General features: G+C 65.6%; 62 protein-coding genes (2 of these 62 only partly in view). 33 read left to right on the top strand and 29 right to left on the bottom strand.

Annotation, left to right across the window (positions count from 1 at the left end):
- From ASD73_RS05420 to phhA, 14 genes are all read left to right on the top strand, one after another.
- Window positions 1–243: the 3' portion of a peptidylprolyl isomerase gene (locus ASD73_RS05420; RefSeq protein WP_056370252.1), read on the top strand. The gene continues 456 nt to the left of window position 1, outside the view; 243 of the gene's 699 nt are visible here — the last part of the coding sequence; the start codon falls outside the window, past its left edge; it ends in the stop codon at window positions 241–243.
- 61 nt (window positions 244–304) lie between these two features.
- On the top strand, window positions 305–1,099 hold the full coding sequence (locus ASD73_RS05415) for an outer membrane protein assembly factor BamD (RefSeq protein WP_056368495.1): 795 nt from the start codon (window positions 305–307) through the stop codon (window positions 1,097–1,099).
- A gap of 47 nt (window positions 1,100–1,146) precedes the next feature.
- Window positions 1,147–2,817 (top strand): DNA repair protein RecN, encoded by a 1,671-nt coding sequence (gene recN, locus ASD73_RS05410; RefSeq protein WP_056368497.1) that lies wholly within the window; start codon window positions 1,147–1,149, stop codon window positions 2,815–2,817.
- On the top strand, window positions 2,814–3,503 hold the full coding sequence (locus ASD73_RS05405; RefSeq protein WP_235534162.1) for a GNAT family N-acetyltransferase: 690 nt from the start codon (window positions 2,814–2,816) through the stop codon (window positions 3,501–3,503). Before recN ends, ASD73_RS05405 begins: the two co-directional genes overlap by 4 nt.
- Complete coding sequence (locus ASD73_RS05400; RefSeq protein WP_235534161.1) at window positions 3,500–3,895, top strand: putative quinol monooxygenase; 396 nt, start codon at window positions 3,500–3,502, stop codon at window positions 3,893–3,895. Before ASD73_RS05405 ends, ASD73_RS05400 begins: the two co-directional genes overlap by 4 nt.
- A complete protein-coding gene (gene ligA / locus ASD73_RS05395; protein ID WP_056368499.1) occupies window positions 3,892–6,066 on the top strand; it encodes an NAD-dependent DNA ligase LigA in 2,175 nt (724 codons plus the stop codon). Before ASD73_RS05400 ends, ligA begins: the two co-directional genes overlap by 4 nt.
- Window positions 6,067–6,156: 90 nt before the next feature.
- The gene (locus ASD73_RS05390; protein ID WP_235534160.1) at window positions 6,157–7,296 is read left to right on the top strand and encodes a sterol desaturase family protein; all 1,140 of its coding nucleotides are present in this window, start codon (window positions 6,157–6,159) and stop codon (window positions 7,294–7,296) included.
- Between the two features lie 65 nt (window positions 7,297–7,361).
- Window positions 7,362–7,754 (top strand): hypothetical protein, encoded by a 393-nt coding sequence (locus tag ASD73_RS05385; RefSeq protein WP_156377292.1) that lies wholly within the window; start codon window positions 7,362–7,364, stop codon window positions 7,752–7,754.
- 69 nt (window positions 7,755–7,823) lie between these two features.
- Complete coding sequence (locus ASD73_RS05380; RefSeq protein ID WP_056368505.1) at window positions 7,824–9,833, top strand: TonB-dependent receptor family protein; 2,010 nt, start codon at window positions 7,824–7,826, stop codon at window positions 9,831–9,833.
- Window positions 9,834–9,848: 15 nt separating this feature from the next.
- Complete coding sequence (locus ASD73_RS05375; RefSeq protein ID WP_056368507.1) at window positions 9,849–11,201, top strand: PepSY-associated TM helix domain-containing protein; 1,353 nt, start codon at window positions 9,849–9,851, stop codon at window positions 11,199–11,201.
- Window positions 11,202–11,209: 8 nt separating this feature from the next.
- Complete coding sequence (gene modA / locus ASD73_RS05370; RefSeq protein WP_056368509.1) at window positions 11,210–11,974, top strand: molybdate ABC transporter substrate-binding protein; 765 nt, start codon at window positions 11,210–11,212, stop codon at window positions 11,972–11,974.
- Window positions 11,974–12,669 carry a molybdate ABC transporter permease subunit gene (modB, locus tag ASD73_RS05365; RefSeq protein WP_056368510.1) on the top strand — a complete coding sequence of 232 codons (696 nt, stop codon included), beginning with the start codon at window positions 11,974–11,976 and terminating at the stop codon, window positions 12,667–12,669. Before modA ends, modB begins: the two co-directional genes overlap by 1 nt.
- Complete coding sequence (locus ASD73_RS05360; RefSeq protein WP_056370258.1) at window positions 12,659–13,279, top strand: molybdenum ABC transporter ATP-binding protein; 621 nt, start codon at window positions 12,659–12,661, stop codon at window positions 13,277–13,279. The genes modB and ASD73_RS05360 overlap by 11 nt, the downstream gene beginning before the upstream one ends.
- 39 nt (window positions 13,280–13,318) lie before the next feature.
- On the top strand, window positions 13,319–14,188 hold the full coding sequence (gene phhA / locus ASD73_RS05355; RefSeq protein WP_056368512.1) for a phenylalanine 4-monooxygenase: 870 nt from the start codon (window positions 13,319–13,321) through the stop codon (window positions 14,186–14,188).
- Window positions 14,189–14,222: 34 nt separating this feature from the next.
- Here the strand turns inward: phhA and ASD73_RS05350 are convergent, their stop codons facing one another.
- The 4 genes from ASD73_RS05350 to ASD73_RS05335 form a co-directional block, all read right to left on the bottom strand.
- The gene (locus tag ASD73_RS05350) at window positions 14,223–15,194 is read right to left on the bottom strand and encodes a 50S ribosomal protein L11 methyltransferase (protein ID WP_056368514.1); all 972 of its coding nucleotides are present in this window, start codon (window positions 15,192–15,194) and stop codon (window positions 14,223–14,225) included.
- A gap of 4 nt (window positions 15,195–15,198) precedes the next feature.
- On the bottom strand, window positions 15,199–15,891 hold the full coding sequence (locus ASD73_RS05345; protein WP_056368515.1) for an SDR family NAD(P)-dependent oxidoreductase: 693 nt from the start codon (window positions 15,889–15,891) through the stop codon (window positions 15,199–15,201).
- Between the two features lie 55 nt (window positions 15,892–15,946).
- Window positions 15,947–17,299 (bottom strand): methyl-accepting chemotaxis protein, encoded by a 1,353-nt coding sequence (locus tag ASD73_RS05340; RefSeq protein ID WP_056370260.1) that lies wholly within the window; start codon window positions 17,297–17,299, stop codon window positions 15,947–15,949.
- 104 nt (window positions 17,300–17,403) lie between these two features.
- Window positions 17,404–17,871: an Lrp/AsnC family transcriptional regulator gene (locus ASD73_RS05335; RefSeq protein WP_200934878.1), complete on the bottom strand. Its 468-nt coding sequence runs from the start codon at window positions 17,869–17,871 to the stop codon at window positions 17,404–17,406.
- A gap of 158 nt (window positions 17,872–18,029) precedes the next feature.
- Between ASD73_RS05335 and ald the strand changes: the two genes are divergently transcribed.
- From ald to ASD73_RS05300, 7 genes are all read left to right on the top strand, one after another.
- Window positions 18,030–19,145, top strand: coding sequence for an alanine dehydrogenase (gene ald / locus ASD73_RS05330; protein WP_056368517.1), 1,116 nt, complete (start codon window positions 18,030–18,032; stop codon window positions 19,143–19,145).
- Between the two features lie 27 nt (window positions 19,146–19,172).
- The gene (locus tag ASD73_RS05325; RefSeq protein WP_056368519.1) at window positions 19,173–19,415 is read left to right on the top strand and encodes a hypothetical protein; all 243 of its coding nucleotides are present in this window, start codon (window positions 19,173–19,175) and stop codon (window positions 19,413–19,415) included.
- A gap of 46 nt (window positions 19,416–19,461) precedes the next feature.
- On the top strand, window positions 19,462–20,520 hold the full coding sequence (locus ASD73_RS05320) for an alpha/beta hydrolase family protein (RefSeq protein ID WP_162256162.1): 1,059 nt from the start codon (window positions 19,462–19,464) through the stop codon (window positions 20,518–20,520).
- Between the two features lie 180 nt (window positions 20,521–20,700).
- Window positions 20,701–21,075 carry a succinate dehydrogenase, cytochrome b556 subunit gene (sdhC, locus tag ASD73_RS05315; protein ID WP_443027953.1) on the top strand — a complete coding sequence of 125 codons (375 nt, stop codon included), beginning with the start codon at window positions 20,701–20,703 and terminating at the stop codon, window positions 21,073–21,075.
- The gene (gene sdhD, locus ASD73_RS05310) at window positions 21,075–21,482 is read left to right on the top strand and encodes a succinate dehydrogenase, hydrophobic membrane anchor protein (protein ID WP_056368525.1); all 408 of its coding nucleotides are present in this window, start codon (window positions 21,075–21,077) and stop codon (window positions 21,480–21,482) included. The genes sdhC and sdhD overlap by 1 nt, the downstream gene beginning before the upstream one ends.
- Window position 21,483: 1 nt before the next feature.
- Window positions 21,484–23,298 (top strand): succinate dehydrogenase flavoprotein subunit, encoded by a 1,815-nt coding sequence (sdhA, locus tag ASD73_RS05305; protein WP_056368526.1) that lies wholly within the window; start codon window positions 21,484–21,486, stop codon window positions 23,296–23,298.
- A complete protein-coding gene (locus tag ASD73_RS05300; RefSeq protein WP_056375950.1) occupies window positions 23,295–23,723 on the top strand; it encodes a hypothetical protein in 429 nt (142 codons plus the stop codon). Before sdhA ends, ASD73_RS05300 begins: the two co-directional genes overlap by 4 nt.
- 41 nt (window positions 23,724–23,764) lie before the next feature.
- Here the strand turns inward: ASD73_RS05300 and ASD73_RS05295 are convergent, their stop codons facing one another.
- From ASD73_RS05295 to leuC, 5 genes are all read right to left on the bottom strand, one after another.
- Window positions 23,765–24,058: a hypothetical protein gene (locus ASD73_RS05295; RefSeq protein WP_056368530.1), complete on the bottom strand. Its 294-nt coding sequence runs from the start codon at window positions 24,056–24,058 to the stop codon at window positions 23,765–23,767.
- A gap of 74 nt (window positions 24,059–24,132) precedes the next feature.
- On the bottom strand, window positions 24,133–24,342 hold the full coding sequence (locus tag ASD73_RS05290) for a DUF167 domain-containing protein (protein ID WP_235534159.1): 210 nt from the start codon (window positions 24,340–24,342) through the stop codon (window positions 24,133–24,135).
- A gap of 65 nt (window positions 24,343–24,407) precedes the next feature.
- Window positions 24,408–25,403, bottom strand: coding sequence for an NADPH:quinone oxidoreductase family protein (locus tag ASD73_RS05285; RefSeq protein ID WP_056370264.1), 996 nt, complete (start codon window positions 25,401–25,403; stop codon window positions 24,408–24,410).
- A gap of 31 nt (window positions 25,404–25,434) precedes the next feature.
- The gene (gene leuD / locus ASD73_RS05280; RefSeq protein ID WP_056368534.1) at window positions 25,435–26,025 is read right to left on the bottom strand and encodes a 3-isopropylmalate dehydratase small subunit; all 591 of its coding nucleotides are present in this window, start codon (window positions 26,023–26,025) and stop codon (window positions 25,435–25,437) included.
- A complete protein-coding gene (leuC, locus tag ASD73_RS05275) occupies window positions 26,022–27,452 on the bottom strand; it encodes a 3-isopropylmalate dehydratase large subunit (protein WP_056368536.1) in 1,431 nt (476 codons plus the stop codon). Before leuC ends, leuD begins: the two co-directional genes overlap by 4 nt.
- 207 nt (window positions 27,453–27,659) lie before the next feature.
- On the opposite strand from leuC, the gene ASD73_RS05270 reads away from it, so the two are divergent.
- Entirely contained in the window at window positions 27,660–28,178 is a 519-nt protein-coding gene (locus tag ASD73_RS05270) for a sterol desaturase family protein (RefSeq protein ID WP_056368537.1), read from the top strand.
- On the opposite strand, the gene ASD73_RS05265 is transcribed toward ASD73_RS05270, so the two are convergent.
- The 8 genes from ASD73_RS05265 to ASD73_RS05230 all read right to left on the bottom strand — a co-directional run bounded on the left by ASD73_RS05265 (window position 28,175) and on the right by ASD73_RS05230 (window position 34,532).
- On the bottom strand, window positions 28,175–28,855 hold the full coding sequence (locus tag ASD73_RS05265; protein ID WP_056368540.1) for a glutathione S-transferase family protein: 681 nt from the start codon (window positions 28,853–28,855) through the stop codon (window positions 28,175–28,177). The genes ASD73_RS05270 and ASD73_RS05265 overlap by 4 nt on opposite strands.
- Window positions 28,843–29,820 carry an NAD-dependent epimerase/dehydratase family protein gene (locus ASD73_RS05260; protein ID WP_056368542.1) on the bottom strand — a complete coding sequence of 326 codons (978 nt, stop codon included), beginning with the start codon at window positions 29,818–29,820 and terminating at the stop codon, window positions 28,843–28,845. The genes ASD73_RS05265 and ASD73_RS05260 overlap by 13 nt, the downstream gene beginning before the upstream one ends.
- 66 nt (window positions 29,821–29,886) lie before the next feature.
- Window positions 29,887–31,194 carry a serine hydrolase domain-containing protein gene (locus ASD73_RS05255; protein WP_056368545.1) on the bottom strand — a complete coding sequence of 436 codons (1,308 nt, stop codon included), beginning with the start codon at window positions 31,192–31,194 and terminating at the stop codon, window positions 29,887–29,889.
- A 43-nt stretch (window positions 31,195–31,237) separates the two neighbouring features.
- Window positions 31,238–31,687, bottom strand: coding sequence for a hypothetical protein (locus tag ASD73_RS05250; protein WP_056368548.1), 450 nt, complete (start codon window positions 31,685–31,687; stop codon window positions 31,238–31,240).
- A complete protein-coding gene (locus ASD73_RS05245; RefSeq protein WP_056368549.1) occupies window positions 31,680–32,315 on the bottom strand; it encodes a CoA transferase subunit B in 636 nt (211 codons plus the stop codon). Before ASD73_RS05245 ends, ASD73_RS05250 begins: the two co-directional genes overlap by 8 nt.
- A complete protein-coding gene (locus tag ASD73_RS05240; RefSeq protein WP_056368551.1) occupies window positions 32,312–33,205 on the bottom strand; it encodes an HAD family acid phosphatase in 894 nt (297 codons plus the stop codon). The genes ASD73_RS05245 and ASD73_RS05240 overlap by 4 nt, the downstream gene beginning before the upstream one ends.
- Window positions 33,202–33,825: a hypothetical protein gene (locus ASD73_RS05235; protein WP_056368553.1), complete on the bottom strand. Its 624-nt coding sequence runs from the start codon at window positions 33,823–33,825 to the stop codon at window positions 33,202–33,204. Before ASD73_RS05235 ends, ASD73_RS05240 begins: the two co-directional genes overlap by 4 nt.
- Complete coding sequence (locus tag ASD73_RS05230) at window positions 33,822–34,532, bottom strand: CoA transferase subunit A (protein WP_056368554.1); 711 nt, start codon at window positions 34,530–34,532, stop codon at window positions 33,822–33,824. The genes ASD73_RS05235 and ASD73_RS05230 overlap by 4 nt, the downstream gene beginning before the upstream one ends.
- A 90-nt stretch (window positions 34,533–34,622) precedes the next feature.
- Here ASD73_RS05230 and ASD73_RS05225 point away from each other — a divergent pair, with 90 nt between their 5' ends.
- Both ASD73_RS05225 and ASD73_RS05220 read left to right on the top strand, forming a co-directional pair.
- Window positions 34,623–35,516, top strand: coding sequence for a LysR family transcriptional regulator (locus tag ASD73_RS05225; RefSeq protein WP_056368556.1), 894 nt, complete (start codon window positions 34,623–34,625; stop codon window positions 35,514–35,516).
- A gap of 94 nt (window positions 35,517–35,610) precedes the next feature.
- The gene (locus tag ASD73_RS05220) at window positions 35,611–36,219 is read left to right on the top strand and encodes a hypothetical protein (RefSeq protein WP_156407300.1); all 609 of its coding nucleotides are present in this window, start codon (window positions 35,611–35,613) and stop codon (window positions 36,217–36,219) included.
- A gap of 54 nt (window positions 36,220–36,273) precedes the next feature.
- Here the strand turns inward: ASD73_RS05220 and ASD73_RS05215 are convergent, their stop codons facing one another.
- Genes ASD73_RS05215 through ASD73_RS05205 form a run of 3 tightly spaced genes read right to left on the bottom strand, consistent with a single transcriptional unit; the run spans window position 36,274 to window position 38,508 of the window.
- Window positions 36,274–36,933 carry an HAD-IA family hydrolase gene (locus ASD73_RS05215; RefSeq protein ID WP_056368559.1) on the bottom strand — a complete coding sequence of 220 codons (660 nt, stop codon included), beginning with the start codon at window positions 36,931–36,933 and terminating at the stop codon, window positions 36,274–36,276.
- A gap of 19 nt (window positions 36,934–36,952) precedes the next feature.
- Complete coding sequence (locus ASD73_RS05210; protein ID WP_056368561.1) at window positions 36,953–37,357, bottom strand: hypothetical protein; 405 nt, start codon at window positions 37,355–37,357, stop codon at window positions 36,953–36,955.
- Between the two features lie 47 nt (window positions 37,358–37,404).
- On the bottom strand, window positions 37,405–38,508 hold the full coding sequence (locus ASD73_RS05205; protein WP_056368563.1) for a DUF2855 family protein: 1,104 nt from the start codon (window positions 38,506–38,508) through the stop codon (window positions 37,405–37,407).
- Window positions 38,509–38,564: 56 nt separating this feature from the next.
- Between ASD73_RS05205 and ASD73_RS05200 the strand changes: the two genes are divergently transcribed.
- Window positions 38,565–38,948 (top strand): DUF488 domain-containing protein, encoded by a 384-nt coding sequence (locus tag ASD73_RS05200; RefSeq protein ID WP_056368565.1) that lies wholly within the window; start codon window positions 38,565–38,567, stop codon window positions 38,946–38,948.
- Here the strand turns inward: ASD73_RS05200 and ASD73_RS05195 are convergent.
- The 3 genes from ASD73_RS05195 to ASD73_RS05185 are packed head-to-tail and all read right to left on the bottom strand — an operon-like array spanning window position 38,945 to window position 41,081.
- Window positions 38,945–39,634 carry a VIT1/CCC1 transporter family protein gene (locus tag ASD73_RS05195; RefSeq protein ID WP_056368568.1) on the bottom strand — a complete coding sequence of 230 codons (690 nt, stop codon included), beginning with the start codon at window positions 39,632–39,634 and terminating at the stop codon, window positions 38,945–38,947. The two genes, ASD73_RS05200 and ASD73_RS05195, sit on opposite strands and share 4 nt — an antisense overlap.
- Window positions 39,635–39,670: 36 nt before the next feature.
- Entirely contained in the window at window positions 39,671–40,135 is a 465-nt protein-coding gene (locus tag ASD73_RS05190; RefSeq protein WP_082521363.1) for a GlcG/HbpS family heme-binding protein, read from the bottom strand.
- Window positions 40,136–40,160: 25 nt separating this feature from the next.
- On the bottom strand, window positions 40,161–41,081 hold the full coding sequence (locus ASD73_RS05185) for an SMP-30/gluconolactonase/LRE family protein (protein WP_056368572.1): 921 nt from the start codon (window positions 41,079–41,081) through the stop codon (window positions 40,161–40,163).
- A gap of 46 nt (window positions 41,082–41,127) precedes the next feature.
- Between ASD73_RS05185 and ASD73_RS05180 the strand changes: the two genes are divergently transcribed.
- Both ASD73_RS05180 and ASD73_RS05175 read left to right on the top strand, forming a co-directional pair.
- Window positions 41,128–41,727 (top strand): TIGR02466 family protein, encoded by a 600-nt coding sequence (locus tag ASD73_RS05180; protein ID WP_056370266.1) that lies wholly within the window; start codon window positions 41,128–41,130, stop codon window positions 41,725–41,727.
- Between the two features lie 49 nt (window positions 41,728–41,776).
- On the top strand, window positions 41,777–43,210 hold the full coding sequence (locus ASD73_RS05175) for an NAD-dependent succinate-semialdehyde dehydrogenase (RefSeq protein WP_056368573.1): 1,434 nt from the start codon (window positions 41,777–41,779) through the stop codon (window positions 43,208–43,210).
- 93 nt (window positions 43,211–43,303) lie between these two features.
- Here the strand turns inward: ASD73_RS05175 and ASD73_RS05170 are convergent, their stop codons facing one another.
- Window positions 43,304–44,065 carry an SDR family oxidoreductase gene (locus ASD73_RS05170; protein WP_056368575.1) on the bottom strand — a complete coding sequence of 254 codons (762 nt, stop codon included), beginning with the start codon at window positions 44,063–44,065 and terminating at the stop codon, window positions 43,304–43,306.
- Window positions 44,062–44,433, bottom strand: coding sequence for a dihydroneopterin aldolase (locus tag ASD73_RS05165; protein ID WP_082521362.1), 372 nt, complete (start codon window positions 44,431–44,433; stop codon window positions 44,062–44,064). The genes ASD73_RS05170 and ASD73_RS05165 overlap by 4 nt, the downstream gene beginning before the upstream one ends.
- 89 nt (window positions 44,434–44,522) lie before the next feature.
- Between ASD73_RS05165 and ASD73_RS05160 the strand changes: the two genes are divergently transcribed.
- Genes ASD73_RS05160 through ASD73_RS05145 form a run of 4 tightly spaced genes read left to right on the top strand, consistent with a single transcriptional unit; the run spans window position 44,523 to window position 47,446 of the window.
- On the top strand, window positions 44,523–45,026 hold the full coding sequence (locus ASD73_RS05160; protein WP_056368577.1) for a GNAT family N-acetyltransferase: 504 nt from the start codon (window positions 44,523–44,525) through the stop codon (window positions 45,024–45,026).
- A 46-nt stretch (window positions 45,027–45,072) separates the two neighbouring features.
- Entirely contained in the window at window positions 45,073–45,657 is a 585-nt protein-coding gene (locus ASD73_RS05155; protein WP_056368579.1) for a DUF1285 domain-containing protein, read from the top strand.
- Window positions 45,657–46,241, top strand: coding sequence for a CoA pyrophosphatase (locus ASD73_RS05150; protein WP_156377290.1), 585 nt, complete (start codon window positions 45,657–45,659; stop codon window positions 46,239–46,241). The genes ASD73_RS05155 and ASD73_RS05150 overlap by 1 nt, the downstream gene beginning before the upstream one ends.
- Entirely contained in the window at window positions 46,238–47,446 is a 1,209-nt protein-coding gene (locus ASD73_RS05145; protein WP_056370270.1) for a CCA tRNA nucleotidyltransferase, read from the top strand. The genes ASD73_RS05150 and ASD73_RS05145 overlap by 4 nt, the downstream gene beginning before the upstream one ends.
- On the opposite strand, the gene ASD73_RS05140 is transcribed toward ASD73_RS05145, so the two are convergent.
- The 3 genes from ASD73_RS05140 to ASD73_RS05130 form a co-directional block, all read right to left on the bottom strand.
- Window positions 47,419–49,101, bottom strand: a complete 1,683-nt coding sequence (locus ASD73_RS05140) for a putative bifunctional diguanylate cyclase/phosphodiesterase (protein ID WP_235534157.1) — start codon at window positions 49,099–49,101, stop codon at window positions 47,419–47,421. The genes ASD73_RS05145 and ASD73_RS05140 overlap by 28 nt on opposite strands.
- A gap of 89 nt (window positions 49,102–49,190) precedes the next feature.
- Window positions 49,191–51,494: a DNA topoisomerase IV subunit A gene (gene parC / locus ASD73_RS05135; protein WP_056368586.1), complete on the bottom strand. Its 2,304-nt coding sequence runs from the start codon at window positions 51,492–51,494 to the stop codon at window positions 49,191–49,193.
- Window positions 51,495–51,545: 51 nt separating this feature from the next.
- Window positions 51,546–52,544, bottom strand: coding sequence for a pyridoxamine 5'-phosphate oxidase family protein (locus ASD73_RS05130; protein WP_200934877.1), 999 nt, complete (start codon window positions 52,542–52,544; stop codon window positions 51,546–51,548).
- A 145-nt stretch (window positions 52,545–52,689) separates the two neighbouring features.
- Between ASD73_RS05130 and ASD73_RS05125 the strand changes: the two genes are divergently transcribed.
- On the top strand, window positions 52,690–54,033 hold the full coding sequence (locus ASD73_RS05125) for an acyltransferase family protein (RefSeq protein ID WP_056368587.1): 1,344 nt from the start codon (window positions 52,690–52,692) through the stop codon (window positions 54,031–54,033).
- Window positions 54,034–54,118: 85 nt separating this feature from the next.
- Window positions 54,119–54,403, top strand: a complete 285-nt coding sequence (locus tag ASD73_RS05120; RefSeq protein WP_056375963.1) for a hypothetical protein — start codon at window positions 54,119–54,121, stop codon at window positions 54,401–54,403.
- Between the two features lie 123 nt (window positions 54,404–54,526).
- On the opposite strand, the gene ctrA is transcribed toward ASD73_RS05120, so the two are convergent.
- On the bottom strand, window positions 54,527–54,738 hold the final stretch of the coding sequence (gene ctrA, locus ASD73_RS05115; RefSeq protein ID WP_037513859.1) for a response regulator transcription factor CtrA. Its footprint extends 496 nt past the window's final position; only the last 212 of its 708 coding nucleotides appear in the window; its start codon lies beyond the right edge, outside the window; it ends in the stop codon at window positions 54,527–54,529.

The raw sequence follows: 54,738 nt of genomic DNA, 5'->3' as shown, positions 1-54,738 counted from the left end.
TCCGACATCAAAGGCTTCAACGCCGATGCGCCGGGCGGCGACGGCGCGGGTTTCGCGGTGTTCGGCGAGATCGTCGGCGGCGCCGATGTCGCCGAGGCGATCTTCAACGCCCCGATCTCGCCGACCGCGGGTGAGGGCGTGATGGTCGGCCAGATGCTCGAACCCCAGGTGACGATCAAGACCGCGCGGCGCGTCCCGACGCCCGTCGGCGCTCCGCAAGGGTGTGTCGTCAAAGCGCCGTAAAGCTGCGCCGGACCCCTATCATTTATTTTGCGTTCATCCGCGCTGTGGCTATACCGCGCGCATGACTCAACATGCCCCTTCGCGCGCGACCCTGCGCCTGCTCGCCGCCGCACTTGCGATTACCCCCATGCTGGCGGCCTGTGCCGGGGGCGGCAATGTGAAGAAGGACACGCGCTATGTCGCGCGCGACGTCAACACGTTGTACCGTGCGGCGCAGGACCGGCTCGATCGCCGGCAGTATGGCCTCGCTGCGGCGCTGTTCGACGAGGTCGAGCGCCAGCATCCCTATTCGCCCTGGGCGCGCCGCGCGCAGCTGATGAGCTCGTTCAGCTATTATATGGACCGCGAATATACCCCGGCGATCGAGGCGGCGCAGCGCTTCCTCGCGATCCATCCGGGCAACAAGGACGCGGCCTATGCCTATTATCTGATCGCGCTCAGCTATTATGAGCAGATCAGCGACGTCACCCGCGACCAGAAGATCACGCAGCAGGCGCAGAATGCGCTCGGCGAGGTGATCCGCCGCTATCCCGACAGCCGCTATGCGTCGGACGCGCGGCTCAAGGTCGACCTGGTGCAGGACCATCTCGCGGGCAAGGAAATGGAGATCGGCCGTTTCTACCAGCGCAGCTCGAACTGGCTCGCAGCGTCGATCCGCTTCCGCGAGGTCGTCGACAAATATCAGACGACCAGCCACGCGCCCGAGGCGCTCTATCGCCTGACCGAATGCTATCTCGCGCTTGGCATCCCGACCGAGGCGAAAAAGTCGGCCGCGGTGCTCGGCGCCAACTATCCGGGCAACGAATGGTATGCGCGCGCCTACAAGCTGATGCAGAAGAACGCGCCGAGCGCCTGATAGCGCGGGGAATAGATTCTGCCTTTGTTCTGCGGTAAGGACGGCCTGTGCTAACCGCTCTATCTATCGCCAATATCGTCCTGATCGAACGGCTCGACCTCGATTTCGAGGCCGGGCTGGGCGTGCTGACCGGCGAGACGGGGGCGGGCAAGTCGATCCTGCTCGACGCGCTGGGCCTCGCGCTTGGCGCGCGCGCCGACAGCGCGCTGGTGCGGCAGGGCACCGACAAGGCACAGGTAACCGCCAGCTTTGTCGCACCGGCATCGGGAACGAAGCTCGCCGCGCTGCTCGCCGAAAACGAGATTTCGCTCGAAAGCGGCGAACCGATGCTGATCCGCCGCACACTCAAGGTCGACGGCGGCAGCCGCGCCTTCCTCAATGACCAGCCCTGTTCGGCGGCGCTGCTGCGCGAGGTCGGCACCTATCTCGTTGAAATTCACGGCCAGCACGACGACCGCGGCCTGCTCGCCCCCGCGGGGCACCGCGCGCTGCTCGACGCCTATGCGCGCGCCGATACCCGCGGCGTCGCCGCCGCCCACGCCGTATGGCGCGCGGCCGAGGACAAGCTCGCCGCCGCGCGCGCCGCAATTTCCGAAGCCGAACGCGACCGCGAATGGCTCGAGCATTGTGTCGCCGAATTGCAGACGCTCGCGCCGCAACCCGGCGAGGACGCCGAACTCTCCGAAGCGCGCGCCACGATGCAAAAAGGCGAGAAGGTCGCGGGCGATCTCGGCGCGATCATGGAAGCGTTCGAGGGCAGCGACAGCGGCCCCGCGCAACTGCGCGGCGCGGCGCGGCGGCTCGACCCGCTCGCGGGCGACCATCCCTTGCTCGCCGAGGCGCTCGCGGGGCTCGACCGCGCGATCATCGAAGCCGACGAAGCCGAGAGCAAGCTCCACGAAGCCGCGCGCGCGATGGAATATGACCCCGAACGGCTCGAGGCGACCGAGACGCGCCTGTTCGAACTCCGTGCGATGGCGCGCAAACATAATGTCCAGCCCGACGAACTCGCCGAACTTACCGGCACGCTCGCTGCAAGGCTCGATGCGATCGAGGGCGGCAGCGCGGGGCTTGCGAAGCTCGAAGCCGCGGTCGCCGAAACCGCAGCTGCCTATACCCATGCCGCGACGGCGCTGTCCGACCAGCGCAGCAAGGCCGCGACCCGTCTTGACGCCGCGGTCGCGGGCGAGCTCGTGCCGCTGAAACTCGACGCCGCGCGCTTCCAGACCCTCGTCGAGCGCCTCCCCGCCGAGCGCTGGGGGCCGGAGGGCATGGACCGCGTCGAATATCTGATCTCGACCAACCCCGGCGCGCCCTTCGCGCCGCTCGCCAAGATCGCATCGGGCGGCGAACTCTCGCGTTTCATCCTCGCATTGAAGGTCGCGCTCGCCGAAGAGGGCGGGGCCGATACGATCATCTTCGACGAAATCGACCGCGGCGTCGGCGGCGCGGTTGCTTCGGCGATCGGCGAGCGTCTCGTGCGCCTTGCCGGCGCGGGCAAGCAATTGCTCGCGGTGACGCACAGCCCGCAGGTCGCGGCGAAGGGCGCCGCGCATTTCATCATTGCCAAGTCGAGCCAAGGCACCGTCACGCGCACCAGCGTCCACGCGCTCGACGAAGCCGGCCGGCGCGAGGAAATCGCGCGCATGCTCTCGGGCGCCGAAGTGACCGCGGAGGCACGCGCGCAGGCCGAGAGGCTGCTGGAGGTCGCGGCGTGACCGCGCCACATCCGCTCGACCGGCCGGTCTGGAACATGCTCACCGGGCGGCAGGCGCATCTCGCCGAGGGCGATGGCCGCGCGGTGCGGATCGACCGCGGCTATGGTGTCTTCGGCGCCGCTCCCGACACGGGCGCCGATGCGCAAGCAGCGCTCGCGGCACTTGTGCCCGATGATGGCGAAATCTGGATCGTCGAGCCCGAGCCGTGGCCTGTCCCTTCCGGAACGCGCGAAGTGAAACGCGCGGTGCTCGCTCAGATGGTTGCCGAGGGCGCGCCGCCATTGCCGCGCGACGGTGAGCCCGAAATTATCGCACTGGGCGACGATGACGCCCCCGAAATGTCGGCGCTCGCCGAGCATGCCAAGCCCGGTCCCTGGGGCCCCAAGACGCATCGGTACGGACCCTTCTTCGGGATTCGCGAAAACGGACGGCTGCTCGCGATGGCGGGGCAGCGCATATTAGTTCCCGGTATGGTCGAGGTCAGCGGCGTCGCGACGTGGGAGGATTGCCGCGGCCGCGGGCTTGCGCGCGCGCTGATCGGCCACGTCATGCGCGATATGGTCGCGCGCGGCGAACAGCCCTTCCTGCACAGCTATGCCGACAATGCCGGCGCGATCGCACTCTATGAATCGCTAGGTTTCCGAATTCGCCGCGAGGTGCATGTGCTCGCGATCGCGAAAGGATGAACCGGCGCGAGCATCTTGCCGCGATGCTGGCGATGGCCGCGATGCTGTTCCCCGCAACGAAACTGCGCGCCCTGGAGGCCAAGATGGAAGAAGCCGATCCCCAATATGGCCTGCTCGGCCAGATGATGGCGCAACCCGGCCAGCGCGCCGCGCTCGTCGCGATCCTTGCCGAAGGCACCGGCGAAATGCCCGGCAACATCGCCTACCTGATCGGCGAGGACAGCGCGAACCCTGACGCGATCTGGATCGTCGAGCTGTGGGACGATAAAGAGTCGCACGCCGCGTCGCTGAAGCTGCCCGTCGTGCAGGATGCGATCAAAAAGGGGCGCCCGCTGATCGCAGGATTTGGTACTCGCGCCGAGTTCAAGCCGGTGGCAAAGACCGGTGCATGACCGAAATCGAATCGCTGTCCGACGCCGACGCCGCCAATGAATTGATGCGGCTCGCGAAGCAGATCGCCTATCACAGCAAACGCTATCACGCCGAGGATGCGCCCGAGATTTCGGACGCCGATTACGACGCACTCGTCCGCCGCAACAACGACCTCGAAGCCGCTTTCCCTGCGCTGATCCGTGCCGACAGCCCGAACAAGCTGGTCGGCGCCGCGGTCGAGGCGTCGCCGCTTGCAAAGGTCACGCACGCGCAGCGCATGATGAGCCTCGACAACGCCTTTGCGGCCGAGGATGTCGAGGAATTCGCCGCGCGCGTTCGGCGCTTCCTGAACCTCGCCACTGACGCCGCGATCGCGATGACCGCCGAGGACAAGATCGACGGCCTCTCCTGTTCGCTCCGCTATGAAAAGGGCAAGCTGGTGCAGGCTGCGACGCGCGGGGACGGCAGCGTCGGCGAGGATGTCACCGCCAACGTCCGCCACATCGCCGACATCCCGCAGGAGCTGAAGGGCGACGCCCCCGACGTCTTCGAGATTCGCGGTGAAGTCTATATGGCAAAGGCCGATTTCACGGCGCTCAACGCGCGATTGATGGAAGAGGGCAGGGCGCTCGCCGCCCGGCGCGAACAGGAGTTCGATCCTGCCACGATCCGCCAGTTCGCTAACCCGCGCAACGCCGCGGCCGGCTCGCTGCGCCAGAAGGATGCGAGCGTTACGGCATCGCGCCCGCTGCGCTTCCTCGCGCACGGATGGGGTGAGGTGAGCGCGCTTCCTGCAGAAACCCAGTTGGACGTGATGAAGCAGATCGAACGCTGGGGCGCCCTGGTGTCGCCGCTGCTCAAGCGTTATGAAACGGTCGCCGATATCCTAGCGCATTATGCCGAGATCGAGCGCCGCCGCGCCGACATGGATTATGACATCGACGGCGTCGTCTACAAGGTCGACAGCCTCGCATGGCAGCAGCGCCTCGGCTTTGTCGCCAAGGCGCCGCGCTGGGCGATCGCGCATAAATTTCCCGCCGAACGCGCGCAGACAACCCTTGAGGCAATCGACATCCAGGTCGGCCGCACCGGCAAGCTGACTCCAGTCGGGCGGCTCGTCCCCGTGACCGTCGGCGGGGTCGTCGTGTCGAACGTCACGCTCCATAACCGCGACGAGATTGGCCGCCTCGGCGTCCGCCCTGGCGACCGCGTCGTCATCCAACGCGCGGGCGACGTGATCCCGCAGGTCGTCGAAAATCTCACCCGCGACGAGGCTCGTACCGCTTACATCTTCCCCGACCATTGCCCCGTCTGCGACAGCGAAGCGGTCGCCGAGGAGGGCGAGGTCGATGTCCGCTGCACCGGCGGCCTCATCTGTAATGCGCAGAAATTCGAGCGCCTCCGTCATTTCGTGAGCCGCGGCGCGCTCGATATCGAGGGGCTGGGCGAAAAGAGCATTCAGGAGTTCCTCGACCTCGGCTGGCTCGACAAGGGCCCCGCCGACATCTTCCGGCTCAAAAATCATCGCGCCGACCTGCTCGGGCGCGAGGGATGGAAGGAAAAGTCGGTCGACAACCTCTTCGCCGCGATCGAAGCCAAACGCGTCCCCGATGCGGCGCGCCTGCTCTTCGGACTCGGCATCCGCCACATCGGCGCGGTGACCGCGCGCGACCTGCTCAAGGGGGTTGGCGATATCGCACTGCTTCCCGAAAAGGCGGCGGGGATTCAGGCCTATCTCGACGCGAACCCGCAAGGTGAAGGCGAATCCGAGGGCAAATTCGTCACGCGCAAGATGGACGCAATCAAAGCGATTCTCGAAGTCCGCGCCGACGGCATCGGCCCGGCGGTAGCCGAGGCGCTCACCGATTTCTTCCACGAACCGCACAACCGCGACCTGTGGAACGACCTCCTCTCCGAAGTCTCGCCGCCGCCCTATGTCGTCGAGACACGCGAGAGTGAGGTGTCTGGCATGACGGTCGTTTTCACCGGCAAGCTCGAGACGATGAGCCGCGACGAAGCGAAGGCGCAGGCCGAAGCGCTCGGGGCCAAGGCCGCGGGCAGCGTCAGCGCCAAGACCGACCTTGTCGTCGCGGGTCCCGGCGCGGGGTCGAAGCTCAAGCAGGCGAGCGCGCTCGGCATCCGCGTGATCGAGGAAGCCGAATGGGCGGAGATTGTCGCCGCGGCGGGTTAGCGTGATAGAGCCGTGCGCGCCATCACAGACGGCGCGGCGAAAATGCTGTGAGGGGGCCACATGGCAAAGCGTGATTATCTGAATAGTTTGATGAGCGACCTCGAATCGCACACCGAGGTGCGGCGCTTCGGCAGCGGCTGGCTTTCGGGCTTTTTCGGCCTGCTCTTTGCGATCGCGGGCTTCTTCATGGTGATCGCGCTGCGCTTCCCTGACTGGTTCGCGACGCCGGAACTAGAGATCATCAAGAATTGGGGTGGCTTTCGCGGCCTCGTCCACGCGATCCTGCTCGTCAGCTACGGCCTGTCGCTGCTCAGCCTGCTGCTCCGCCCGCGCAAGGCGCTCGGGCTCACCGCACTGATGATCGGGCTCGCCGCGATCCTCGTCGGCGGGGCGAATGTGCAGCCGCAGGAAACGCGCGACTGGGGCATCTTCTTCGGGCTCGACTTTTTCGTGGTGAATCTGCTCGTCACGGGCTTCATGTTCGCGCCGCTCGAACGCGCTTTCCCGCATCGCCGTACCCAGCGCCTGTTCCGCACCGAATGGCGCGAGGATCTTTTTTATTATCTGGTCAGCACGATGTTCGTGCAGGTGCTCGGCTTCCTCGCGCTCGCGCCCTCGACGATCATCAACGAAAATACGTCGAACTGGGAGGCGTTCCGCGCCGCCGTCGCGTCGCTGCCATGGATCGTGCAATTCCTGATCGTCATCGTCGCGTCGGACCTGGCGCAATATTTCTTCCACCGCACCTTCCACCGCTACCCCTTCCTCTGGGGTTTCCATGCGGTGCATCACAGCGCGAAGTCGATGGACTGGCTCGCGGGATCGCGGATGCATTTCGTCGAGATCATCCTGCTGCGCTCGATCACCTCGCTGCCGCTCTTCACGCTCGGCTTCGCGCCGTCGGTGATGCAGGCCTATATCGGCTTCGTCTATGTCTGGTCGTCGCTGCTCCACGCCAATGTCGGGGGCAATTTCAACCGGCTGGGCCACTGGATCGCGACCCCGCGCTTCCACCACTGGCATCACGGGCTCGAGCGCGAGGCGTTCGATGTCAATTTTGCGATCCACTTCCCGTGGATCGACAAGATGTTCGGCACCTTCCATCTGCCCAAGGACCGCTGGCCCGAAAATTACGGTATCCCCGAGGATGTGCCGCGCAGCTATTGGGGCCAGTTCCTCTATCCGTGGACGCGTACGGGCAAGAAGACCGACGAGACGCCAGCGGAATAGCTTGGGGCGGAATAGGGCAATCTGTCCGCTTGCCAGCATCGTGGGCGCGCCATAAGGCGCGCAGCGTGAGCCTGCTCGCCGCCTTTCGCCGTCCCGGCATCCTGCTGCTTCTGCCGCTGCTCCTTGCGCTCGCCGCGCGGGTGCTCGTCGCGCCGGGCTGGATGATCGAGAGCGATGCCGGCGGGTCGATCACCGTGCGCATCTGTTCGGACCCCGCCAACCCCGGCGGCACGATGACGATTCCGCTCGAAAGGGCCGGCGATCACAACGCCGGCGAGGCGCAGCAGCATTGCCCGTGGGGGGCGCTTGCCAATGCGCCGATCGTCCCCGATCTGCCGGTCCTCGCCGCCGCGCCGATGGCCACCGAAGCCGTCCCGGTCGCGGTCCGCTCGCTCGGCTATGCGCCGGGTATCGCCTCGCCGCTGCCGCCGAGTACCGGACCACCCGCCTTCGCCTGATCCAGACCAATCGGCTGCCCGCGCTTTCGCGCGGCGCGGCCCGTGACTGCATTCAGCGAAGGAAAATCTATGAAGACCCATATCCATGGGACCGTGCCGTTACTGGCGCTTGCGACGTGTCTTGTCGCCGCTCCCGTCCATGCCGAAGAGGCCGATTCGACCATCATCGTCACTGCGCCGACCTCGACCGACGACGCCGAGGAGCGAGCTGCCCGAACGCCCGGCGGTACCGATGTCGTGTCGTACGAAGATTACGCCGACAAATCGGTCGTGTCCTTGCGCGACACACTCGCATTCTCGCCCGGCGTCTATCTGCAACCGCGCTACGGGCAGGAGGTGCGCCTCTCGATCCGTGGTTCGGGCGTCTCGCGCGGCTTCCATATGCGCGGGCTGACGCTGTTGCAGGATGGCGTGCCGATCAACCTCGCCGACGACAATGGCGATTTCCAGGAGCTCGAGCCGATCTTCTTCGACCATCTCGAAGTCTATCGCGGCGCCAACGCGCTGCGCTTCGGGTCGGGCACGCTCGGCGGCGCGATCAATGGCGTGACCCCGACCGGGCGCACCGCGCGTGGGATTTACCTCCGCGCCGATGTCGGCAGCTTCGACAGCGTACGCGGCCTCGTCTCGGCGGGCATCGCGAGCGATAGGGTCGATGCCTGGGGGGCAATCGGCGCGGACACATCGAATGGCGACCGCGGCCATGCCAAGCGCCGCAGCCTGCGCTTTCAGGGCAATGTCGGATTGAAGCTGAGCGATGTTGTCAGCACGCGTTTCTACGCAAGCATCAACAATATCGACCAGCAGATCCCGGGCGCGTTGACGATGGCCGAGGCGCTGACTACCCCGCGCAAAGCCAATGCGGGCGCGGTCGCGGGCGATCAGGGACGCGACATCGACTCGCTGCGCCTCCAGAACCGCACGCGCTTCGACTGGGGCGCTTTCACGCTCGACGTCGGCGGCTTCGTCAACGCGAAGTCGCTCCACCACCCGATCTTCCAGCTCATCGACCAGAAATCGGTCGATGTCGGCACCTTTTTCCGCGCCGACTATGCGGAGGGTCCGTTCGAGGTAACGCTTGGCGGCGAAATCCGCCGCGGCAGCACCGACGCGCGTCAGTTCGTCAACAATGGCGGGCGGCGCGGTGCGCTGACCTTCGACGCCGACCAGAAAGCGCAGACCGCGACTCTCTATGGCGAAGTGCGCGTGCGGCCGGTCGACGCGGTGACGCTGATCGCGGGCGGCGTCTACGCCGACGGCTGGCGCAAGCGGTCCGTCAATTTCTCGGCCACGCCCGCGACCGACGGCCGGATCGACTTCGACGCCTTCTCGCCCAAAGTCGGCCTGCTGTTCGAACCCGCCGCCGATATTCAGATCTTCGCCAACTACAGCCGCTCGGCCGAATTCCTGGGTTTCGGCGAGGTGTTCCAGACGATCGGCACCCCGCCGACGAGCACGGTGGTTTCGGACATTCGCCCGCAGCGTGCGTGGACCGCCGAGATCGGCACGCGCGGCAAGCTCGGCTTTTCCAGCTGGGACCTCGCGCTTTACCGTTCGACGCTGAAAGGCGAGCTGCTCCAGTTCACGACCAACAGCAATATCCCCGCCGCGACCTTCAACGCCGACCGCACGCGCCATCAAGGCGTCGAGGCGGGGCTGGATCTCGCGCCGACCGGCTGGCTGCGGCTGCGGCAGGTCTACACATACAGCGACTTCCGCTTCCGGGGTGACGCGCAATTCGGCAACAACCGTCTGCCGGTCGTCCCAAAGCACGCCTATCGCGCGGAGCTCCGTCTCGGCACCGACGCGCTACATATCGCGCCCAACCTCGAATGGGTCCCCGACGGGTCCTTCGCCGACTACCGCAATCAGGTCCGCACCCCCGGTTATGCGCTGATCGGTATCACCGGTGGCGCAACGGTTGCCAAGGGCATCGACGCCTTTGTCGACGTCCGAAATGTCACGGGCAAAAAGGCGATCGGCGACATCAGCGCGGCGATCGCCGTCACCCCCGCATCGGCGATCTATTACCCCGTCGAACGCCGCGCGGTCTCCGCCGGCATCCGCGCGCGCTTCTAAGGGGAGGGGCAGGGGATGACCGACATCAACCGGGTTCCGTTCTATCGCACGATCTGGCGCTGGCATTTCTATGCCGGACTGTTCGTCATCCCCTTCGTCCTTGTCCTCTCGGTGACGGGTGCGGCCTATCTGTTCAAGCCGCAAATCGACCGGTGGGAGGAACGTGCATGGCGTGGCCTGCCGACGGCGGGCGCGGTCGATGCCGATGCGCAGGTCGCCTCAGCACTTGCGGCCAATCCGGGCGCGAGCTTTCATTATTACCGCATCCCCGAGGCGCCCGGCGACGCGGCGGTGGTCCATATCGGCCTGCCGGGCGGGGAGATGCGCGACATTGCCGTCTCACCCCAAGGCAAGGTGGTCGGCGCAGCCGACCCCGACCAGCGCATTTCGGCGTGGCTCTCGCGCATCCACGGCACGCTCCTGATCGGCCGTACCGGCCGCCTGCTCGTCGAACTCGCCGCGAGTTGGGCGATCGTGATGATCCTCACCGGCCTCTATCTCTGGTGGCCGCGCGGCCGCGGCGCCGCAGGGGTGGTCTGGCCGCGCCTGTCGCTCGGCGGCCGCACCGCGCTGCGCGACCTCCACGCCGTCACCGGCTTCTGGGTCTCGGGCCTCGCGCTCGTCCTGCTCTTCACCGCGCTGCCGTGGACCGAGGTATGGGCAAGCGGCTTTCGCACCGTCCGCGCCGAAATGGGCTGGGTGTCGGGGGTGCAGGACTGGAAGGGCGGCGCCGATCCGCACGCCGCGCACGATCATCATGCGATGGCGGCCGCCGAACCCGCCGCACCGCCGCCGCACGCACGCCTCGAATATATCGTGCTCCGCGCCCGCAGCGAACATATGCCCGCGCCCGCGATCATCCAGCCGCCGGGCGCGCCTAATACCTTTGGCCCGCCCAACGGCAATGTCTGGACGCTGACCACGCTCACCCAGAACCGCCCGCTGGTGCGCAAGGTCAGCTACGACCCGGAAACGAGCCTCGAAGTCGCGCGCAGCACTTTTGCCGAAAAACATGCGATCGACCGCGCCGTGGGCTACGGCATCGCATGGCACGAGGGTCAGCTCTTCGGCCTCGCCAACCAGTTGATCGGCGTCGCGACCGCACTCGCGCTGTTCACCCTCGCGATCTCGGGCTTTCTGATGTGGCGCCGCCGCAAGCCCGACGACGCGCTCGGCGCGCCTTCGAAGCCGCGTGATCCCGCGAAGCTCAAGGGAGTTGCCGCGCTGATCCTGATCCTCGCCGCGCTGTTGCCGTTCCTCGCGGCGTCGTTGATCCTCCTCTGGATTGTCGAGCGCCTCGTCCTGCCGCGCCTCCCGCGCGCCGGGCGTTGGCTCGGCGTTGCGGCGAGGCCCCGCCCGCGCCTATAGGTTGCAGCATGGTCCGCATCATCCACTGGTTCGCCGCGCTCCTCGCGCTGCTCCTTGCCCCCGCGGCGATCGCACAGGAACGCGGTCCGGTCGTTCTCGCGGCGGCAAGCCTGCAGGAATCGCTGACAGAAGCAGCGAATGTCTGGACAGCGAAGGGCCATGCCAAACCCGTGTTGTCGTTCGCCGCGTCGTCCGCGTTGGCAAGGCAAGTCATCGCGGGTGCGCCCGCCGACCTGTTCCTCTCGGCGGATGAAGAATGGATGAATGCGGTGGCAAAGGCGGGGCTGCTGCGGCCCGGCACCCGCACGACCTTGCTCGGCAATCGACTCGTGCTGATTGGCCCGGCATTAAGCAAGGTTCGCCTGACGCCCGCCCGCGGTTTCGCGCTGGCAAAGGCGCTGGGCACCGGCCGCCTCGCGCTCGCCGATCCCGACGCGGTGCCCGCGGGCAAATATGCGAAGGCGGCGCTCACCCATCTCGGCGTCTGGGCCAGCGTCGCGGCCAGGGTCGCGCCGGTTGAGAATGTCCGCGCCGCGATGGCGCTCGTCGAACGCGGCGCCGCGCCGCTCGGCATCGTCTACGCAACCGACGCGCGCGCGTCGAAAGCAGTGCGCGTCGTCGGCGTCTTCCCGGCATCGAGCCATCCGCCGATCCGCTATCCGGTCGCGCTGCTCAAGGCGTCGCGGAGCAGAGACGCCGCGGGTTTCCGCGCCTTCCTGTTGTCGAAACAGGGCCGCGCGATCTTCGCGCGCCACGGGTTCTCGGCGCCCTGATGCTGGCACCCGAGGAGTGGGGGATCGTCGCGCTGTCGCTGAAGGTCGGCGGCGTCGCCGTGCTCGCCACGCTTCCGATCGCCTTTGCGCTCGCATGGATCCTCGCGCGCCATCGCTTCCCCGGCCGCGTCGTCCTCGATGCCCTCGTCCACCTGCCGCTAGTCCTGCCGCCCGTCGTCACCGGCTGGCTGCTGCTGATCGCTTTCGGTCCGTTCGGCCCCGTCGGGCGCTGGCTCGAAAGCTGGTTCGGGGTGAGTTTGATGTTCCGCTGGACCGGCGCCGCGCTCGCCGCCGCGATCATGGCGCTGCCGCTGATGGTGCGCGCGATGCGGCTGTCGATCGAGGGCATCGACCGGCGGCTCGAGGGCGCGGCGCGCACGCTCGGCGCGAGTCCCTGGCATAGCTTCTGGACGATCAGCCTGCCGCTCGCGCTGCCCGGCGTGCTCGCGGCGCTCGTCCTCGGTTTCGCGCGCTCGATCGGCGAATTCGGCGCGACGATCACCTTCGTCTCGAACATCCCCGGTGAAACGCGGACGCTGCCGCTCGCTATCTATTCGGCGCTGCAGGTGCCGGGCGGCGAGACGATGGTGACGCGCCTTGCGCTCCTCTCCGTCGCGCTCTCGCTCGGCGCACTGGTGCTGTCCGAATGGCTCGTCCGCCGCACGCATGGCGAAAGGCAGCGCCATGGCGATTGATATCGACGTCGCCAAGCGGCGCGGCGAACGCACGATCGCCGCGCGCTTCACCGCGGGACCGGGCCTGACCGCGCTGTTCGGCCCGTCGGGGGTGGGCAAGACTAGCATCCTCAATATGGTCGCGGGGCTGCTGAAGCCCGACCGCGGCCATATCCGCATCGGCGAACGAACCTTGTTCGATGGCGCGGTCGACCTGCCGCCCGAGGCGCGCCGCGTCGGTTATGTCTTTCAGGACGGCCGGCTGTTTCCGCACCGCCGCGTGCGTGCGAACCTGACCTATGGCTTCGACCTCGCCGATCCCGGCAACCGCTGGATGAGCTTCGACGAAGCCGTCGCCTTCCTCGGCATCGGCGACCTGCTCGATCGGTGGCCACACAGCCTGTCGGGGGGTGAGGCGCAACGCGTCGCGATCGGCCGTTCCTTGCTCGCGGCCCCCGAAATTCTCCTGATGGACGAACCGTTATCGTCGCTCGACGCGGCGCGGCGCGGCGATATCATGCCGGTGATCGAGCGGATTCGCGACGAACTCAAACTGCCGATCCTCTATGTCAGCCATGACCGTGCCGAGGTCGACCGGCTCGCAACGTCGGTGGTGGCGATTGGCGAATAAAGTTTCACATGAAACCATTTTGATGATAGAAGCGGTCGTATGGAAAGCCAGTTTACCCACGTCCATGACACGCCGCCGCCGGGTGCCGCGGCCGACTGGACGATTTCGCAGAATTGGGACGCCTTCACCGCCGACGAGCATGCGATGTGGGACCGCCTCTTCGCGCGCCAGTCGGACATGCTCCCCGGCCGCGCCGCCGACGCCTTCCTGCGCGGGATCGACGTGCTGCGCCTCGAAAAGCCCGGCATCCCCGATTATCGCGAGCTCAACGCGCGGTTGATGGCTGCGACGGAGTGGCAGGTGATCGCGGTGCCGGGGCTCGTCCCCGACGAGGTGTTTTTCGACCATCTCGCGAACCGGCGTTTCCCCGCGGGCAATTTCATCCGCACCCCCGAGCAGCTCGATTACCTCCAGGAACCCGACGTCTTCCACGACGTCTTCGGCCATGTCCCGATGCTCGCCGACCCGGTGTTCGCCGATTATATGGTCGCGTATGGCGAAGGCGGCCTGCGCAGCCTCAAGTTCGACGCGCTGAAACAGCTCGCACGGCTTTACTGGTATACGGTCGAATTCGGCCTGATCCGCGAAGCCGGCGGCCTGCGCATTTACGGCGCGGGCATCGTTTCGTCTTTTGCCGAAAGTGTTTTCGCGCTCGATTCGGACAGCCCGAACCGCATCGGCTTCGACCTCGCGCGCGTGATGCGCACCGATTACCGGATCGACGATTTCCAGCAGAATTATTTCGTCATCGACAGCCTCGATCAGCTGCTCGACACGACGGTGAACACTGATTTTGCGCCGCTCTATGCCAAAAATGCCGCACTGCCGCCGATTCCGATTGCCGACTTCCTGCCGAAAGATGAGGTGATCACGCGCGGCACACAGGAATATGCGGCGGCGAAAGCCTGAACAACCATCCCCCCGCTAGCGGGGGGAGGCCAAGTCACCAGCTTCCGAAGCTCGCATCCGACGGGCTCGCGCGGTGGAAAGCGCGTTCCTTGCGGCGCCAGCCGTAGCGGGGGCGCTTGACCAGCAGCAGGCACGGCCATTCGGCGCTGCCGCCGCGCGCGGCGAGGCGAAAGCCTTGCGCGCGGTAGGCGGCGAGCACCGGCTCCATCTGGCGCGCGATGAGGCCCGCGAGGATCGCATGGCCGCCCGGCGCGGTCGCCGCAGCGATGTCCGGGGCCAGCGTAATCAGCGGTCCGGCGAGGATGTTCGCGATGACCAGATCATAGGGCGCCCGGTGCTTGATCGACGGGTGATTGGTCCCCGGTGCCACGGCGAGCGCCAGCCGCCCGCCACCGCGCCCCAATCGCACGCCGTTGATCTCCGCATTGTCACGCGTCACGAAAATGCTCGCAGGGTCGATGTCCGACGCGATCGTCTTCGCGCGCGCCCACAGCGCCATCGCGGCAAAGGCGAGCAGGCCCGTGCCTGTGCCGATGTCGGCGATATTGCGCGGGCTCGCCCCTTGCCGCGCTAGCCGGTCGAGCATCGACAGGCAGCCGGCGGTCGTATCGTGCCCGCCGGTGCCGAACGCCTGGCTCGCGTCTATCAGGAAGGGGATGCTGCCCGCGGGCACGCGGTCGGCATAGCTGCTCGTGTGGACGAAAAAGCGCCCCGCCTGCACGGGCTCGAGTCCCTGCTGGCTCAGCGTCACCCAATCCTCTTCGGGCAATTCCGCGACGACGGGTTTCTTGGCCTTCGCGCTCGGGATCAGCGCCTGCAATATCTTGAGCAGCGCGGGCGTCGGCTTGGTATCGACATAGGCGTCGAGCTGCCATTCGCCCGCATCCTCGTCGATCTCGCGCGTCACCACGACCGGCGCCTCGGGCGAGGCGTCGAGTTCGGCTATTTCGCCTGACAGCGCTTCGGCCTCGTCGCGAGTGCAGGGGAGGGAGACGATCCAGCTCATCGTCTTAGCGGACGTAGCTCGCGCCGTTGACGTCGAGCACCGCGCCGGTCATCGCCGCGGGCGCATCGAGCGCGCACCAGCGCGCCATTTCGCCGACCTCACTGGGCATCGCGACGCGGCCCAGCGGAATGTCTGCGAGCAATTTCTCGCCGCCGCGGCTCGCCAGATAGTCCTCGGCCATGCCCGTCATCGTGAACCCCGGGCAGATCGCAAAGGCAAGGATGCCGTCCTTGGCATAGGCACGCGCGATCGTCTTGGTCATCGCGACCATGCCCGATTTCGACGCGGCATAATGCCAGTGCGCGGGGCTGTCGCCGCGATAGGCCGCGCGGCTCGCGATATTGACGATGCGGCCGGGAACGCCGCGTTCGTGCCAGTGTAGCACCGCATGGCGGCAGAGCTGCGCGCTTGCGGTCAGATTGACCTGCATCGTGCGGTTCCAGTTCGCGAGCCAGTCGGCGTTGGGGTCGCCCAGCGGGTTGTCCTCGAACACGCCGGCATTGTTGACCAGCACGTCGATGCGGCCGTCGAGCCGGTCGAGACTCGCCTGCCACAGCCGGTCGGGCACCCTGGGATCGGACAGGTCGCCGTCGGCGCTCGACAGCGCGACGACCGTCGTCGCATCGGTAGTGAGAGCGTCGGCAATCGCGGCGCCGATGCCGCGGCTCGCACCGGTAATCAGGATATGCGTGTTCATGCCTCCGCCTTAGGCAGCGGGGCGGAGCTTGCCAAGCGGAGGAAGCGGCTGTGTGCTACGCCACCCGGCGGCTGAATTCGCTCGCGGCCTGTTCCAGCTGCTGCAACCGCCCGCCCATCTTGGCGAATTCCTGGCTCAGCACGCTGATCTCGCTTGCGACCATACCCGAATCGTTGCGGATGCTCGCGATCGTCGACGACATGCTGTCGGCGGCGAGCGCGGTTTCGTCGACCGCGGCGGTGATCGAGGTGACGGTCTGCGCCTGCGCGTCCATCGCGTCGCGTATACGCTGCGCCGATGTCTGCACTTCGACGATCGTCGCCTGGATCGACTGGTTGGCGCTGACCGACCCGCGCGTCGCCTGCTGAATCGCGGTGATCTTGCCCGCGATATCGTCGGTCGCGCGCGCGGTTTCGTTGGCGAGACTCTTCACCTCCTGCGCGACGACGGCAAAGCCGCGGCCCGATTCGCCCGCGCGCGCCGCTTCGATCGTGGCGTTGAGCGCGAGGAGGTTGGTCTGCCCGGCGATTTCGCGGATCAGGCCCAAAATGGATTCGATCGATTCGGCATGGTGCGACAGCGTCGCCGACATCGCGACGGCTTCGCCCGCCTGCTCCGACGCGCGCGTTGCGACGCTGGCCGAGGCTTCGACTTCGCTGCGCGCATCCTCGATCGCGCGGATCAGACCCGCGGCGGTCGAGGCGGCTTCGCGCATCGCCATCGCCGATTGCTCGGACGCCGCCGCGACTTCGCTCGTCTTGGCGATCATGCCCTTCGCCGCCTGATCGGCCGAGGCGGCCTGCTTCGCTAGCTGTTCGCGCACCCCGTCGGTGTCCTGCACCAGCGAGGCGATCGAGCGGTCGAAATCGCCCGCGAGTGTCTGCCGCTCGCTCGAGATCACCGCGCGGTCTAGCTTTTTGGCATAGCGGTGCATGATGTCGAATTCGAGCAGCGCAAGGCGGTTCACCGCGCTCGTCAGCCGCGCGAGCCGTTCGGCGTCGCCGAAACAGGCTTCGACGACATATTCGATCGTCAGCCGCTGGCTTTCGGCGATGCACGACATCACCGATGCGAGCGGCAGCTTCACGCGCCGCGCCATATGGGCGTTCTGGCACGCGATCGTCGCGACCTCCTGGCCGGCGGCGTCGGCATATTTGGCCACGGTGTGGCGCGCGCTGCCGCGGACATAGGATTCGAACAATTCGCCCTCGACGCGGCGGTCGACACTGGGCAGCGCGTTGAACGCGTTCCAATAAGCTGCGGCGATCGCTTCTTCGCGGCCGGCGATGATGCCGTGAATTTCGGTCGCATTGGCGGCAAGGCGGCCGTCGAGGTCGTAATAGGGAAAGCGATCGGCCATCGGCACCGGATCGATCTGCTGCTTATGAATCGGATTTTCCTTCACCATGATCCTGCTTCCCTGATCGACCCGAAAGGCGCGCGGGTCTGCCGCCCGCATGCGTCCCATGAAACTGGTGAACGGGATATGCGGCAGAAATGGTAAAAGCGGTGTTAACCTGCGGAGGGGACCGGATAGCCGTCGAACGCCTTGATCGTGCGCAGGGCAAAGGCGCTGTGCATCGCCGCGACCCCCGGCAGGCGCGACAGGCAGTGGCGGTGCAGCCGGTCGAAATCGGCAACGTTGCGCGCTGCGACGCGCAACCGGTAATCCGACGCCCCCGACAGCAACTGGCATTCGAGGATCTCGTCGAAACTCTTCACCGCGCTCTCGAACGCGGTCAGCGCCTCTTCGCTCTGCGACGTCAGGCTGATGTCGACGAACACATCGAGCCCCAGCCCGATGCTCTCGGGGTTCAGCCGTGCGGTGTAGCCGGTGATGATCCCCGCCGCCTCCAGCGCGCGGATGCGCCGGTGGCACGCCGACGCCGACAGCCCGACGATTTCCCCCAGCTCGGCGGCAGGGCGCGGGCCTTGCCGTTGCAGCAAGTCGAGCAGCTTGACGTCGATCCGGTCAATCATTGTGCGCCATCGGTCCATTCTACGCCAAAATCGTGCAAGTATGTCGCGAATCCGCAAAGGATATGCAAGCACCTCGCGAGCCATTTCTGCTAAAAGCGCCGACAAGTTTTCGGCGGCGATAGTCGATCGCCGATGACACTCATATTCGGAGAGCGACCATGATCATCGGCACCCCCAAGGAAATCAAGAATCACGAATATCGCGTCGGCCTGACCCCCGAGAGCGCGCGCGAGCTCGTCGTCCATGGCCACCGCGTGCTGGTGCAGACCGGCGCGGGCGAGGGGATCGGCGCGCACGACCGCTATTATGTCGAGGCGGGCGCCGAAATCGTTCAGACCGCCGAAGAGATTTTTGCGCAGTGCGAGATGGTCGTGAAGGTCAAGGAACCGCAGCCCGTCGAGCGCGCGATGCTGCGCCCCGGCCAGATCCTCTACACCTATCTCCACCTTGCGCCCGATCCCGACCAGACGCGCGACCTGATGGCCTCGGGCGCGGTGTGCATCGCTTATGAAACCGTCACCAGCCCGCACGGCGGCCTGCCGCTGCTGAAACCGATGAGCCAGGTCGCGGGGCGTATGTCGATCCAGGCCGGCGCGACCGCGCTCGAAAAGGCGCACGGCGGGCGTGGCGTGCTGCTCGGCGGCGTTCCCGGCGTCGCGCCGGGCAAGATCTGCGTGATCGGCGGCGGCGTCGTCGGTTTCAACGCGGCGCAAATGGCGGCCGGCCTCGGCGCCGACGTCACCATCCTCGACCGCGATCCCGAAGTGCTCGAACGCGTCGGCACCTTCTTCGAAGCGCGCGCCAAGACGCGCTTCTCGAACCGCGCGAACCTTGCCGAATGCGTCGCCGAGGCCGATCTCGTCATCGGCGCGGTGCTGATCCCCGGTGCCGAAGCGCCGAAGCTCGTCACGCGCGAGATGCTCGGCACGATGCGCCCCGGCTCGGTGCTCGTCGACGTCGCGATCGATCAGGGCGGTTGCTTCGAGACGAGCCACGCGACGACGCACGCCGAACCCACCTATGTCGTCGACGGCATCGTCCATTATGCGGTCGCGAACATGCCCGGGGCGGTCGCGCGCACCAGCACCTATGCGCTCAACAATGTCACCCTGCCGCACGCGCTGCGCATCGCCGATCTCGGCTGGAAAGACGCTTTGAAACGCGACGTGCATCTTGCGCAGGGTTTGAACGTTTGGAATGGTAAGGTGACGTTCGAAGCCGTAGCCGAAGCGATCGGAACCGATTATGTGCCTGTCGAACAGGCGCTCGCCTGACAAAACACAAAAGGACATAGAGAGACGATGACCGAGCAAGTGCCACCTCCCCCGCCGCAAGACGACGACGAGCAGGAAGAAAATGAAGTGCTGCGCGCCGCGCGCGAGCGCCAGCAGCAGCGCGAAGCCGCCGAGGCGGCGCAGGCCGCCGACGAGGAAGCGGCCAAGGGCAAGCGCGGCTGGAAGACCGCCGCGGCCGCGGGCCTTGGCATCGGCTCGGCGGCGGTGATCGCGGCCTTGCTCTACGCGAACCGCGGCAAGATCAAGTGAGGCATTTCCTCGCGCCCTTGGCCGGGCCGGGGACTCTTTGATGCGCATGACCGCCGCCCTTTGGGCCGTCGTGGCCGGGCTCGCCGCATTCCACCCGGCGCTTGCGGCGCCCGCGCCCGCTTTCCCGTGGAGCGCGCCCGCGACGACGCAGGTCGTTACCGAAGATCGCCGTTTCATGAGCGGCGACACCGAGCTGTCGGGGACGCTCATCCTGCCGCGGAGTGCGCGGCCGGTGGCGGCGGTCGTCGTCACGCACAGCGCGTCGTCGCCACTTCGGGGCGCGTCGCTCTACGATCATCTCAAGACCGCGCTGCCTGCGCTCGGCGTCGCCGTCTTCGTCTATGACCGGCGCGGTTCGGGCCAGTCGGGCACAAAGACGGCTGGCGACTTCGCCGTCCTCGCCGACGATGCGATTGCCGCGGCGCAGAGCCTGAAGGGTGATCCGCGCATCGATCCGCGGCGGATCGGAACATGGGGGCTGAGCCAAGGGGGTTGGATTTCGCCGCTCGCGGCGTCGCGAAGCACCGACATCGCCTTTGTGATCGCGGTGTCGGCGCCGGTCGTCACTGCGGACGTGCAGATGCTCTTCTCCTCGACCAATCACCTCAGGGCGAACGGCCACTCGCAGGCCGAGATCGACCAGATGACGGCGACGCGAAAAGCGGTCGACGACTATATGCGCGGAACCGCCAGCCGCGAGGCCGCGCAGAAAATGATCGACGCGGCAAAGACGCAGCCGTGGTTTAAATATACCTACATGGGCGAAACGATACGCGACCGCGCCGTTTCGGGCTGGCGCCGCGAGATCGAGAATGATCCGCTGAAGAATCTGTCGGCGGTCACCGTGCCGACGCTCGTCCTTTATGGCGCCGACGATGCGGTGGTGCCGGTCGCCGTCTCGGTCGAGCGGCTGAAGGCCGTCGCGGCGCAGATGCCGAAACTGACGGTGCACAGCATCGCCGGTGCCGATCACGCGATGCAGATGTCGGCCGACCAGAAAATCTCGCTCGATCCCAAGCACGACGGCACCGAACGGCCGGATTCGTCCGAATATATGGCCATTCTTGCAGGCTGGCTCGCGCTCAACGGGTTCGTGACGGGCTGAATATCGCGAAAGGCGGCGATTTTTTTGCCTATGCTCCTAAGCAATTGCATATCGCGGCGGGAAGGCTTAACCGGCACCGCATCGACCGTTTAGAGTCAAGACAGGGCTGATATGGCTGGCAACGAACCGAGCGCGCGTCCGCGCTCCCCGCATCTGCAGGTATATAAATGGACCCCCGCGATGGCGGTCTCGATCCTTCATCGCGCGAGCGGTGACGGTCTCGCGATCGTTGGTGCGTGCATGTTCCTCTGGTGGCTTGGCGCGCTCGCGGCCGGTCCCGACGCTTATGCGGCATTCCTCGCCTGCGTCTGGCACGATCCCAGCCCCGAGGTCGGCATCGTTCACCAGATCACCAATATCGTCGGCAAGGTCGTGCTTGTCGGCCTGACCTGGGCCTTTTTCCAGCATCTCTTTTCGGGGCTGCGCCACTTCGTGCTCGATACGGGTGCCGGTTACGAACTGAAGACCAACAAGCTCTGGTCGATCGTCGTGATCACTGCGGGCGTCCTCGCGACCGCCGCGACCTGGCTCTATATCATGGCGGGGGCACTCTGATGGGCAATGGCACGCATCTGGGCAAGGTCCGCGGCCTCGGCTCGTCGGGGCATGGCTCGCAGCACTGGCTGCAGCAGCGGCTGACCGCGCTCGCCAATATCCTGCTCGTCGGCTTCCTGTTCGTTTCGCTGATCCGACTGCCGCTCGGCGATCATGCTGCGGTGCTGCGCTGGGCATCGAATCCCACCGTCGCGCTCGCGCTGATCCTGATGGTGGTCAGCGTCTTCTGGCACCTGCGGCTTGGCCTGACGGTGCTGATCGAGGACTATGTCCATGGCGAGGCGACGCGTCTGCTGTCGCTCGTCCTTCTCAACTTCTACGCGATCGGCGGCGCCGCCTATGGCATCTTTGCCATTGTCCGTATCGTGCTTGCGCCCGCCGCCGGGCTCGCTCCGGGGGGCATGTAAGATGACCGACGCCTACAAGATCATCGACCATATCTATGACACCGTCGTCGTCGGCGCCGGCGGATCGGGCCTGCGCGCGACGATGGGCAGCGCCGAAGCCGGGCTCAAGACCGCCTGCATCACCAAGGTGTTCCCGACGCGCAGCCACACCGTCGCGGCGCAGGGCGGCATCGCCGCGTCGCTCGGCAACAATTCGCCCGACCATTGGCAATGGCACATGTACGACACCGTCAAGGGCTCCGACTGGCTCGGCGACCAGGACGCGATCGAATATATGGTGCGCGAGGCGCCGAACGCGGTCTACGAACTCGAGCACGCCGGCGTGCCCTTCAGCCGCAACGCCGACGGCACCATCTATCAGCGCCCCTTTGGCGGCCATATGCAGAATATGGGCGAAGGCCCGCCGGTCCAGCGCACCGCCGCCGCGGCCGACCGCACCGGCCACGCGATGCTGCACGCGCTCTATCAGCAGTCGCTGAAATATGACGCCGACTTCTTCGTCGAATATTTCGCGCTCGACCTGATCATGGAAGATGGCCCCGACGGCAAGCAATGCCGCGGCGTCATCGCGATGTGCCTCGAGGATGGCAGCATCCACCGCTTCCGTTCGCAGGCCGTCGTGCTCGCGACCGGGGGTTACGGCCGCTGCTATTTCACCGCGACCTCGGCGCACACCTGCACCGGCGACGGCGGCGGCATGGTGCTGCGCGCCGGCCTGCCTTTGCAGGACATGGAATTCGTCCAGTTCCACCCGACGGGCATCTACGGCGCCGGCGTCCTCATCACCGAGGGTGCACGCGGCGAGGGCGGGTATCTCACCAACTCCGAAGGCGAGCGTTTCATGGAACGCTATGCTCCCTCGGCGAAGGATTTGGCATCGCGCGACGTCGTGTCGCGCTCGATGGCGCTCGAAATCCGCGAAGGCCGCGGCGTCGGCCCGCACAACGATCATATCTATCTGCACCTCGACCATATCGATCCCGCGGTGCTCGCTGAACGCCTGCCGGGCATCACCGAAAGCGGCAAGATTTTCGCGGGCGTCGACCTGACGCGCCAGCCGCTCCCCGTCGTGCCGACGGTCCACTACAATATGGGCGGCATCCCCTGTAACTATCACGGCGAAGTCGTGACCTTGGGCAAGGACGGCCCGGATACCGTCGTCCCCGGTCTGTTCGCGGTCGGCGAAGCCGCGTGCGTGTCGGTCCATGGCGCGAACCGCCTCGGCTCGAACAGCCTGATCGACCTCGTCGTCTTCGGTCGCGCCACCGGCCATCGCCTCAAGGAAATCATCACTCCTGGCGCGGCGCAGCAGCCGCTGCCCAAGGACAGCGCCGACCTCGCGCTCGGCCGCCTCGATCATTTCCGCAACGCCAATGGCGGCTCGCCGACGGCGGAGATCCGCACCGAGATGCAGCGCGCGATGTCGGCCCATGCGGCAGTGTTCCGCACCGACGAACTGATGGCGGAGGGCAAGGAAAAGCTCACCAAAACCTATCAGCGGATGAACGACGTCCATGTCACCGACCGCAGCCTGATCTGGAACACCGACCTCATCGAAACGCTCGAGCTCGACAACCTCATCGCGCAGGCGACGGTGACGATGCATTCGGCGTTCAACCGCAAGGAAAGCCGCGGCGCCCATGCACACGAGGATTTCCCGAACCGCGACGACGCGACCTGGATGAAGCACACCATCGGCTGGTTCGACGGCTGGGGCGGCAAGGGCGGCGGCGTCCGCCTCGATTACCGCCCGGTCCACGAATATACGCTGTCGGACGACGTCGAATATATCAAGCCGAAGGCGCGGGTCTATTGAGCGACACAGATATGGAGTTGGCGGAGTTTATTCGACAGGCGCTGTCCGACATAGCTTTTGGTGTTCACGAAGCCCGCGTTGATTGCCAGGAGGTCGTGGCGATTGCGCCTGGCATTCTCAACGGTCAGCCCGTTCAGCTTACCACGGATGTCTCGTTCGATATTGCCGTAACAACGGCAAAGTCATCAACTGATTCGCGAGCAGCTAAGAGCGGAGCCGAGGGCTTCATCAAGGTTGTTGGATTCGGAGCGAAAATCGGCGGACAAAGTGAAGACGGCGGGTCAAATGGTCGTAGCGACGAAACGATCAGCAGGATTTCATTTAAGATACCGATACAGCTCAATGCACATTTCAGGAATGATCCGGGTGCTGAGACCGAACGTGAGCGCATCAAGGCGTTGGTAGCTGCCCGAAAAAAGGGCTGACTTGTTAGATTTGACGCTCGTCGTGTATCGACGCGGCGTCGTTATTCGCCGAACAGGCTGCGCACAGGGTTGATGTCGGAAAAGGGCACATCGACGTCGTTGCCCATGACCCACAGCTTCTGACACGCGATGGCAAAGAACATCACCGCGATCGTCCAGACGATAAAGGTCTTGCGGGCGATCCAGCGGCGCTCGGCCTCTTCGGCTCTGGCACGGGCCTTGTAGTCGATGCCCAGCTCGCCTTCGAATTCGGCGACAAGCTGTGCGCGGCGGGTACGCGAAATATTCGCGATACTCGCGTCTCCCTCTTCGCTTGTCGATCGGCGTTTTGCCATGATCCACCTTGGCCCAGCTAGTCCTGCTCGTAGCTATACTGCCCAGCCCCTGCCAATTGGTTAACCCGGCGCTATCAGCTCGTCGCAATGCCGATCAATTTGATGCGCGCGTTCGCTCCGCGAAGCAGTGTCAAATCGCGCGGCGGACGGCCGAGCGCCGCGGCGAGCAGGCGCAGCACCGCGTCGTTCGCGGCGCCGTCGGCGGGCGGGGACGTAACGCGGATATACACGGTTTCGCCCTCGACCCGGATCTCGTCGTGACGCGCGCCGGGCGTCACCCGCACCTCGATCCGTCCCGACGCCGCGAGGTCGCGCAGCGCTTCGGTCAGCGCCGGGTCGGGCCGATATTTCAGATCGTGACGACCAGCTTGCCGACCGCCGTCCGGTCGCCGAGCTTGGCGATCGCCTTGCCGCCGTCGGCGAGGGCGAAGCTCCCGGTCACCCGCGGCTTGATCTTGCCCTGCTCCCACAGCTGGAAGAGCCGCGCGATATTCGCGCGGTTGCGTAGCGGTTCGCGAGCCACAAATGCCCCCCAGAACACCCCCGCGACGTCGCAGCTCTTGAGCAGGGTGAGGTTGAGTGGCAGGCGCGGAATGCCCGCGGGGAAACCGACGACGAGATAGCGGCCTTCCCATGCGATCGAACGCAGCGCGGGTTCGGCATAATCGCCGCCGACCGCGTCATAGATGACGTTGGCGCCATTCGGGCCAACGGCTTCCTTGAACTTGTTCGCAAGCTCCTTCGACTGGTCCTTGTCGAACGGCTGGCGGCCATAGACGACCACCTCGTCGGCGCCCGCCTGACGCGCGATGTCGGCCTTTTCCTCGCTCGACACGCCGGCAACGACGCGCGCGCCGAAGGCCTTGCCCAGCTCGACCGCGGCGATGCCGACGCCGCCCGATGCGCCGAGCACCAGCAACGTGTCGCCTTCCTCGATATGCCCGCGATCAACGAGCGCATGGATGCTGGTGCCATAGGTCATCAGCAGCGACGCGCCCGCGGCGAAATCATGCGCTTCGGGAAGGTGATAGACATTGTGGACGCTGACCGCGACGGCTTCGGACATGCCGCCATTGCCGCAGCCCGCGATGACGCGGTCGCCGACCTTGAATTCGGTCACGCCATCGCCGACTTCGGCGACGAGCCCCGCGACTTCGCCGCCCGGGGCAAAGGGGCGTTCGGGGCGGAACTGATATTTGTCCTCGATGATCAGCACGTCGGGGAAGTTGACCGCGCAGGCCTTCACATCGATCACGATCTGGCCCTTGCTCGCGGTCGGGCGCGGCAGTTCACCCAAGGTGAGCGTTTCGGGGCCGCCGGTTGCGGTCGACAAGAGAGCCTTCATCATCTTCTCCTCTTATGATGTTCGTGCGATATTATGCGGCAGGACGCATCCACGGCCGATCTGCGTCGAGCTTTTTCTCATAAGCGCCGATCGCCGCGTCGCTCTTTTCGGTCAGCGAAATTTCGTCGAGCCCTTCGAGCAGGCACATCTTGCGGAACGGGTCGATCTCGAAGCTGAAACGGTCCTGGAACTGCGTCGTCACCGTCTGATGCTCGAGGTCGACGAACACCGGATCGGTTGCCGCGACCTCCATCAGCCGGTCGATCGCCGCCTGCGGCAATACCACGGGAAGGATGCCGTTCTTGACCGCATTTCCAGAGAAAATGTCCGAATAGCTGGGCGCGATCACGACGCGGATGCCAAGGTCGCCGAGCGCCCATGCCGCATGTTCGCGGCTCGACCCGCAACCGAAATTGTCGCCCGCGATCAGAATCGGCGCGCCCTTGAAATCGGCGCTGTCGAACAGATTGTCGGGATCGGCGCGCAGGCTTTCGAACGCCCCGCGCCCCATGCCCTCACGCGTCGTCGTCTTCAGCCAGTGAGCGGGGATGATCACGTCGGTATCGACATTCTTGAGCCCGAACGGGATCGCGCGGCCTTCGACCTTGTCGAGCGGGGTCATGCCATCAGCTCCCGCACGTCGGTGAGCTTGCCCGTCACCGCCGCCGCCGCCGCCATCGCGGGGCTGACGAGGTGCGTGCGCGCGCCCGGGCCCTGCCGCCCGACGAAATTGCGGTTGCTCGTCGAGGCGCAGCGTTCGCCCGCGGGCACCTTGTCGGGGTTCATCGCGAGACACGCCGAACAGCCGGGCTCGCGCCATTCGAGCCCCGCGTCGGTGAAGATGCGGTCGAGCCCTTCGGCCTCGGCCTGCGCCTTGACCAGCCCCGATCCGGGGACGACGATCGCCCATTTGACATTGTCGGCCTTGTGGCGGCCCTTGATCACCGCCGCGGCGGCGCGCAGATCCTCGATGCGGCTGTTGGTGCAGCTGCCGATGAAGATATTCTCGACCGGCACATCCTGCATCCGCGTGCCGGGCTCAAGCCCCATGTACGCGAGCGACTTGGCGGCGGCGGCCTGCTTCGACGGGTCGGCGAAACTTGCCGGATCCGGGACGATGCCGGTGATCGGCACGACATCCTCGGGGCTGGTGCCCCAGGTGACGCTCGGCGCGATGTCGGCGGCGTCGATGACGACGGTCTTGTCATAGGTCGCGCCCGGATCGGTCGCGAGGCTTTTCCAGTACGCGACCGCGGCGTGCCAGTCGGCGCCCTTCGGCGCATAGGGGCGGCCCTTGAGATAGGCGAAGGTCGTCTCGTCGGGCGCGATCAGCCCCGCGCGCGCGCCGCCTTCGATCGCCATATTGCTGACGGTCAGGCGGCCCTCGACGCTGAGCGCACGGATCGCGCTGCCCGTATATTCGATGACATGGCCGGTGCCGCCCGCGGCGCCGATGACGCCGGTAATGTGGAGGATGATGTCCTTTGCGCTGACGCCGGGGCCGACCTCGCCCTCGACGCGCACTTCCATCGTCTTCGACGGCTGGAGCAGCAGCGTTTGCGTCGCGAGCACATGCTCGACCTCGCTCGTCCCGATGCCAAAGGCGAGCGCGCCGATGCCGCCGTGGCAGGCGGTGTGGCTGTCGCCGCAGACGATCGTCGTGCCGGGCAGCGAAAAGCCCTGCTCGGGGCCGACGACATGGACGATGCCCTGTTCGGGTGCGACCGCGTCGATATAACGGATGCCATATTCGGGCGCGTTCTTCTCGAGCGCCGCGAGCTGCGCCGCGCTTTCGGCGTCGGCGATCGGCAGCTTGTTGCCGCTCGCATCGAGCCGCGCGGTCGTCGGCACATTATGATCGGGCACCGCAAGCGTCAGGTCGGGGCGGCGCACCATGCGGCCGGTCGCGCGAAGTCCGGCAAAGGCCTGCGGGCTGGTGACTTCATGGACGAGGTGACGGTCGATGAAGATCAAGCAGGTGGCATCGGGGCGCTGTTCGACGACATGCGCGTCCCAGATTTTCTCATAAAGGGTGCGGGGCCGGGTCATGCGGTTCACTTAAGCCTGCGCGACAACAATGCAAGCGAGTGGCGATCAAAAACGCAATTTTCGGTCGCGCGGCTCTTGCCCTTTCTTTCGTCACCCCGGACTTGCTCCGGGGTCCATGGTCCGGTCGTGGGGTGGATGCCGGATCAAGTCCGGCATGACGAAAGAGGGGAGGTGGTTTCAGGCACTCAAAGAGCCTATAATCCCTCCATGTCGACGCCCGCCACCATCGCGCTCATTCTCGCCACCGTCGCGGCGATGGAGTTTGTCGCCTGGGCGAGCCACAAATATATCATGCACGGCTTCGGCTGGGCCTGGCACCGCGACCATCACGAACCTCACGACAAGATGCTCGAAAAGAACGACATGTTCGGCCTCGTCGGCGCCGCGCTGAGCATTTCGATGTTCGTTGTCGGCAGCCCGATGATCATGGGTGCCTCGGCATGGGAACCGGGAACGTGGATCGGACTCGGCGTCCTCTTCTACGGCATTATCTACACGCTGGTGCACGACGGGCTCGTCCATCAGCGCTATTTCCGCTGGGTGCCGCGGCGCGGCTATGCGAAGCGGCTGGTGCAGGCGCACAAGCTCCATCACGCAACGATTGGCAAGGATGGCGGGGTCAGCTTCGGCTTCGTCTTCTCGCGCGATCCGGCGAAGCTGAAGGCCGAACTTAAGGCGCAGCGCGAGACGGGGGTCGCAGTGGTGCGTGAGGCGCTTGCCGACTAGGCCGTCCGGTAATCTGCCGTAATCGCGCCTGCCGCCAACAATTCCGCCTCGTGGCCTTCTTCGCGCCAGCTTTCGGCGAGCGCCTGGCGTTCCCAGTCCTGCATCGCCGGCTGCGCAAGCATATGGTCGACCCACGCCTGTCCTGCGCCAACGTCGAGGCCATAGGTGCGGATACGGAAAGCGACCGGGGCGAAGAAGGCATCGACCGCGGTAAAGCGGTCGCCCGCGAGGAAGGGGCCGCCGAAACGCGACAGGCCCTCGGCGAACAATTCGCGGATGCGTGCGACGTCGAGCCTGAGCGCACCCGATGGCGGCTTGGGCGTCACGCGAACCCCGACATTCATCGTGCAATCGCCCCGCAGTGCCGAAAAGCCGCTGTGCATTTCCGCCGCCGCGCACTGCGCCCACGCGCGCGCATCGGGGTCGGTCGGCCACACCCCCTCATGCCGGTCGGCGAGGTAGAGCGTGATACCGAGCGAATCATACACCGTCCGCCCTTCGTCGAGCAGCGCGGGCACTTGCCCGGTCGGCGAAAAGCTGCGGAATTCGTCATAGTTGATCGGGTTGGTGAAGGGCTCGATCTGGTCTTCGAACGCAATGCCGAGCGCGCGCATCAATACCCACGGACGCAGCGACCAACTCGAATAATTGCGGTTGGCGGTGATCAGCACATACATGCCTGGCGCTCCTGTGCGATGATGGGGGAGGTATAGTCGGGATCGTGCGCGAAGGGCAGTTCGGCGCCTTCGCGCAGCGCCGTGAGCACGCTGCCGAAATCGGTCGCGGCGCGCCAGCCGAAGCGGCGTTCGGCGCGCGACGGATCGTAGACGCGGTCGATCGTCTCGGGCAGCACCCAGCCTTGCGCGGCATAGAGCGCGGCCGCATCGGGATGATGACGCGCGATAACCGCACGGGCATCGCGGGCCAGTTCTTCGGCGTCCTCGCGCGCAAAGGGCGGCGGGGCCGAGATGATGAACGTGTCGCAGCCGATCTGCGGCGCGGTCTCAAGCGCTGCGAGATGTGCCGCTGCGGCGTCCTCGACCGTCAGACGGCGATGGAGTAGCTCGTTGGCCTTGAGGTTCGGCCCGCTTGGCACCGCGTGCGTATCGTCATCCTCGGGAAAAAAACGCCCGGTGCGCAGGATCGCGACAGCGATACCATGCTCGCGGTGCACCAGCTTGCACGCCTGCTCGGCGGCGAGCTTGGTGATGCCATAGATGTTGCGCGGTTCGATCGGACCGAAATCCTCGTCCATCCACCATGCGCCTGCTTCGCCCGCGCCTTCGCGCACATCGGCGCGGATCATCAGCGAGGTGGTCGAGGTGAAGAGGAAGCGGTCGTTGCCCGCCGCGACAGCGGCTTCGATCAGGTTAAGCGTGCCGCTGACATTGACGTCGACGAAGGCTTGGCGCGGATAACGCACGATGTCGGGCTTGTGCAGCGCGCCGCCGTGGATCACCGCCTCGATGCCATGTTCGCCCATCGTCCGGTCGATCAGCGCGCGGTCGGCAACGGTGCCGATCACCTGCGTGTGCGTGCCCGGAACAACATCGAGTCCCGTGACCTCATGCCCGTTTTCGGCGAGCAGGGGAGCCAGATAGCGCCCCAGCCAACCCGATGATCCGGTCAGCAGTACGCGCATCGATGAATCTCCTCTCGGCCTTGTCCGCGCGCCTCATACACAGGCGGCGGCCCGTGTGGAAGGCGGCTACCTTTTCGGCTCCACGGCAACCGGTTCGGGCTTGGCGGCGCCGCCCGCCGGCGGGGGCAACTCGCTGAGGTCGAGCCAGCCCGCGTCGTCGCGCTTGTGATAGCTGTCGATCACCGTGAACGGGATGCGGAAGGGAAAACCCCAATCGCTGTTCCACAGCGCGACGACGCCCGTCCGCGTGGACGGTTCGAAAATCATCGTCGCGCGATAGCCCTCCACCGCGCCCGAATGGCCTTCGAGCCGGCCGCCGGCATAGGTGAAGCTGCGCCAGCCGAGGCCGTAGCCCGCATCGCCCGTGGCCGCCCGCAAGGTGCCGCCATAGAGCCGCCCCGTGCCGACGCGCGGGCGATGCGCGATCTGCAGCACCTCGCCCGGGAGCACATCGGGACGGCTGCCCATCATCGCCCGCATCCAGGTCGCGAAATCGACGATATCGCTTTCGACCCCCGCGGCGGCGGGAACGCGCCAATAGGCCTCCTTGATCGGGCGCACCTGCGCGCCGCGGTGCGGTTTCGCCCAATCCTTGGCGCTCGTCAGCCGCTCCTTCCCATAGCCCGCGCTGACCATGCCGAGCGGGCGGAAAAACCGGTCTTCGACCGCGTCGGCGAACAGCTCGTTGGCGGCCTTGCCCAATATCTCGCTCGCCGTGTCGAAGGCGACATTCTGGTAAGTGTGGCAGGTTCCGGGCTCGCATTGCAGCGGTGCGAGGGCAAGGCTCGCGCGTAGCAGCTGCGGGCTCTGCCCTTCCTCCAGCTTTTCGTCATAGGCGTTTTTGGTGAGGCCGGTCCGCTGAGCGAGCAGGTCGCCCACCGTGATCCGTTCCTCGGCGCCGCCGGGAAGGCGCAGCGACGTGCGCCAGCTGGCAACCGACCGGTCCAGATCGACCTTGCCATCCTTGGCCAGCGCCGCCGCCAGGGCCCCCGTTGCGGTCTTGGACACCGACGCCCAGCGGAACAGCGTTTGCGGCGTGACCGGCGCGCCGGTCGACTTGTCGGCGACACCATAGGTGCGGACAAAGCTGAGCTTGCCGTCTTCGACCACCGCCACCGCGAGGCCCGCCATTTCGGGCCGCTGCGACAGCGCGGCGAGTTGCCCGTCGAGCGCGCGATAATCGATCCGGCCGCGCCATTCAGCGGGCGTGTCGGGCAGGTTTTCCGGCGCCTTGATCGGGATCGGAACGCTGGCGAGCGGGTGCTTCCCGCCGAGCGCGTGAATGCCAAACCAGCCCGCCAACCCCAACGCGAGGATCGCGATGAGATAGGTGAAAACCGGCTTCCTGGACTTGTTTTTGGACTGCGACCTCATGATTGGCCGTCGTCTTAGCCGCGACATCCGCCGCCGTCACCCCTCAGGGCGCTAGATGGTCCCACGCTTTGAACGTCCCGGCGGCATAAACCGCACCGTAGACAAAGACGATCAGCGAAGACCAGATCGCGAAACCGTCGGTATGGTAAGGACGCCACAGATGGAGCGGTATGAAAAGGAGCCCGCGGAGCAGATAGATGGCGCTGATGACGATCAGCCCCGTCCGCAAGAGCGGCAAGCGTGGAAGTGCTCCGGCGCCCGAAAAGGCATAGCCCGCCCAGACCAGCAAGACAGCACCGATCGCGAGCGTGATCAGCGTCGGTCGCAGATCGCCGCGCGCCGCCGCGCGCGCCATGCCTTCGCCGGCGCCGAAGAAGCGATACCAATCGGCGCCGCCGAAAATGCAGGCGATATGAAGCAGCGCGGCCAGAACCGACAGCCACCCGCCGATAATCAGCCAGGTGGAGCCGGGGTTGGCCGCGACATTATGCAATATAATGCGCCGTCGTTTTCCCGGCGACGTCCTCGGGCGTCACCCCCGGCGCCAGCTCGATCAGCTTGAACGGGCTCTCATGATCGTCGCGCTTGAACACCGCGAGGTCGGTGATGATCATGTCGACGACATTCTTGCCGGTCAGCGGCAGCGTACATTCAGGGATGAATTTCGGGCTGCCGTCCTTGGCATTATGCTCCATCACCACGATGATCTTTTTGACCCCGGCGACGAGGTCCATCGCGCCGCCCATGCCCTTGATCATTTTGCCCGGGATCATCCAGTTGGCGATGTCGCCATTTTCGGCGATTTCCATCGCGCCCAAGACGGTGAGATCGATATGCCCGCCGCGAATCATCGCGAAACTGTCTGACGAGCTGAAGTAAGCCGATTGCGGCAGCTCGCTGATCGTCTGCTTGCCCGCGTTGATCAGGTCGGGATCCTCGTCGCCCTCATAGGGGAAGGGGCCGATACCGAGCATGCCGTTTTCCGACTGCAGCGTCACCGTCATCCCCGCAGGGATATGGTTCGCAACGAGCGTCGGGATGCCGATGCCGAGATTGACGTAGTAGCCGTCCTGCAGTTCCTTCGCGGCGCGCGCCGCCATGTCATCACGCGTCCAGCTCATTGGCTTGGCTCCCATTGCTTGTCGGAGGGGAAGGCGTCGCCCCAGCCCAGTTTTTCCCACGGGCCGTAGACGGGGTTGGGAAAAAGGAACCAGCCCTTGTCCCAGAGGTCGGTCGCGCCCGCGCTGGTCGCGAGCGCCATGCGCTGCGCGGCGGGCAGATCCTTGACGTTGAACTGCTGGCTGAAATCGCCAAGCTGGTCGCCGCCAAGGATGATCACGCAATATTTCGACGCGATGGTCGCGCGGCGGCCGTCCTTGCTCGACCCGGTGGCATCGTCGCCCATCAGGAACAAAGTCTCGCCATGCTTGAACGCGCCGAGCCCGGCGGCGCGCAGCGTGTCCTCGCTGCCCTGGGCATTGGCCGCGCTGCGGTTGGTGTTGGCGATAACGGTGATCCCCGCAGCGCGCAGCCTGGTCACCATCTCGACCGAACCGGGCATCGCGGCCGCCTTGCCGGCGCCGGTCTTTTCCCACTGGTCCCACACCTTCGGATCGTAGGCGGATTGCGCGAAATGGCGCATCGGACCGAGGTTCCAGATCAGCGTCTCGTCGGCGTCGAACACCGCAGCGAAGGGCTTGTCGCCGCATGGCTCGAAGGCCGGCGCATCCATCGTCGCACCCGCGGCCAGCACAACGCTGTCCTTCGGCCGCTGCTTGATCCGCCACACGCCATAATCGGCGATCCGCGCATTGGTCGCTCGTACCACCACGGCGGCCTCGGGCGAGCCATAGAGATATTGCAGCGCGACCGGCGGCTTGGCGGGCTCCGTCGGCGCGGCGGCTGCTGGCGGAGCCGGTGCCGTCGCCACCTCTGCTGGCGGGCTCGCGCAGCCCGCGAGCCCGAAAGCCGCGATTGTCCAGATCCAGTGGCTGCGTTTGCTTATGGTCATTGGCTGCCTCCACTGATCTGCGGGCGAACTTTGGGGTCGATCATTGCTTCGGCGCAGGCCAGCCCGAGATAGCCCGCGTTGTCGAGGTCGTAATCGCCCGTAATACCCAACGCACCCGCAACATCGGTCTTCGGCTTGATCTGGTTCGCGGCGGGGTCATTGTTGGTCGGGAGCGCGCCGGAAAGTTCGAAAAAGCGCGTGGGCAATTCGACGCGGATCATGGCAAATTCGGATGCCATCGACCGGTCGGCCTCGCGGCGCAGGCGAAAGCTCGCGCTCATTAGCGGGGAGGCGTTGAAGGAGAGAAAGCGGGTGGTCTTCAACATATTTTCGTCGACCGTTTTACGGATCGCCGCCGCATAACCCGCCTTGAGTTGAGGGAAGTGAGCGTCGAGCACATCTCTTCGCGCCTGCTTGACCAGCTTGCACCCATTCAGAAAACCGATTCGACGGATTTCGGCGCGAACCTTTGGGTCCTCGTACAATGCGTGACTGACGGGCTGAGCGAAACGCGCCTGTCCGTCGGCGAGATAGTCGACGCGTTGCTCGACTGTCCATGCCGCCGGGTCGGGCAATGCAATCGTCGGGGCGGCCGACATCAAGGCGAAGGCCGTGATCACGCCGTCTCGCGCGGGCGCGTCGTGCGGAATTCGATCTTCTTGTCGTAGGGCGCGCCGAGGACGAGGCGCTTCACATAGATGCCGGGCAGGTGGATCGCGTCGGGGTCGAGGCTGCCGACGGGGACGATTTCCTCGACTTCGGCGACGCAGATCTTTGCCGCGGTCGCCATCGGCTGGTTGAAGTTGCGCGCGGTCTTGCGGAAAATGAGGTTGCCGCTCTCGTCGGCCTTCCACCCCTTGATGATCGCCAGGTCGGCGAAGATGCCGCGTTCGAGGATATAGTCCTGCCCGTCGAAATTCTTCACTTCCTTGCCCTCGGCGACGAGCGTGCCGACGCCGGTCTTGGTGTAGAAGCCGGGGATGCCCGCGCCGCCCGCGCGGCAGCGCTCGGCGAGCGTACCCTGCGGGCAGAATTCGACCTCGAGCTCGCCCGCCAGATATTGGCGTTCGAACTCCTTGTTCTCGCCCACGTAAGACGAGATCATCTTCTTGACCTGCTTGGTGCGGAGCAGCTTGCCCAGCCCTTCGCCGTCGATCCCGGCGTTGTTGCTCGCGATCGTCAGATCCTTGGTGCCCGCGTCGCGGATCGCGTCGATCAGCCGCTCGGGAATGCCGCAAAGGCCGAAACCGCCTGCGCAAATCTGCATGCCGTCGAAGAGCAGGCCTTCGAGGGCGGCGGCGGCGTCGGGATATTGCTTCTTCCCCATGGGACGGCTCTCCTGAATGGTGTCGCGCGCGACCTTGGCGTATTTGATCCATCAATTCTAATTGTTCGATTTTTGGATTATACATAGACGATGTCTATCAATCGCGTCTCGCTTTATCATCTCGAAACCCTGCTCTGGATCGACCGGCTCGGCACCTTTTCGGCCGCGGCCGAGCGGCTCAACACCACCCAGCCGACGGTGTCGGCGCGGATGCGCGAGCTCGAACAGAGGCTCGGGACCGCGCTCTTCCGCCGCGAAGGCCGCGCGATGTCGCTCACCGCGGCGGGGCGAAAGCTGGTACGCGACTGCGATCCGCTGCTCCGCGACATGCAGGTCGCGCTGCTCGGCAGCGGCGGTTACGGCGAGGCGAGCGGGGTCGTGCGCATCGGCGCGGGCGAGATTGCGGCGGCGAGCTGCCTTCCCGCCTTCGTCGCGGGGCTCAAGGCCGACATGCCCAATGTCGGGCTCGAAATCGAAATCGACCTCACCGCGAACCTGATCCAGCAGCTTCTGACCGGACGTACCGACATCGCCTTTGCGGCGGGACCGATCGCGCATCCGGCGCTCAAAACGAGCCCAATCGGCGCGGTCGAACTGGTCTGGCTCGCGAGCCCCGCGGTCGCGTCGGCCTTTGCCGGCGGCGAGGCGGCGCTTCCCGTCTGGTCGCTCGCCAGCCATTCGCCGATCCACGGCCGGATGCGCGAGGCGATCGCGGCGTCGCGCATCGCGCAGAAATCGCTCAACCTCTGCAACAATGCGCGCACGATGATCGACATTGCGAAGGCGGGCGGGGGTATCGGCATTTTCCCGCAACCGATGGTGCGCGGCGAGGTCGCGAGCGGCGCGCTCGCCCAGATCGACGGCATGCCAGCGCTCACCCCGGTCGAGTTTCACGTCGCGATGCGCGTTGCCGACACCGAACCCGTGCTGACGCAAATCTTCGAACGCGCGGCGAAGCTGAACCTCGCCGAAGCCGCGGCCTGAGCCGAATGGCGGCGATCGACCAGTTGCGAACATTCAAGCTGGGTCGTATCTTGATAGTATGAATGCGTCCGTGGCTACTCCAGTTTGCTCGAAATTGGCGACCGCGGTCGAAAAGCTGTATGATGTTTTCTCGGCTCCGCCTCCCCCGGTCATCGAAGGCTGCCCCTGCTGCATTGACACACGCGGTGTGGATGTTTTGTTGAGCACGCCATTGCGGGAATTGAGCGGGCACGCGCTCTGGCGATATATTTCCGGTGCTTACCTCACGGTGGGAGGTGACCGCGATTTTCATTATCTGTTGCCACGCATTTTTGAACTTGCCGCATTTTCTCCTTTCGAGATTCCAGACACGGAGATTGTGCTCGGGAAACTTGAGCGTGCCCGCTGGACCACATGGGAAACGATCGAAAAAGAAGCCGTCTGCCAGTTTGTTGATGCGTGGTTTGATTACGCGATTGAGCAGGATTTGAGGGATGCTGCGGAGGATTGGCTCGTCAGCAGTCAGGCGGAGAGCGTATTATGTGGTGCTGCTTACGCCGGGATGCCTTTGTCTGGCTGGCTGGCGCGACTTTTTGAACCTCGCAGCGCGCCGCTATTGGCCGACCTGATCGAGCGGTATCCACATGGCATGTCGGCATTCTGGGAAGACGTTCCGGGCGGATTTGAACAACTGTCGACCCTTCTGGCGCAAGGATCAGCTTAGCGGCTGCTTCCTACCCCAAAACCGTCATTCAGGGCGTGATCGAAAGATCGATCGTCAAGGTAACGGCATCTCCAGCACCGCCGACAGGTCCGCGAGCGCCTGCTCGCCGCTCGTCACCTTGATCGCATGCATGCCCAGCTGGGCGGCCGGTTTGCAGTTGATGCCGAGGTCGTCGAGATAGATGCACTTGGCAGGCTCGACGCCAAGCTTTTCGCACATCATCAGATAAATCCGCGGGTCGGGCTTGCGAACCCCCGCCTTGCTCGACTCGATGACATGCTCGAACCGCGCCATAATGTCCGCGACCTCGATCGCGGCTTCCTCGCTGCGCGTCATGCCGGCGCCGAGAACGCCCATCTTGCCGCCCGGCACATTGTTCGTGATGCATGCGATGGTGAAGCCGCGCGCCTTCAACGTGTCGAGCGCCGCGACCATCGCCGGACGCACCGCCCCCGCGATGACCGCGAGCACGGCTTCGCCCTCCAGCTCATGCCCCAACGCGCGCGCCTCTTCGGCGAAGAGTGTGTCGAAGGTCGCGGCGTCGATTTCGGCGCGCTCGAATTTCGCCCAGGCGTTGCTATCGGGATCGGCGCTGTTGACGCGGCGCACGAAGTCGCGCGGCAGGCCGCGTTCTTCTTCAAGGCGATTGAAGGCTTCGAACGGCGACGCCGTGATGACTCCGCCGAAGTCGAAAATAACCGTCGTGTAAGTCATGCGCGAGGAAACAACCTTCTTATTTCTTAGCGGGGGTGGCGACGCGATTGCCCGACCAGCTGGCATCGTCGATGGTGAGGTCGAGCCGGTCGGGCGAGCGTACCGTATCGAGCAGGAAGACCGACGGCCCGCTCGCGGCGAGGATGGCGTCCATCGCCTTTTCCAGCGGGATGGTGACGCTCGGGATGCGCGGATAGTCCGACTTGATCTCGACCTTGTTCGGTCCAATGCGCGTGACGGTGATCGTCACGCCGTCCTTCGACGAGCCACGCGCATCGGAGATGACATCGCCCTTGTAGGTGCCCGCGACGCGGTCGGCGAGGTCCGCCTTGTGTGCGGGTGCGGCTTTGGGGGTTTCGGCCAGCACCGCTCCCGCCGGAAGCAGGAGCGCGAGCGAAGTAGTGAAGGCAAGGCTACGAAGCATGGTCCATCCTTTCGTGCGGCGCGGAAAGGGGTTGCTCCTTGCGACCCTCATGGAACGACGACGATCCCTTTCGCGGGGTCGGCCTGTCCCGAGAGCATCTCCCGATAGGCGGCGAGCGCCGCGTCGCCGCCGCTGCGTTTATCGACCGAAGTCAGCCGCGGTGCAACGTCCATGAAGGCGAGCCACGCCTCGGCGATCTTCTGCCCGAACGCCGCGCCGCCCCAGTCGGCGATGCGTTTCTGGCTGCGGCCCGGCGCGAAAAAGCCTTGGCGCTCGGGGCCCGGCAGCCCCTCAACATCGGCCTGCGCATCCCAGTGCGACTTGCCGACGATGATTGACGCCTGAAGCTGGTTGCCGAAATGGCTGTGCACCACGCGTGTCACCGCGCCATTGCCCGCCATGTCGACGAGCGCGGCGGGGGTCGACGCGTTCAGCGTCATGATCTGGTCATAGCTGACGACGCGGTCGTAGACGCCCTGCGCCGCGAGCGCCTCGACATTGGCGGCGCTGGTCAGCCCGATCGTCTCGGGGCGGTCTACACGCAGTTTCAGCGCGAAGCCCAGGCCGATCGCGGTCTTGCTCGATGCGCTCGCGATCAAAATCTGCTGGACGCCATAATCGCCCTCATCCTCGAACTGGTCGGCGATCAGCCAGCCGGTGAGGAACAGCGGACGGAAGACCGGCCAATAATCATGGTCGGCGGCGCGATAGTCGGGCAGCGCTTCGATCCGCTGATAAGCATTATAGATGGGGGGCAGGGTGGTGCGCCGCGGCGTCACATCGGTGAAGCCGCCCGGGCCGGCCTTGCCGACGCTCAGCACCGCATCGCTTGCCATCGGATAATAGCCATAGAAGCGGTCGCCGACCGAAACGCCCTCGGCGGCGCTTTCGGTAACGGTCGCAAAGCCCCAGACGGGCAGGCGGCCGGGGGTGTCACGCTCGGCGAAGAAATCCCAATAGCCTTGATCGTTGCCGAACAGCCCTGCGGGTTTGCCGAACACCGCATAAGTGATGTTGTTCGCCGTCATCGCATAGCTGTCCAGATGCACGCGAACCTGCCCCTGAGAAAGCGACGCACCAGCGTCCTCGACCAGATGGGCTTGCGTAATATCGTCGCGATCGATGTCGATCGCCCAGCTCGTTGAACTCATTCCGGACCCCTCCGATTGACTTGCCCGCGAATGCGGGATGACCGATAGTCATACAGATGGCACCGTCCCTGACAATCGCGGTCAAACGCATTCACGAACCGGCCGATCCCGGTGACGGCACGCGTTTCCTCGTCGACCGGCTGTGGCCGCGCGGCGTGTCGAAGGAGAAGGCGGCGCTGGCGGCATGGCTCAAGCCGCTGTCGCCGAGCGATGGCCTGCGCAAGCGTTTTCACGGTGAAACCGCCGATTCGGATGAGGCATGGGATGCGTTCCGCTTCGACTATTTCGCCGAACTCGATGCGGGCGGCGAGGAGGTGAGGACGGCGCTGTTCACGCTCGATGCCGCGGCACAGGCCGGACCGGTGACCCTGCTCTATGCCGCGAAGAGCGAGGAGCGAAACAATGCCGTCGCGCTGCAGGAGTGGCTGGAACGGCGTTAGCCCACCGTCGTCCCGAGCAGCGATCCGATCGCGATCGTTACCGCCATGGCCATCGCACCCCAGAAAGTAATTCGAACGACCGGACGCAGCATCGGCGCATTGCCCGCCCATGCGCCAAGCGCGCCGAGGATTGCGAGGAAGACGAGCGACGCAGCGGAGACCGTAAGCGGCAGCGAGTCGCCCTGATCGACCAGCACGGTCCCTAGCGGCAACGCAGCGCCGATCGCAAAGCTCGCCGCCGAGGCGGCCGCCGCCTGAACTGGCCGCGCCGCCATCGCGTCAGTCATGCCCAGCTCGTCTCGCAGATGCGTGTCGAGCGCGTTATGTTCGGTCAGCTGCACCGCGACCTGCTCGGCGAGCGAGCGATCGAGCCCGCGCTCCTGATAGATTTGCGTCAGTTCCTCGAGCTCGAACTCGGGGTCGGCGGCGAGATGGCGTTTCTCCAGCTCGACGTCGGATTTTTCGGCGTCGCCCTGCGAACTCACCGACACATATTCGCCCGCCGCCATCGACATCGCCCCCGCGACGAGCCCCGCGATGCCGGTGACGAGGATCGACGATTGCGAGGCGCCTGCTGCGGCAACGCCGGCGATCAGGCTGGCGGTCGAGACGATCCCGTCATTCGCGCCGAGGATCGCGGCGCGCAGCCAGCCGATCCGCGTAACGGCGTGGGTTTCCTCGTGCATTCGCGGCGCTCCCTGCTGCGGGAGGCGCCATGACCGTCAGCGGGCGCGCTCCGACTTGAGCCCTGCTGCCGCGATCCCCGCTGAGGCGCAAGCGGCATCGTCGGCCGGCGCCTCGCCCGATGCGCCCACACCGCCAAGCCGGGTGCGCCCGTCGGCGGAGAAGACAGGGATGCCGCCCGGAACCGCAACGACAAAAGGCGCATCGGCAAAGCCCGGCGTGCCCTTGACCGCGTCGACCATTCCGCTCGTCGGGAAACCCCACGCCGCGACCGCGCGCGCCTTTTCGAGCGAGAATTCCATGCTGCCGAACCCATTGCCGTCCATCCGCCACGCGGCGACGAGCTGTCCGCCTGTATCGACCACCGCAACCGCGTGACTCTGGCTCTTCGCACGCGCATGCGCCGCGCAGCCTTTGACGATGCTATCGGCCTGTTCTGCGGTCAGAGTCTGCGCACTCACGGGCGTCGCCATCAGCAACGCCGCCATCCCCACGATTTTCATCCTCGCCTCCCGAACGGGCGCGGGGTCAGTACTGCAGTTGCAGCCCCGGTCTGGCCCAACGCGTCTTCACCAGGCGGCCGGTGCCCGACAGGGTGATATAGGCATCCTGCCGGTCGGGTCCGCCGAAGGCGATGTTGGTCGTGAAAATATCGTCGGTCGCGACAAATTCGACGAGCGAGCCATCGGGGCCGACGACCGAAATCCCGCACTCGCCGATCGTCGCGACGCAGATATTGCCGTTCGCTTCCATCGCGAGGCTGTCGAAGAATTTATAGCCCGCGGGGCGATAGAGTGGGATGCCGGGGCCGCCGGGTCCTGCGGCGTCATCGACCTTGCCGGGGGCGATAATGTTGAACTTCATCAGGCGACAGGTGTAGGTTTCGGCCGCATAAAGCGTGTTGCCGTCGGGTGAGAGGCCGACGCCGTTCGGATTGTTCGAGGGGAAGATCACCTCCTCGATAAAACTGCCGTCGGCCTTTGCGTAGAAAATCCCGACGATGTCGTGGCACCGCTTGGCATAATCGACCTTGCCATGATCGGTGAACCAGAAGCCACCGTGGGCGTCGAACATGATGTCGTTGGGTCCGCGCAGAACGACGCCATGGTCGCCGCTCTTGTACAGAACTTCGACTTCGCCCGTGTCGATATCGATGCGCTCGATCCGCCCGCCCGAATAATCGTCGGCTATGCCGTGCGGCGCGAGATAGCCGTTCGATTCGACATAGTTGAACCCGCCATTGTTGCAGCAATAAAGCTTGCCGTCGGGGCCGATCGCCAGACCGTTGGGCCCACCGCCGGGGGTCGCGATGACCTCTTTCCTGCCGCCGGGCCAGCAGCGTGTGATACGCTTCGCCTCGATCTCGACGACGATGACGCTGCCGTCGTCCATCGCCACCGGCGCCTCGGGAAAGCGCAATCCGTCGGCGATCAGTTCAAACTCGGCCATCCCCATCTCCCTTGCGTGTCCGCACTTGCTGTGCTTTGCGGCCATCATGCCCGTTCGCACGCTCTTCGCCACCAATTTCTACGAGGCCGATATCGGCACCCGCGACCTGCTCGAGGAGCTGGAGGAGGGCAGCCGTCTGTTCGCCGAAGAGGATGGCGCGGGGCGGCGCTGGAGCCGCGATCACGGCTATAAGGGTTACACGAGCTACGCGAGCCTCGGCGATCTGCCCGAGCGAGACCCCGCGTTCCACGATTTGAAGCGCCTGCTCGACAAGGAAGTGAAGGCCTTCGCGAGGGCGTGTCATTTCGACCTCGCGAAACCGCTCAAGCTCGACTCTATGTGGGTCAATGTCCTGAAACCCGGCGGCACGCATAGCGGCCATATCCACCCGCACAGCATCGTGTCGGGGACCTTCTATGTCGCCGTCCCGCCCGGATCGGGCGCGCTGAAACTCGAAGACCCGCGCCTCGCGATGCTCATGGCAGCACCCGGCCGCACCGATGATGCCCCCGAGCATCTGTTGCCCTTCATCTATGCCGAACCCGCCGCCGGCCGCGTCTTCCTGTGGGAAAGCTGGCTCCGCCACGAAGTGATGCCGCACTCGGGCAAGGGCGAACGCATCAGCATCAGCTTTAACTATCGCTGAGCCACCCTATATCGCCGCCATCCCCCATTTCCTTGAGCAAGGATCTTATATGACCGCGACCTACGACGCCGACCTCCAGCTCTTCATCAACGGCGCCTGGCGGAGCGGCGAGGGGCGCGACGAGCGGCCGGTGTTCAACCCCGCAACCGCGGGCACGATCGCCGAACTGCCGGTGGCGACCGCCGCCGATCTCGACGAAGCCCTCGCGGCCGCCGAACGCGGCTGGCCGGTGTGGCGCGCGAAGACCCCCGACGAACGCGCCGCGCTGATGCACAAGGTCGCGGGCATCATCCGCGAACGCGTCGACCATATCGCGACCTTGCTCACGCTCGAACAGGGCAAGCCGATCGCCGAGGCGCGCGGCGAGGTGCTGTCGGCGGCCGGGCTGTTCGACTATTTCGCCGAACAGGGCAAGCGCATCGAAGGCCGCGTGCTCCAGCGCCCCGCGGGCCAGCGCGCGATGGTCACCAAGCATCCGGTCGGGCCGGTCGCGGGCTTCAGCCCGTGGAACTTCCCGGTCAATCTGATGGTCAAGAAAATCGCTCCCGCGCTCGCCGCGGGCTGCGTCGTGATCGCCAAGGCGCCCGAGGAAACCCCGGGCTGCACCAGCGCGATCATGCGCTGCATCGCCGATGCGGGCATTGCCGGTGATGTTGTACAACTCGTCTACGGCGACCCCGACATGATCAGCCGCCATCTGCTTGCGAGCCCGGTGATCCGCAAGGTCAGCTTCACCGGCTCGACCGCGGTCGGCAAACATCTGATGAAGCTCGCCGCCGATGGCGTGAAGCGGATCACGATGGAGCTTGGCGGGCATGCCCCGGTGCTGGTGTTCGACGATTGCGATCTCGAAAGCACGCTCGACCGCGTGGTCACGCAGAAATTCCGCAACGCCGGACAGGTCTGCATCTCGCCGACGCGCTTCTATGTGCAGCAGGGTATCTACGACGCCTTTGTGAAGGGCTTTGCGGAACGCACCGCAAAGGTGAAGATCGGCAGCGGCCTCGATGCCGACACGCAGATGGGTCCGCTCGCCAACGCACGCCGCATCCCCGCATTGGAAGCGCTGGTCGCCGATGCGAAGGCGAAGGGCGCGCGCGTGATTGCGGGCGGCGAGGCGACGGGCAACGGCTATTTCTTCCAGCCGACCGCGATCGCCGACGTGCCGATCGAGGCCGATGCGATGAACAACGAACCCTTCGGCCCGATGGCGCTGATCCGTCCGTTCGGCACCGAGGACGAGGCGATCGAACAGGCGAACCGGCTGCCCTACGGTCTGGCGGCGTTCGCGTTCACCGAGAATGGCCGCCGCATCAATCGTATCGTCGATACGATCGAAAGCGGCATGGTCGGGGTGAACAGCTTCGTGATCTCGACGCTCGACACGCCATTCGGCGGGATCAAGGAATCGGGCTTCGGCAGCGAAAGCGGGCCCGAGGGGCTCGACGGCTATCTCGTCACCAAGGCGGTGCATATTTACTGACGAGCCAAAATAGATGCGTCACGGCGAAGGCGGGGGTCCACAACGCTCGCTTATTATAGCTCTGGGTCCCCGCCTTCGCGGGGACACAGGAAATTAGTCCCGCTCCAGCGCCACGAAATCGCGCTCCATCGGCGCCAGATGCGCGCCGCCGTCGACGAAGATCGTCTGCCCCGTCACCGCCTCGGCGCGCGCGAGATAGACGACCGCATCGGCGATCTGCGCGGGCGTCGGCAGCGCGCCGAGCGGCATAAGCTTGGCCAGCCGCTCGACCTGCGCCGCCGAATAATCCTCGGTCGCCATCGTCAGCCCCGGCGCGACGGCATTGACGCGCGCGCGGTTCCCGAACGCGACAGCCAGCGTCGCCGTCGCTTGCCACAGCGCCGATTTCGACAGGCTGTACGCGATCTGGTCGGGCACTGGATGCACCACGCGCTGATCGACGATATTGACGATCGCCGGGCGCGTGCCGCCGCTCGCTGCGACGAGCGCCTTCGCCAGCATCACCGGCGCATGATGATTGACCTGCATCATCTCGGCGAGCGCCGCAGCCGACAGGTCTGTCCACTCGCCCTCGGCAAACAGCGCCGCATTGTTCACGAGCAGGTCGGGAGCGCGACCGAACTTCTCGATCACCGCCGGCAACAGCGCATCCACGGCCACCGGATCGGCCAGATCGGCGGCGAAGCGGTGGCTGAGCGCACCGGTCTCGGCAAGCGCCTCGGCCAGCACCGGATCGGCGTCGCCCGGGCTGCGTTTGTGGATCGCCAGCGCATAGCCTTCGCGCGCGAGCCGCGCCGAAATCGCGGCGCCGACGCGGTGGAGCCCGCCCGTGACGAGAGCGAGCTTCTGCGTCATTTCCGGACCCGCCGCATCGTGATGCCAATCTCTTCGCTATCCTCGGCGATCGCGAGCTTGACGATCTTGACCTCGACCTCTTCGACCTTGTCGTCCTGCAGGAACAAAGTGTCGATGATATGGTCGGCGACGCTTTCTATCAGCACGAAATGCACATCCTTGGGGATGCCCTCGGTCGCCGCGAATTTCAGGTGCATGTAGTTTTTCGAGGCGCTCAGCGGCGTCGTCGGATCATAATGATCGGCCATCGCCAGCTTCGCGCGCACCGAGATGCGCAGCGGCTGCGGCAGATGGGTTTCTTCGGAATAAATGCCGGTCAGCACCTGGACGGTCAGCCCGTCCACTTCCAGCCACAAACTATCGGTCACGCGATCATCCTGCAGGCGGGCGCGACATTCGGCTTTGCAATACCGACGCCGGACCCTAAAGCGCCGCCGCATTAGCGAAAGGGTGCGCGTTGGTCGAGTTACTTCCATTGTCGAATATCGAACCGCAGGCAGTCGAGGATCTCCTCGACGCCGCTTTCGGAACGGATCGCTTTGGACGAACCGCCTATCGCATCCGCGAAGGCGTGGATGCAGTCCCCGAACTCAGCTTTGCGCTGGTCGAGGATGGCGCGCTCGTCGGCACGATCCAGTGCTGGCCCGTCGCACTCCGTGCGCCCGATGCCGACGACATACCGCTGGTGATGGTTGGCCCGGTCGCGGTCCGCCCCGACGTCCAGCGCGGCGGTCACGGCCGCGCATTGATGGTGCACATGCTCGACGCCGCAGAAACCGAGGCCGACGGCGCGCTGATGATGATCGGCGATCCCGAATATTACGGTCGCTTCTTCGGTTTTACGGCCGATGCGACGGGCGAATGGGATTTGCCCGGACCGTTCGAGAAACGCCGCCTGCTCGCCCGGGCGGTCAACGGGCACGACCTGCCGACCGGTGCGGGAATGATCGGGTCCCGCTGACCGCGCACAGGGTTGCACCCGCCGCCCTTCCGCCTATGTCGGAGACATGGTCACCCCCGCGCCTTCGCTTCCCAAGGAATTTTCGCAGCTTTCGCTCGCCGAAGCCGCCGAACTGCTCGCGCGGCGCAAACTGCCGCAAGTCGATCAGTGGCATCCCGAACGGACCGGCGACAGCTTCATGGAAATCCGCGCTGACGGCAGCTGGTATCACGAAGGCGGCCGCATCAATCGTCCCGCGATGATCAAGCTGTTCTCGACGATCCTGCGCCGCGAAGCCGATGGCAGTCACGTTCTCGTCACCCCGGCCGAAAAGCTGTCGATCGCGGTTGAAGACACGCCCTTCCGCGCGGTCGAGATGAAGAGCGAAGGTGAAGGGGCGGCGTGCAAGCTCGTGTTCCGCCTCGACACCGACGATCTCGTCATGGCCGGCGCCGACCATCCGCTCAGCTTCGGAAACGATCCCGACAATCCCGATCCGCGGCTCCATGTGCGCGGCGCCATCGGCAACGGCCTCGAGGCGCGGATCGACCGTGCGCTCTATTACGAACTCGTCGAAATGGCGCTTGCTGCGGACGAAGAACTTCCCGCGATCTGGTCGAACGGCACGCGCTTCCCGCTGGTTGACGCCTGATGCTCTCCGAAAAGCTGCGCACCGCGCTCGAAAATCTGCTGCCCGACGCAGGCGAGGACGAGGCGTATCTCGGCACGCCGACCTTACGCGATGCCGCGGTGCTCATCGCCTTCACCGACCGGCCCGACCCCGGCGTCATCCTGACCCAGCGGCCGCAATGGCTGCGCAGCCATGCGGGGCAGGTCGCCTTTCCGGGCGGCAAGATCGACCCCGGCGACCGCGATGCGATCGACGCGGCGCTGCGCGAGGCGGAGGAAGAAATCGGCCTCAGCCGCCGCGACGTGATGGTGGCCGGCGTCACCGAACCCTATCGTTCGGGCAGCGGCTATATCATCACCCCGGTGCTCGGCGTCATCCCGCCCGACCTGCCGCTCGACCCCAATCCCGACGAAGTCGAAGACTGGTTCGAGGTGCCGCTCGATATCCTCTTCGATCCCGACAATTATGCGCGCCAGCATGCGAATTTTCAGGGGCACGATCGCCATTATTATGACATGGACTGGCAGGGGCGACGGATCTGGGGCGTGACGGCGGGAATCATCATCAATCTGGCGCGGCGGATGCCGGCGGGGTGGCACCGGTGACGGCGCTGCCCGCCGCCGAATGGCGCGAACGGCCCGGACTGCGGCGCATCGTCGCCGCGCTGGCCGCTGATGGCGGCGCGGTGAAGATCGTCGGCGGCGCGGTGCGCGATACGCTGCTCGGCCTCGCTGTCACGGACATCGATCTCGCAACCCCGCTTTTGCCGCAGGAGGTAACGCGGCGGCTCGAAGCGGCCGATATCAAGGTCATCCCGACCGGCATCGCGCACGGCACCGTCACCGCGATCGCCAGCGGCGACCATCACGAGATCACGACCTTGCGCCGCGACGTCGAAACCGACGGACGCCGCGCGACCATCGCCTTCGCCGACGACTGGCGCGACGACGCCGCGCGGCGCGACTTCACGATCAACGCGCTCTACGCCGATGCCGATACGGGAGAGATCGACGACTGGTTCGATGGCCTTGCCGATCTGAAAGCCGGGCGCGTCGCGTTCATCGGCGACGCGGCGACGCGTATCGCCGAGGATCATCTGCGTATCCTGCGCTTCTATCGCTTCGCGGCGCGTTTCGGGCGCGGCGACCTCGACGCCGTCAGCCATGCCGCAGTGGTCACCGCGCGCCAGTCGCTCAAAAGCCTGTCGCGTGAGCGCATTGCCGACGAACTGCTCAAAATTCTTTCGCTGCCAGAGCCTCGGGGAATCGTGGACCAAATGGCAGCGGACGGGATTTTCGAGGTGGTTCTGCCCGAACTCGCGCCGGATTTTTCGCGGGTACTGAGCGAACTGACGGAAAATGAGCGTCAGGCCGGGGTCATCCCTTCGCCGCTGCGCCGCCTATCGGCGCTGCTTCCCGCCGACGCCGCCATCGCCGAACAAGTCGCGGCCCGGCTGCGCCTGTCGACGCGGCAGCGCAAACATCTCGCGGCGCTGGGTGGAAGCCGCGCCGATAATGCACGGCCGGTCCGGCAGCTGGCGCATACGATCGGGGTCGACGCCGCGCGCGACGTGCATCTGCTCGCGAACGATACGGCTTCGGCAAAGGCTGCTGTCGCGGCGCTGTCGGGCTGGACCGTTCCCGAAATGCCGCTCAAGGGCGGCGACATCGTCGCGCGCGGGATTGCCGTCGGCCCCGAGGTCGCTCGCGTCCTGAAAGCGGTCGAGGCCGCGTGGGTGGCCGAAGATTTTCCCGATGCGGCGCGCGTGGCGCAGCTCGTCGATCAGAAGATCGGCCGCACCAGCGACTGACGCCAATAGTCGAGCGCGTCCTTGCCATCCATCGGCCGCGCGAACAGGAAGCCCTGCCCGAAATCGCATCCGAGCGCCGACAGCAAGCGCGCCTGATCGGCGGTCTCGACGCCTTCGGCCGTCGTGCGCATGCTCAGCACTTCCGCCAGGCTCTGGATCGTACGCACGATTGCCACCTTGTCGCGATCGTCGACCATATGTTCGACAAAGCTGCGGTCTATCTTGAGCACGTCGATGGGCAAGCGCTGGAGATAGGCGAGGTTCGAATAACCGGTGCCGAAATCGTCCATCGCGACTCGCGCGTCGAGCGCCTTCAGCTCGCTCAGCACCGACAGCGCGAGGTCGGGATCGCCGATGATCGCGCTTTCGGTGAGTTCGATCATCAGCCGCTCGCCGCCGATCTTCTGGCTTTCCAGCGCCTGGCGCACCACCGCGGCGACATCGTCGCGCACCAGCTGGATCGCCGAGACGTTGACCGAGAAATAGCAGTCGACGATTCCGCCGCCATTCTGCTTGTCCCAGTCGGCGAGCACCGCAGCCGCCTTGCCGATCGCCCATTGGCCGAGCGGGACAATCAGGCCCGAATCCTCGGCAATCGGAATGAATTCGGTCGGCGAAACCGAATGGCCGCTGCTTGTGTCCCAGCGCGCCAGCGCCTCGAACCCCGCGACGCGGCCGCTCGCCAGCTCGATCAGCGGCTGGAAGGCGAGGTGGAGCCGATCTTCCTCGATTGCGTTGCGCAGTTCGGTTTCCATCCCGAACCGGTTGTCCGACAGCATCGCCGCTTCGGGTTCATAGATTTCGATGCGGTCGGTCTGCTTCGCGCGTTTCAGCGCGATCTGCGCGTGGCGGATCTGATCGGCGACATCGGTGTCAGCTGCCGGCTGGATCGCGCAGCCCAGCGCGCAGTCGACGCTGACCTTCAATTCGCCGATGCGGAAGGGATGGTCGAAACAGCCGCGGATGCGCCGCGCCATTTCACGCACATCGGCGCGGCCGCCCACGACGCGCGTCGATATGGCGAATTCGTCGCCCCCGGTGCGCGCCAGTATGTCGCCGCTGCGCAGGCTCGATTTCAGCCGCCGCGCGACGGTGATGATCAGCTCGTCGCCCGCCATCGGCCCGATATGTTCGTTGATGCGGCTGAACCGTGCAAGGTCGAGCAGCAGGACCGCATGGTCGGCGACGCCCAGGTCGGTGGCCCCGCGTTGTTCGACCAGTTCCTCGAACCCGGCGCGGTTGGGAAGGCCGGTCAGGCTGTCGGAGACCAGCTCGCGTCGCAGGTTGCGCTCGGTCATCATTTCCTGCGTCCGGTCGATCAGCGTCAGCAGGAACAGCCCGTCGTCGCCCGATTCGGTGGGCAACGGTCCGATCGAGCCGCGCAGGTCGCGCGCGGCGGGCCCTTCGCCAAGCTGGCAGGAAAATTCCTGCGATTCGTCGGGATATTGCGATGCGCGCTCGATCGCGCGCAGCATTTCGATCGGTGCCTCGACGCCCGCGGGCGACAGGCTCAACCGGTCGAACGCGGCGTTGCTAGCGTGGAGCCGGAAATTGCCGCGCGCCATCGGTCTGATCAGCGCGGCCGGAACGGGCAACGCGTCGATCCAGCCGACGAACAATAAGGGCCGGTCTTCACCGGTTCTATCGATAGGCATAACAGAGGGTTTTGTGCGACCTTTCCCCATTGCCCAAAGCCTAGGTCACGGGAAGTAAAGAAGGGATTTACGGCTACGACGAATTACGCTTAGCCGAAGCGATTGTTCCTCGGAAAACCGGTCGGAGGCATCCGGCCGGCGGCGCCGCGCGCGACGCGCCAGGGGGCAAGGTCGGTTTCGGTACGCGTGCGGCCGGTATCGCCGCCCATCGCCCAGCTCAATCCATCGGTAAAGGCAAAGCTGACCGCGTCGGACAAGCCGCCGTCGCGGTAGCGTTGCAGCATCACGCCCTGACCGCGCGCCATCACCGGCACCTCGGCAAGCGGAAAGACGACGAGCTTGCGATTCTCGCCGACCACCGCGACGCTGTCGTCGCTCGCCAGAACCGGCCGCACGATGGCGAGCGCCGCCTTGGGTTTCAGGTTGACGACGTTGCGGCCCTTGCGCGTTTCGGCGACCACTTCGGCCATCTGCGCGACGAAGCCGTGGCCGCTGGTCGAGGCGAGCAGCAGCCGGCCTTCGGCGTTCGCGGGGATCATCGCGACGATCCGCGCCTCGGGATCGATGTCGACCATAAGGCGCAGCGGCTCGCCGAACCCGCGCCCGCCGGGCAGCTTGTCGGCGCCGACGGTGAAGAACCGCCCGTCGCTCGCCGCGATCAGCAGCTTGTCGGTCGTCTGGGCGTGCGCGGCGAACAGCAGTTCATCGCCTTCCTTGAACTTGAATTCGGCCCACTGGTCGGCCGCGACATGGCCGCGCTGGGCGCGGATCCAGCCGCGTTTCGACAGGATCACCGTCACCGGCTCCTTCTCGATCATCGCGTCGAGCGGAATCTCGCGCGCGGGCGCGGCTTCGGCAATCGTCGTGCGCCGCGCGCCGAGCAAGGTCTCCAGCCCGTAAACCGCGCGCAGCTTTTCCAGGTCCTTGCGCAGCCGCGTCTTCTGCCGCGCCGGGCTCTCGACCAGCTTGACCAGCTCTTCGCGCTCGGCGGTCAGGTCGGCCTGCTCGCGCTTCAGCTCCATTTCCTCGAGCTTGCGGAGGCTCCGCAGGCGCATGTTGAGGATCGCCTCGGCCTGCCGGTCGGTCAGGATGAATTCGGCGATCATCACGGGTTTCGGTTCATCCTCGGTACGGATGATCTCGATGATCCGGTCGAGATTGAGGAAGGCGATGATATAGCCCGCGACCAGCTCCAGCCGGTCGTCGATTTTGTCGATGCGGTGCTGCGCGCGGCGGACGAGCACGACGATCTGGTGCTGCAGCCATTCGGTGAGCAGCTGGTGCAGTCCCATCACCTTCGGCGTACGCGTCGCGTCGAGGACGTTCAGATTGAGCGCGAAGCGGTTTTCGAGGTCGGTCAGCCGGTAGAGGCTTTCCTTGAGGATGTCGGGGTCGACGTTGCGGCTCTTGGGTTCGACGACGATGCGCAAATCCTCGGCGCTTTCGTCGCGGACATCCTCGAGGATCGGCAGTTTCTTGTCGGCGATCAGCTGCGCGATCTGCTCGATCAGCTTGCCCTTGGCGACCCCGTACGGAATCTCGCTGATGACCAGCTGCCAGGTGCCCCCCGATTGCTTCTCGATCCCGCTGTCTTCCCAGCTGCCATCGCCCAGCTTGCCGGTCGAAAAACGCGCGCGAACGCGGAAACCGCCGCGCCCGGTTTCATAGGCATACGCAATCGTCTCGGCGCTGTCGACGACGATGCCGCCGGTCGGAAAATCGGGGCCTTTGACATGTTCGAGCAGTTCGGACAGCTCGGCGCGCGGATTCTCGATCAGCACCAGCGCCGCGTCGATCACCTCGGCGGCGTTGTGCGGCGGGATGTTCGTCGCCATGCCGACCGCGATCCCACTCGCGCCATTGGCAAGCAGGTTCGGGAACAGCCCGGGCATGATCTCGGGCTCTTCATCCTCGCCATTGTACGTCGGCTTGAAATCGACCGTGCCCTCGTCGAGCCCCTGCATCAGGTCGACGGCAACGCGCGTCAGCCGCGCCTCGGTATAACGATAGGCGGCGGCATTATCGCCGTCGATATTGCCGAAATTGCCCTGGCCGTCGACGAGCGGATAGCGGAGCGAGAAATCCTGCGCGAGGCGGACCATCGCGTCGTAAACCGCGACGTCGCCGTGCGGGTGGAATTTACCGATGACGTCGCCGACGACGCGTGCCGATTTCTTGTAGCCCTGCGACGGGTCGAGCCGCATCGCGCGCATCGCCCACAAGAGGCGGCGGTGCACAGGCTTCAGTCCGTCGCGCAGATCGGGCAGCGAACGCGCGGTGATCGTCGACAGCGCATAGACGAGATAGCGTTCGGACAGCGCGCTGTCGAACGGGGTATCGGTCATGCCGGGGACGGGTGCATTATTGTCAGGATCGTCGGTGGTGGTCGCCATTGTCCGGAGCCGATAGCAAGGCTGGCGCGCCAAGGCAAAGGGGGAAGCAAGTTAGTAGAGGTTGTCCTTGTAATCCTTGTCGAGACCCTTCTGCATAAAGCCGGGAATCGAAACGACCGCGCTCGCGATCCGCGCGCCTAGACCCTTGTTTTTGTTCAGCCGCAGATGCTCGGCGAACATCTTGGCGGGGCTGATGTCGGCCGGAGCGGCCGCGGCGGGCCACAGCGCGGCGCGGCGCAGCGCGGCGCTGGGCGCGACGCGGATCGCGAGATCGTCGACGCGCGCGGCGAGCAACGGCTGCTTGTCGCCGACGGTGAAGGGCGCACGCCCGCCTTCGTCGCTCGTCAGCATCGCCGATCCGGTGAAGGTCGCGACCGAGCAGGCGCCCGGGATCAGCAGCGCCGCCGCGATACGCGGCTGCGCGATGATGTTGCGGAAACTGTCGGTGCGCCGGTTGCCAGGACGGTCGGGAAACCAGAGCGCGTCGCCGTCCTTGCGGGCCATCAGCCCCGCCGGGTCGCCCTTGGGACTGAGGTCGGCGGCGCCCTTCGGGTCGATCGTCGCGAGCGCCATGAAGCGGCTCGCCGCGACGAACGCATCGGCATCGGCCGGCGCGCCTTCATCGGGCTCGGCCTTCCAGAATTCCGAGCGGATCAGCGCCTTGGCGCAATGGACATAGCATTCCTCGACCGCGATCCGCGCCACGCCGTCGGCGCTCTCGACGCGGCCGTTGACGCGCAATGTCTCGCCGATTCCGGGAAGCAGGAACAGCGAACCGAAACCCGCGCCGGGGCGGAGCAGGGCGGGATCGTCGAAAAGATCGAGCGGGATCGAAAGCATTGCCGCGTCGCCGCGCGCGAAACCTCTCGCCCCGCCGGCGAGCGTGATCGCGATGCCTCCATCGTCGCCGGTGCCCGCGAACATCAGCGGCGAGACGGCGAGCCAGCGCAGCGCGGTCGCGTCGAGATGGTCGATCACCTTCAGGTCGATCGCGGGCGGCGCCTTGCCCACCACGGCTTCGAGTGCGGCGATGCTGTCGATAGCGCTCACGGCGTCTCCTTCGCTCCAGGCCCGCATCATGGCACTGTTGCGATCAATTCGCAATAAGTGTCGCCGCCGCGCTTTTGTTCGCAAGGACTTGAGCTCGCGCCAAGCGCCACTAGGTTGGATGCCTGATTGGGGAAGGGATGGGATATTGACCGAAAGCCGCGAGGGCGCACGCCGCAAAAGCATCTGGTCGCGCGCAAGCGAGATGGCCGGACAGGCGCCGCCCGAGCGCAACCGCTACGTCGATTTCCTCCGCGCGCTGTCGATCCTCGCGGTTGTCGTCGGTCACTGGCTCGTCGCCGCGCCCTATATGAAGGACGGCGCGGTCGAGGGCGGGCATTTGCTCGGCATATTGCCGTGGATGCAGTGGCTGACCTGGGGATTCCAGGTGATGCCGCTCTTCTTCCTCGTCGGCGGTTTCTCGAACGGCATGTCGTGGGCGGCGACGCTGCGCAAGGGCGGCAGCTATGAAAGCTGGTACAGCGGGCGGCTGCAACGGCTGATCAACCCGGTGCTGCCGCTGTTCCTGATCTGGACGCTCGTCGCGATGTTCGGCACGCTCGCGGGGATCGATCGCGGCATCGTCGCGATGGCGGCGCAGCTCGCGCTGATCCCCGTGTGGTTCCTGTCGGTTTACCTGATGGTCGCGGCGGTCGTGCCGCTGACCTGGCGGGCATGGAAACGCTGGGGCTTCGCCTCCTTCTGGGCGCTCGTCGCGGGGGCGGTGGCGATCGACGTCGCGGCGCTGCGCTTCGATGTGCCTTATGTGAATTTCCTTAACTTCGCCTTCGTCTGGCTCGCGATCCACCAGCTCGGTTTCGCGTGGAGCGAGGGGCGGCTGGCGCCGAGGAAGGCGCTCTTGTGGGGCGTCGGCGGGCTGGTTGCGCTCGGGCTGCTCGTTGGCCTCGGACCCTATCCCGTCGCGATGATCGGCGTCCCGGGAAGCGGCCTCAGCAACTCGATGCCGCCGACGCTCGCGCTGCTCGCGCTCGGCATCGCGCAGGCGGGCTTCGCGCTCGCGCTCGAACCCGCAGCGCAGCGGATGCTCGACAATATCCGCCTCTGGACCAGCGTCGTGCTCGTCAACGGCATGATCATGACGATCTACCTCTGGCACCTCACCGCCTTCGTCCTCGTGATGGTCGCGGCGTGGCTGCTCGGCGGGATCGGGCTCGATGTCGCGCCGGGCAGCGCCGCATGGTGGTTCGCGCGCCCGGTCTGGTTCGCCCTCTACATCGCGGCGCTTTTCCCGCTGATCACGCTCTTCGCGCGCTACGAGCGCGCGAGCAAGGATAGCGGCGAGGTGCCGCATTGGCGCCTGATCGTCGGGCTGCTGCTGATCTGTGCCGGGCTCGGCGCCACCGCCGCGATCAGCATCGCGAGCCCGCTCGGCGTGACGGGCGTGCGCCTCTGGCTCGTCGCGCTACCTTTCGTGGGCGCCGCGATTGCGCAGTTCGGTCCGATCCATCGGCTGGCGCAGTCGCGGACTTGATGTGCGGCTGGTGGCCGATGTTGGTCTGTTTGGGGGGTGAGCGACCCGGTTGGCGGTGGAGTGTTGTTACTCTATGGCCTCCGGCATGATCTGGAACCTAGTTGATCGAAGAACACGGGTTTATCGCTGGAAAGCTGTAAATGCGATTATCGAGGCGGTAGAGCATGACAATAGCTGCGCTGACTCAGATCAAGCTCCTGAGGCTGACGTGTCGACAGTGGTGGATTACGACCAATTGGAAGGCGTGTCCGTCCAGCAGGCCGTCGCTTGGGCGAGCCAGCAAAAATGCCCCGTCACGCTTTATCTCTATGATGAGGGATCAGGTACTACCAGCGAAGACCACTTCCGGGCGGTGGGTAACCGCTTCTAAATCATAACGTCCGCAATCGGTCATTAGCTGCCCTCAACCGCACCATGGCCAGCACGCCAAAAGAAAACCGGCGCGGATCGCTCCGCGCCGGGTTCCCTCGGTAAACTTGTAAGGCGCTACGCGTCAGGCGACGCGGCGCACTTCATTGCCTTCGTCGTCGATATCGCGAAGGACATAACCTCGGCCCCAGACCGTCTCGATATAATTTTCGCCGTGGCAGGCGAGCGCGAGTTTCTTGCGCAGCTTGCAGATGAAGACGTCGATGATCTTCAATTCGGGTTCGTCCATGCCGCCGTAAAGGTGGTTCAGGAACATTTCCTTGGTCAGCGTCGTGC

Source organism: Sphingopyxis sp. Root154 (genome assembly GCF_001427105.1).
GTDB lineage: Bacteria > Pseudomonadota > Alphaproteobacteria > Sphingomonadales > Sphingomonadaceae > Sphingopyxis.
Note: the sequence above shows the minus strand (reverse complement) of the source record. Positions and strands in the feature narration are given on the sequence as shown.

Coding starts and splice junctions, on each gene's coding strand:
- ASD73_RS05225 (WP_056368556.1), top strand. CDS start 34,623: ATGTCTATCAATCGCGTCTCGCTTTATCATCTCGAAACCCTGCTCTGG.
- ASD73_RS05400 (WP_235534161.1), top strand. CDS start 3,500: ATGAACCGGCGCGAGCATCTTGCCGCGATGCTGGCGATGGCCGCGATG.
- ASD73_RS05390 (WP_235534160.1), top strand. CDS start 6,157: ATGAGCGACCTCGAATCGCACACCGAGGTGCGGCGCTTCGGCAGCGGC.
- ASD73_RS05120 (WP_056375963.1), top strand. CDS start 54,119: ATGATCTGGAACCTAGTTGATCGAAGAACACGGGTTTATCGCTGGAAA.
- modA (WP_056368509.1), top strand. CDS start 11,210: ATGGTCCGCATCATCCACTGGTTCGCCGCGCTCCTCGCGCTGCTCCTT.
- sdhC (WP_443027953.1), top strand. CDS start 20,701: ATGGCGGTCTCGATCCTTCATCGCGCGAGCGGTGACGGTCTCGCGATC.
- ligA (WP_056368499.1), top strand. CDS start 3,892: ATGACCGAAATCGAATCGCTGTCCGACGCCGACGCCGCCAATGAATTG.
- leuD (WP_056368534.1), bottom strand. CDS start 26,025: ATGACCCCGCTCGACAAGGTCGAAGGCCGCGCGATCCCGTTCGGGCTC.
- ASD73_RS05295 (WP_056368530.1), bottom strand. CDS start 24,058: ATGGCAAAACGCCGATCGACAAGCGAAGAGGGAGACGCGAGTATCGCG.
- ASD73_RS05140 (WP_235534157.1), bottom strand. CDS start 49,101: ATGCCTATCGATAGAACCGGTGAAGACCGGCCCTTATTGTTCGTCGGC.
- ASD73_RS05285 (WP_056370264.1), bottom strand. CDS start 25,403: ATGAAGGCTCTCTTGTCGACCGCAACCGGCGGCCCCGAAACGCTCACC.
- ald (WP_056368517.1), top strand. CDS start 18,030: ATGATCATCGGCACCCCCAAGGAAATCAAGAATCACGAATATCGCGTC.
- ASD73_RS05320 (WP_162256162.1), top strand. CDS start 19,462: ATGACCGCCGCCCTTTGGGCCGTCGTGGCCGGGCTCGCCGCATTCCAC.
- ASD73_RS05360 (WP_056370258.1), top strand. CDS start 12,659: ATGGCGATTGATATCGACGTCGCCAAGCGGCGCGGCGAACGCACGATC.
- ASD73_RS05270 (WP_056368537.1), top strand. CDS start 27,660: ATGTCGACGCCCGCCACCATCGCGCTCATTCTCGCCACCGTCGCGGCG.
- ASD73_RS05155 (WP_056368579.1), top strand. CDS start 45,073: ATGGTCACCCCCGCGCCTTCGCTTCCCAAGGAATTTTCGCAGCTTTCG.
- ASD73_RS05375 (WP_056368507.1), top strand. CDS start 9,849: ATGACCGACATCAACCGGGTTCCGTTCTATCGCACGATCTGGCGCTGG.
- ASD73_RS05205 (WP_056368563.1), bottom strand. CDS start 38,508: ATGAGTTCAACGAGCTGGGCGATCGACATCGATCGCGACGATATTACG.
- modB (WP_056368510.1), top strand. CDS start 11,974: ATGCTGGCACCCGAGGAGTGGGGGATCGTCGCGCTGTCGCTGAAGGTC.
- ASD73_RS05415 (WP_056368495.1), top strand. CDS start 305: ATGACTCAACATGCCCCTTCGCGCGCGACCCTGCGCCTGCTCGCCGCC.
- ASD73_RS05150 (WP_156377290.1), top strand. CDS start 45,657: ATGCTCTCCGAAAAGCTGCGCACCGCGCTCGAAAATCTGCTGCCCGAC.
- ASD73_RS05180 (WP_056370266.1), top strand. CDS start 41,128: ATGCCCGTTCGCACGCTCTTCGCCACCAATTTCTACGAGGCCGATATC.
- ASD73_RS05265 (WP_056368540.1), bottom strand. CDS start 28,855: ATGTATGTGCTGATCACCGCCAACCGCAATTATTCGAGTTGGTCGCTG.
- sdhD (WP_056368525.1), top strand. CDS start 21,075: ATGGGCAATGGCACGCATCTGGGCAAGGTCCGCGGCCTCGGCTCGTCG.
- ASD73_RS05260 (WP_056368542.1), bottom strand. CDS start 29,820: ATGCGCGTACTGCTGACCGGATCATCGGGTTGGCTGGGGCGCTATCTG.
- ASD73_RS05185 (WP_056368572.1), bottom strand. CDS start 41,081: ATGGCCGAGTTTGAACTGATCGCCGACGGATTGCGCTTTCCCGAGGCG.
- ASD73_RS05230 (WP_056368554.1), bottom strand. CDS start 34,532: ATGGGGAAGAAGCAATATCCCGACGCCGCCGCCGCCCTCGAAGGCCTG.
- ASD73_RS05170 (WP_056368575.1), bottom strand. CDS start 44,065: ATGACGCAGAAGCTCGCTCTCGTCACGGGCGGGCTCCACCGCGTCGGC.
- sdhA (WP_056368526.1), top strand. CDS start 21,484: ATGACCGACGCCTACAAGATCATCGACCATATCTATGACACCGTCGTC.
- parC (WP_056368586.1), bottom strand. CDS start 51,494: ATGGCGACCACCACCGACGATCCTGACAATAATGCACCCGTCCCCGGC.
- phhA (WP_056368512.1), top strand. CDS start 13,319: ATGGAAAGCCAGTTTACCCACGTCCATGACACGCCGCCGCCGGGTGCC.
- ASD73_RS05325 (WP_056368519.1), top strand. CDS start 19,173: ATGACCGAGCAAGTGCCACCTCCCCCGCCGCAAGACGACGACGAGCAG.
- ASD73_RS05195 (WP_056368568.1), bottom strand. CDS start 39,634: ATGCACGAGGAAACCCACGCCGTTACGCGGATCGGCTGGCTGCGCGCC.
- ASD73_RS05190 (WP_082521363.1), bottom strand. CDS start 40,135: ATGAAAATCGTGGGGATGGCGGCGTTGCTGATGGCGACGCCCGTGAGT.
- ASD73_RS05340 (WP_056370260.1), bottom strand. CDS start 17,299: ATGGTGAAGGAAAATCCGATTCATAAGCAGCAGATCGATCCGGTGCCG.
- ASD73_RS05255 (WP_056368545.1), bottom strand. CDS start 31,194: ATGAGGTCGCAGTCCAAAAACAAGTCCAGGAAGCCGGTTTTCACCTAT.
- ASD73_RS05345 (WP_056368515.1), bottom strand. CDS start 15,891: ATGAACACGCATATCCTGATTACCGGTGCGAGCCGCGGCATCGGCGCC.
- ASD73_RS05380 (WP_056368505.1), top strand. CDS start 7,824: ATGAAGACCCATATCCATGGGACCGTGCCGTTACTGGCGCTTGCGACG.
- ASD73_RS05215 (WP_056368559.1), bottom strand. CDS start 36,933: ATGACTTACACGACGGTTATTTTCGACTTCGGCGGAGTCATCACGGCG.
- ASD73_RS05245 (WP_056368549.1), bottom strand. CDS start 32,315: ATGAGCTGGACGCGTGATGACATGGCGGCGCGCGCCGCGAAGGAACTG.
- ASD73_RS05240 (WP_056368551.1), bottom strand. CDS start 33,205: ATGACCATAAGCAAACGCAGCCACTGGATCTGGACAATCGCGGCTTTC.
- ASD73_RS05200 (WP_056368565.1), top strand. CDS start 38,565: ATGGCACCGTCCCTGACAATCGCGGTCAAACGCATTCACGAACCGGCC.
- ASD73_RS05350 (WP_056368514.1), bottom strand. CDS start 15,194: ATGAGCTGGATCGTCTCCCTCCCCTGCACTCGCGACGAGGCCGAAGCG.
- ASD73_RS05335 (WP_200934878.1), bottom strand. CDS start 17,871: ATGATTGACCGGATCGACGTCAAGCTGCTCGACTTGCTGCAACGGCAA.
- ASD73_RS05210 (WP_056368561.1), bottom strand. CDS start 37,357: ATGCTTCGTAGCCTTGCCTTCACTACTTCGCTCGCGCTCCTGCTTCCG.
- leuC (WP_056368536.1), bottom strand. CDS start 27,452: ATGACCCGGCCCCGCACCCTTTATGAGAAAATCTGGGACGCGCATGTC.
- ASD73_RS05175 (WP_056368573.1), top strand. CDS start 41,777: ATGACCGCGACCTACGACGCCGACCTCCAGCTCTTCATCAACGGCGCC.